We start from the raw sequence: 52,033 nt of genomic DNA on the forward strand, positions 1-52,033 counted from the left end.
CTGCTAGTCATGAACCTCGAAAAGAGACTCCGGGTTCTCTTTTTGCCTTTTTTGCAATGGCTCTGGTCGACCCTCTCATTCCGCTTACCCGTGATGCCGTAAATTGCGACCCGTTCAGCAAGCCCTAATTAGCGTGCCCACCGTGATCTTCCCTGAAGCCGTTACATATAGCCCGGAAATAATCAGCGCGAATTTGAAAGCGGTTCCCAAAAAAGAGGCCGTTTGGCTGCGCAGGTTGGCTTTGGCCATATATGCCAGCGTTCTTTCCTGCATCGGCTTGATGATGTCGAACCATCTTTTGCGTATGAAGGTATCCAACTCCAGCATTCGGTATTCCATGGCGATTTCGCTGTTAAACACCTGCGAGTAATAATATTCGGCCAATCTTTCGTTATTGCCTTCGTCAATCCAGCGCTTGTGGCCTTCGACCGCATTTTTGAAGCCCATCGCAAGCGATGCGGCAATAAGGATAACGGCCAAGAGAAACAAAATCCAAGATGTCGTTGCGGCAAGAACGAGCAGGCTCGCAAGGGCGACAGTTTCCCCCAGCAGCTTCAAAGCGTGGCTTAAAAAATAGGAGAGCCTCTTGATCGTAGGCGTCGTCATATCGATTTGCAGCGCCAGCTCGGCATCGTCAAACATACGCAGCGGAACCTTCCGCATCATGTCGCCAAGCTGCTTCTGCATGCCGACCGCATAACGGGTAAACAGCGTAAAATCGAAAATGCTCGGCAGCATGGCGTACAACGCGTTCAGAAAGAGAAAGGCGACGAGCACGCAAATCCACAGGCCAATCCGCCCAAAATCCCCCGATTGTGCCGCCCCCGCGGCAATCGTATCGATAATCCGTTTGGTTACGACCAAAAATAGCACGGGAAGCGCCGCCCCGGTCGTGCAAATCGCCGACCAATACAAAAGGTTGCGGCGGTCAATCTCCCAGGCCTTCCTAAAGGCCCACTTCAGTACAGCGAAATCGGCTTTAATTCGGCTCGCTACTTTTCCCATAGTCCTCTCCTTTTCATCGATCGTTCAGATAGTAGATTCTACCATAATTTAGCAGCCAAAATCTTTATTTTAATTGTCCGTTTTATTCCTATATTTCATTTTTTTTACTTGTGACAATAAAAAAAGCCACTTGCGGCTTATCAAGACCTAAATTTAAAAAACTCAGATTAAATAAAGGCAGTCGATCATCTTAGACCGACTGCCTTTCCATTAGTAACGATTCCGTTACACTGACTTCCAATATTCCCACGCTTTTAAGTAATCCTCCAAATCATGTGGATGGTGTCTTATACAGATCCCAATTCGACAATATAGCTGAAAGACTACTTCCTCAATTAACCTTGATCTTTCAATAGGTTCATGATGCAGCAAGTCAAATGCTACCATTAATGTTTCTAGGTTCAAATCGTCTGGAGAAGAGCAAAAAGCATAAGTGAAATCGTATAGCATAGGACCAATCATCGGTGATGGGTCAATTACACCAACCAATGAGCGTTCATAAAACACAAAATTATGTACACCAGTATCTCCATGCAGCAAATATCTTACTATTTGATCTTCATGTTTCGATATATTTTCAAATATTGATTCTACTCTATTGTAATCCTCAATGGATAAAAGGCTTCCCCAATCGTTTCTCGTATCCACCAAACTCCGGTAGTTCCACTCTCGCCAAGACTGAACCGGAGATCCTAGTCTTCCCCATTTGTCCGTTTGCACATATTTTTCGTAATTATTGAAAAGTTCTTTTACTAAGATTGTCAGCCAATTTATTTTTAATCCTCGATTATAATGAGTTGTGCATGTAATGTATGTATACACGATATACGCTTTAGCAGGATCAGTAAAGATAATTTCGGGAAAAAGTTTAAGATGTTGATAAGTTTCAAGAAATTGTTCGGTCAACGCAATTTGATGCGGACGGTCAATTTTCAGAACGTAATTTGCTTCGTCGCGCTCTGAAAGAAAATAAACAATACCATCAGTAGATCCGGTCTTATTATTGGTTGCAATAACATTATTATTAATAATGCCTTTTTCATAAAGAGTGTTGATGATGCTGGTAACATCTGCTTTTTCTAACATTATTCATTCCCCCTTAAACCTAACCTAGATGAAATGTAATTTTTACCAAATCATTCATTTAAATAATATAGTGGTTTTGAAGGGGATACAAGATAGTGTTTTGTTTTAGTCAACTATGCAACCGAAAAATAGAGGATATATGCTCATATACTGAACATAGACCCTCTTGTTATTGTACTACACAGCTCTTTTTCATTCATTTGACGCGCAAATCCGCTTAATCGACCGTACCCGATTACGCCGGCCGCAAACCTTCCCGCAGCTGAACGATAAAATCTTGGGCGAATTGCTGCATACCGGCATACACTTCCTGCGCCTCCGGCAAATAACACATCCCTTGACCGAGCACGTGGCGCTCGAAATAATCGAGCGTTTCTTCGAGGCTCTGCCCTCTCGCCGTTCCCGTGCACAACGATTTCACGATCAGATACGTGCGGCCGCCCTCAATCATATGAGCGTCGTGAAGCAGCTTGCCCTCCAGCGTCTCGGGGATTTCATCCTTCTGCGATTCCCAGGCTATTTTGACGATACGGTCGACGGCTTCCTGCGGCAAACCCTCGCTATGCAAATATTCTCGGATCAAGTCTTCGCGCAAATAAATAAAACCGTGAAAATAGCATCCGTACTCGATCCACTCGCTATCGGCCGCCATCTCCGGATAGAAAACCAGCAGCTTCCTGGCCGACTGCATCATCCGTTCAATATGGCTGATATCATGCATAATGTCTTTATGCTCGTAAAAAGGGCTGACAAATTCGGCAAGACGGTTCCGATCGATCATGTTCTCCCTCCATTCGCTTTGGGATAGGATACATATTTTTCCATGGGATGTCAATAGAAAAAAACGTTTACAGCGGAGCGAATGCTTGGTAACCTATTCATACAGTTTATGGAAAATAAAGCATGGAAAGGAACCCGCTGTCATGAGCACACAGTTCTACCTGGTTAGACACGGCATAAAGGAAAAAGGAATTCATGACGTCGCCCTCGCTCCCGAAGGGGTGCGGCAAGCACGGAAGACGGGCAGTTATTTGCGCGCCAAGCCGATCCGTAAAATCGTCAGCAGCCCGCTGCTGAGGGCCAAGCAAACCGCGCAGCTGATAGCGGAAGCGGTCGGGGCGCCTGTGACGGAAAATATTCGGCTTCGGGAACGGGCTAATTGGGGGGACCTGCCCGGGCAAACCTTCGAACAGTTCGTGGAGATGTGGGAACGCTGCACGAGGGATAGAGATTTTATCCCGCCGGTCGGCGACTCGGCGAGGAAAGCCGGTGAACGTATGGCTTCCTGCCTGCAAGAGCTCGCCGCCGAACACCCTCAGGAAAGCTTGATCATCGTAACGCACGGCGGGCTGATTACCGATTTCCTCGTCAACGTATTTATGGAGGAACAATTGAATGAACGGCATCCGGACTTTGTTAATGAACAAAGCCAATTGATCCCGGAATGCTCCATAACGAATGTGGTCTATCAAGACGGGATATTCCACTTCGCTCGGCTTGCCGATGTCGCTCATTTGCTGTAATCGTGCAAGTTCGACCACACCCTCGGTCAAATGTCCACATCCACTGACCGTTTAGCGAAGCGCGTTCGCACCGCGCATATTCTCCCTGCACGCGGTGCGGCGCTGTATGCCGGCGGTCAGCCCACGTCAATAAAGAAGCGTCCGATCCGATATGCGGGCCGTCACGACATGGCCCCCCGCATGATTGCGGTGACCGCAGGCAACCGGGTCCGGCCCCACGAAGCCCGCTCCTCTCCCCTCGATCGTCAGCTTCCCCGGCTCCAGCGTAACGATGGCGTATAACGCCTCTTCATACGGCGCGGTGCTGGCGAGCAGAGGATAAGCTTCGCACACCTCCTGCGAATAGCGGGTCGCTGCGTACGATTTTCCCATATAGAAGTAAGACATGCTGTTGATATGCACGAAATAGATGTCGTCGATCACCTTGACGCCGTCCAGATGGTTGTGGCCGTTCAAGCAGGCAATCACTTTGCGGAAGCCCGCCTTGGCGTTAGCCTCCCGCAAAATCGAGCGCAGCTCGTCGCTGTTCTTGATGCCGTAATTGAAATCGTTGAACGGCGACTCCAGATTATGATGGCTGAACAGCACCGTCGGTTTATTCGTGGCGGCTAGGTCCTCTCTCAGCCAGTCGAGCTGCTCCGGGGTCAGATTGCTGATCGCCTCGGGATGCTGATGGTAATTGCCGTGCTCATAGCCGACATACCGGCCGTCCAGCAGCAAGTAGTTGGCGTCCAGCACGACGAAATGATAACCGCCGCTGTCGAAGGAATAATAATTCCGTTCCATCCCGAGAAACTCCATGATCGCCCGCTTGTCGCAGCGGTCCATATCGTGATTTCCGAGCACATGATATTTCGCTCCCGGAAACCGTTCCCACGTGGCGACGAACGGTTTATTTTCCGGAACGGGGAAACAGAAGTCGCCCAGTTGAATAATAAAATCGACCTTCTCCTCCGTCATCCGTTCGATAAACCGGTTCAGCCGCTCTTCGGCGCGGTACATAAAATCTTGATGAACGTCGGCCATTACGCCGAACCGGATCTTTAAACTCGTCATATTGCGAAACCCTTCTCTCCATTGAATTTAAGGCGGCAAACGCTTTATTCTTTGACCGAGCCGAGCACGATCCCGTGAATGAAATACCGCTGCAGGAACGGGTAAATGAGCAGAATCGGAATCATGCTGACCATCACCTTCGCCGAATTCAGACCCTGATCGGAGGTTTGCATGATCGTCTTCAGCATCTCCGGATCGATATTGTCCAGTTGGGCCGGCTGCAGCAGAAAGGTGTTAATATACGTTTGCAGAGGCATATTATGGGGATTGTGAATCAACACCAGCCCGTCGAAAAAAGCGTTCCAATGCCCGACGACGCTGAGCAGCGTGACCGTCGCAATCGCCGGAAGGCCGAGCGGAACGTACAACCGGACCAGCGTATTCCAAGGTCCCGCCCCGTCGATCATCGCCGCTTCGTCCAGCTCCTTGGGCAAATTGCGGTAAAAGTTCATCAGCAAGATGACATTGAACACCGGCACCGCGCCCGGCAGCACGAGCGCCCAGATCGTATCGATCAAGCCGACGGCGCGGACCGTAAGATACCAGGGGATTAAGCCGCCGCTGAACAGCATCGCGATCACGAGCGCCCACATGTAAATATTTCGCCCTTTAAATCGCTGCGGCGTACGGGATAAAGGGAACGCCATCAATAAAGTCAGCACGAATTGAATCGAGCCGCCGAGCAGTACCCGCTTCAGCGAAACGCCGAACGAGACAAAAAATTGCTTGTCGCTCATCAGCGTCTTGTAGTTAGCCAAGCTGAACTGGACGGGGAATACCGTGACGCGTCCCGCGGAAACCGCCGCTTTATCGCTTAAAGAGACGGATACGGAGTTGAGAATCGGAAATAAGGACAGAAAGGCAATCGACAGCAAAACAATCAGAATGACGGCATTGACCGCGACAGCGCCGATCCCTTTACCGTATGTTGTCACCTCTATACACGACCTTTCAGAAAATACGGTAATTGGCAAAGCGTGAAGCCAGCGTATAGGAAAACACGATCAGAAAGAAGCTGATCACCGACTTCAGCAGGCCGACCGCGCTGGCGATCCCGTACTGGGAATGCAGCAGGCCGACGCGGTACACGTAAGTATCGATCACATCGCCCGAAGCATAAACGAGCGGATTGTACAGATTCAATATTTGGTCGAAGCCTGCGCTCAGCACCTTCTCCAGCGACAATGTAGCGAGCAAAATAATCGTTGCGGCGATGCCGGGCAAAGTGACATGCAGCAGCTTATGCCAACGGTTCGCTCCGTCAATCTCCGCCGCCTCGTACAGCGAAGGATTAATCGCGGTCAGCGCCGCGAGATACACGATGGCGGAAAAGCCGAAATCCCTCCATACGTCGCTGCCGACCAGCACATAAGGGAACCAGTCGTTGCTGCCGAGAAACAGGATCGGCTCGTAGCCAAGCAGCGCAATCGCTTGGTTCACGATGCCGCGCAGCGACAAAAGCTGCGTCAGGATGACCGACAAGATGACCCAGGACATAAAATGCGGCAAATAGACGATCGTCTGAATCCATCGCTTGAGGCCGCGCAGCTTCAGCTCGTTCAGCAGCAAAGCGAAGGCGAGCGGAACGATCAGATGAGCCGCTATTTTCAACACGGAAATAAACACGGTGTTATAGAAAATGATCTTGCTGTCCGAAATCTGAAACATATACTGGATATTGTCGAGCCCGACCCAGGGCGATCCCCAAATCCCCTTGGCGGGGAGAAATTTCTTGAAGGCGATGACCGCCCCCAGCATCGGGTAATAATGAAAGACGGCAAGCAGCAGCATCCCGGGCAACAGCATGAGATGGTAGTGCAGCTGGATCTTTTTGCTTTCCATACTCTCGTTCCTTTCTTCGAGGCGACTGAAGAAGCGGGAGGACGTACGGCCCTGCCGCTTATTTCATCCGGTCGACCTCCGCTTGAACTTCTTTGGTGACGTCGCCGCCGCCCTGCTTCTTCCACTCCGATACGAACGTATCGAAATAATCAAGCGGCTTATCCCCGACAATAATTCGCAGGAACGATTCGTCCTCCAGTTTGGACAAATTCGTCCATTTCATTTCCATAGACTTCGTAATTCCGTAAAATTCGCTGTATACCTCGGTATTAATCGGATTAAGCACGCTTTTTCCGCCGTTGAACTGGTACAAAATATACGCCCAATCCGAAGGAGACGCCTTCAGGGCACCCATTCCCTTCTGATATTGATCGAACAGCTTCATATCCGATTCGGGCAGCTCTTCTCTCTTCAGCTTGCCGCTCGCTGCGTCCTGCAATCGCTGAAAGCGGTCGTACACGGTCGATTTCACGCGGAAGGTTCGCTGGATCGGCCGGACCTGCCAGTTGGTGCCGGGACTTTCGCTGTACACTTTGGGGTAGCCGGGCGCCATATTATCCATATCCGTAAACCAGTTGATCAATTTAATAATCGCCTCCGGGTGCTGAGCCCCTTTCTTGACGACCATAATCCGGCCCATCGGGTTCGGCTGGCGGTTATACCATTTGCCGTCCGGGGCAGCCAGGATGAACGAATCCCATTCGGCCTTCGGATCGTTTTTGACCGAATCCGCGAGCGACTTGGCCGGAGCCCATGTGTACCCGGTAGAAATGCCCGCCTTGCCGGCGCTTATATCTTTGGCCACCTGATCCGGCTTAATCGTCCCGAACTCTTTGTCGATAAGTCCCGCCGCATACCAATCCCGGAGCTTGCCGAGCGCCTGCTTCGTCTCCGGCAAAGTGGAACCGTATACAATTTTTCCGTTCGCATCTTTCACCCATATTTTAGGAAACGACTTGAAGGCGGTGAAAATTCCGTCGAACGAATTGTAGTTGGTCGTACCTGTGACGAAGGTTGACGTCCCCTGCAGACCGTATGTGTCTTTCTTGCCGTTGCCGTCGGGGTCCTGCTCGATAAACGCGCGCGCCACCTTTTCCAAATCATCCGTCGTAATGACCTTGGGCAGCTCGATGCCCACCTTCTTCAGCCAATCCGTACGAATCCAGACGATGTTATCGTTATCATGCGCGGGCACGGTGGACGGGATGCCGTACAGCTTGTCTTTATAAGTGACTTTCTTGACGAAGTCGGGGCCGAAGCCGGAGATTACATTTTTCAGCAGCGGCGACGCATAGTCTTCATACGCCTTCGTCAAATCCTCCACCATATCCGATTCCACGAGCAGGTTAAAATCGCTTTCGGATACGAACAGAAAATCCGGAATATCGTTGCTGGAGACGAGCAAGCTCACCTTCTGATCGTAGCCGGATTGCGGCGCTTCGAACGCGTGATTGATTTTGATGTTAAACTTCTCCTCGATCATTTGGGTATAGCGGTTATCCGTCAGCGTATCTTTGCTGCCCTCGGGCCACTTGTTCTCCGCCGGCGTGTAATAGCCGAGATTAACCGTCACCGGTTCGCTGTACTTGCCATACGGATCTGGCTTCTCCCCCGCGTCGCCCGTCTGCGGCTGAGAGACATCGGCCTCCCCGCCGCTGCAGCCCGATACGGTAAGCGCTAATAGCGTAACGATGGGAACCAGCGTTTTCGTCATGCGTGTCATGCGCTGGAATGGAAATTTGCTCACTTGTGCAACCCCCTGTGATTAGTAGTTTTCGCTTCTGCTTTATTGTATAGGACGGCCGCCCGGGAGCGAGAGACACGGCTGCTGCCGGCACAGTAGAAAAAAGATATTTTTTCGCGAACCGTTTTCCCCGTCCGGCGGCACATTCCTCACACATGGCGGCTGCGGTATTCCGAAGGGAGCATGCCGGTCTTCTCGCGGAACTGTCTGCTGAAATACCTGTGGTCCAAGTATCCGCACTCTTCGGCGATATCCGCGATCGGCTTGGACGACTGCAGCAGCAGGTTCATCGCCCGCGCCAAGCGCAGCTCCTTCATATAATCCTGGTACGAAATTCCGAGCAAATCCTTGAAGCATTTGCTGAAATACCCGCGGCTCAGCTTCAATTTGTAAGCCATTTCATTTTGCGTCAGGTAGAAATCGCGCAGCTTCGCCGATTCGGCCGCCTCCAGAATGCGCAGCACGACGTCCTCCGGGTAAGAAGATACGTGAAACAGGTGCCGGACGTGACCGCGAAATTCGGAAATGAACGCCCGCCATGCCGGCCAGCTGTCGACGGCCTCCGCTTTGGTCAGCCATTCATGCAAAAACTGCGAATGAAGCATCCGATTCCATTCCACCAGCAAATAGTGCATGACGTTATGCAGCTTGGAGAGCGGCGGATTCATCTCCTCCATCCGGTCGCATAAAGCATCGAACTGCGCATCCTTGAGCACCCAATAGAGCGGCAGCCACTCGTCGATCTGCGCCTGCAGCCGCTCCTCGTCCCGCTCCGACCACTCCGTCCTGACGGTTGGCAGCGGATTCAGTCCGCCTCTCGGCGCCTCGCTCAAATCGCGGATGCGCATCGTAATGCGCCGCAGCGCTTCCTGCATCTGGTCATTTTCCAGCTCGGTCTTCACGATGTAATCAATCGCTCCCAGACGCAGCGCTTCTTGAATATATTTGAAATCCTCGTGACAGGTCAGCACGGCCATATGCACATGCGGATAACGCCCGCGCACCTCCTGCATCAGATCGAAGCCGTTCATAACCGGCATAGCCAAATCGGTGATCAGCAAATCTACCGGCTCCCGCTCCATCCATTCCAGCGCCTTCCTGCCGTTGCTCGCTTCCCCGACGACCGTCACCTCGAACGCGGCCCAGTCCATCGTGGAAATAAACCCTTTGCGCACAAAATATTCGTCATCGACAACAAGCGCTCTAATCATCGCTATGTTCCTCCCTCTTCCACGGCAGCCGAAAATACATCGTCGTCCCGCCCTCTTCGGAGCTGGCCGTCTGCAGCTTCGCTTCGTCGCCGAAATAAGCCTTCAGCATCGTATTGACATAATTCAGCCCGATGCCCATGCCGACTTTATCCCGCTCCGGTATGTCGTTCTTGAGCAGCTTCTCGATGTCCCGCTCCCCGATCCCCGCTCCTTGATCCATCACCTGAACCAGCAGACCGCCGCCCGTTTCCGTCGTAATTCGCAGCTCGATCGTGCTTCGCTCCTCCGTCAAACCGTAATACAGCGCGTTCTCAATGAGCGGCTGAAGCAAAAAACGCGGCACCTTCACCTGCAGCGCCTCCGGAACGGCATGAACGTTCAAGGCGAATTCGCATTGATAGCGCATTTGCTGCAACGTAATGTAATCCTGCAAGGCACTGATTTCCAGCTGAAGCGGCACCAGGCCTCCGTCCTTGCCCAAGTTGTAGCGCAGGAGCCGGATAAAAATCGAAAGAAACTGCACGATTTCCTCCTGACGGTTTGCCTTGGCGATCCATTGCACCGTATTAAGCGTATTGTACAAAAAATGCGGATTGATCTGGGCGACGACCTTCTCCACTTCCAAATGCCGTTTGTCTTCCTCGTTCCGCTTCAGCTCGCTTAGCAGCATCCATATTTTGGAACGCATCTCCTGGAACTGCTCCATCAATACGTCCAGCTCCACGACCTGCGTCTTGGCGATGGGCCGCCGGGAGCCTTTTTCGTCCTGAACGCCGTTATCCCCGAACTGTCTGATCTCGCGGTTCAGCCGATGCAAGGAATAATAAAACTTTCTCCATATCGAAGCTCCTGCCGCCAGGCTGAACAAGAGCGATACCGCGGCGATCGCAAGCCAGGCGACGCTCCAGTTGCGGATTTCTTTGCGCAGCACCTGTTTCTGGACGACCGCGTACAGGTACCACTCCTGGCCCTCGCTGTATTCCCGGAAAAAGTAATCGTCCCCGATCACTTCGTAGCCGTCCGTCCGGCTGACATTCCCGGCCATCCGCCGTCCTGGCGGAAAGCGCTCTTCATCCTGGCTGAACACGACAGTTCCTTGAGCGTCCGTAATCACCTGCAGCACCTGAACGCCGTATTGGCGCTCGTTCAGCACCTGATCGTATAATTTGGAATTCGTTTCCACATAAATATTTTGCGGGGAGCGCTTGGGAATGTTGAGGGGCCGGGAAACCGAGAACACCGTTCCTTTCGTATTGGAGAACGATTCATGCGGCGGGTGGTACACGACCCCTTTGGACTGCGTCAGCGGTTCGAGCCCTCCCGTCCCGATCCCGGCTTCCACCGGCTGGTTCATATAAAAAATATCGTTCGTCTGGGCATCGTAAATGTAAAACAGCCCTGTATCGGGGTTCGTAAAGCTAACCTGCTGCAAATAGTCGAATATGCGCTGACTGAGCACGTACCTTTCGGCGGGGTCATCGGATTGAAACAACAGCTGCACATCCCGCGTCGCTAGCTGCTGGGAGACGTAATTCAGGTTATCGTAAGTTTTCTCCATATTCATTCTTACTTGGTGGAGCGTGCTCTGAACGCCGTTGGCCGTCTTATTGTCGAGGATCAAATAAATGACGTAATAGGATAAGGCTCCGATCAGCAGTATGGGCAGGATCGAGCTCATCATGAGACCGGCGAGCAAGCTTGTTTTTAAGGAGCGGGGCTTGGCGGAGCTTCTTCGAAAACGAAACCATGCATAGGACAGGCGCATACGTGTCCAACCTCTCTTCTCTGATCTTCCCTTTGAATTCGCGAGCCTTCCCTTATAATCCTGTTCCTGCCCGGCAAATCGGCCGGGGGTGGGCTGATCGGGCTTCCTATGCAAAAACCGCCTCATCCGCCGAAGCGGCAGTGAGACGGTCGAAGGGTCGAAGCTATGACAGGATAAGAGCCGGAGCTTGGCAGACATTTGGAATTCCCAGAAGAAATGCCCGCGTATCCGCCGTCTTCCGGATTCTCCGGGCGAGCCGATGACAGCAATGAATTCCAAATCCGGAAGGTGCTATATTAGTTTCACCGCTTGCAGCGCACCGCTATTGTCGACGCTAAGCTGATAGCACGAGCCGTCCGGCGCATATAAGCGGAACCGGTCGCCGGAGCCGGGCGAGCCGTTCATATAGGCCTGCTCGGCGCCGGCCAGCACGTTGTTGAAGGTTTCCACCTCGCCGCAATTGGAGGCAATCTCCAAGCCGTAGCGGTTTTGCGCCCCTTGGGACGGCATCCGTACGGCATTGTCGTGAACGGAGCCGCGAACGGCGGCATTCTCCAGCTTGATCCCCGCATACAGTCCGGCTCCGGCGACGCCGGCCGAATCGATCCTGTTGCCCGCAATCTCGAAGCCGTCCGTCTCGGTGACGTAAATGCCGTGCTTGCCGAGCCGCTTCAGCATATTGCCGCGGATCGCGTAATTGCCGCCTTTAGCCAGCCAAATTCCCTCGTAGTCGGTTTCCTCGATCTGGTTGTCGATAGCCATCAAATCGAATGTATTCTCGGCATAAATTCCTCTGCGGGTTCGCTCCACCTGATTGCCGACTACCTGGACGCTGCGGCTGCGGGTAATCAAAATCGATGTCTTGGCCGGCGCCGCATCCGTAATCAGGTTGCGCGCAATGATCGTATGCTCCGCCTTGACATCCCCGGAGCCCGTGCAGGAGATGCCCTCGTACTGGGTCGTGCCGACAATGATATTGTCCGCGATCAGCGCCCGCGAGCCGGTCTGCGGCGTGCCGTGCTGCACTCCGTCCCGGTCCTTCGTGGATTCCGTATTCGCTCCGGGCGCATTGACGACCACGCCGCCGCCGCAGCCGTACATCGCATTGCCCCTGACGAGGCAATCGTTGAATTTAAACAGCCGGACAGCCCAATAGCCGAGCCGGTCGAACGTATTATCGACGATTTTAATATTGCGCGTCCACACATCGTGAATCGCCGAATGATTCCCGACCCCGCCGCCCCAAGCCGTCGTTCCCGGAGTGCCGCTGGCTCCGAAATAACAGCCGCGGACCGTCACATTGTCGCTGGGAGTCCCGTCGTACTTGCCGTACCAAGGAAAAGCCGACCCGGTCGGAATATCGATTTGGACCGCTTCCGCATAATTGCGGGAGCCGTCAGGGGCATTGAGAAAGCCGACCAGCCGGCAGTGCTCGATCAGCACCTCGCTGCTCGAATTGATCTCAATCGCATGTCCCCACGATATGTCCTTGATCGTCGTATTCCTGATCGTGACATGCCGGGCATGGGCGATATTCAGCCCCGCGAACGAGTCGGGATACTGCTCGACATTTCCGTCCCAGGTTCCGCCCTCGATCACGATATTCCCGTGCCCGCCGTAGCCTTCGTACTGCGCTCCCTGATCTCCGTTGAACAGAAAGCTGTTGTCATGGCAACGTTTCACGACGGCGTTATGCTCCAGCTCAAGCCGCGTATGGTTGTATATCCGCAGCGAATCCGTCACTTTATATACGCCGCTCATCAGGTAGACGTTGACGCCGCCCGTTAGTTTGGCAAGCGACAGCGCCGCTTGGATCGCCGGGGTATCGTCCGCCGTCCCGTCGCCCTTGGCTCCCCACCACTGCGGATACAGCCGCGTGCCGCGCATGGAGCCGGCGACGCTTCCTTGTCCGGCGAAGATGGCGTTCGGACCGGCGCATATCCGGGCGTCGATCGTCACCTGAACGCCCGCGTCGGGGACAAGGCATGCCCCGTTATCGAATCTTAAGTCGAGCGTCGAAGCGAAGGCAATGCCTGAGCCGATCCGGTAGCTGCCCTTGGAAAAATATAACGTAGCCCTTTCCCCGTCCCGCAGCCGGCCTAACAGCCGGAGCAGCGCGGGAGCGTCATCCGTCTGCCCGTCCCCCTTAGCCCCGCCATCCTTCGCATGGAGCCACACGACCCGGGTCCCCGCCGGTCCGTTGCTGCCGCCGCCGTACACGCTGTTAGTTACCGTGGCGTCATCGGCAGCGGCATAAGCGCTTGCTTGACCCGCACTCAGCAAATATTTGGACGCTAGCGCGACTCCTGTCATCCCCATCGCCGTCAGCAGTTTGCGCCGGGTGATAGCCCGCTTGGGGATGGGATGGTTCCGTTCCCCATGCTTATGCTCTTCCTCATGAGAATGCTTGCTCCCCTGTTCGATCGTCATCGCCTCCCCGAAACCTTCATGCTCCCATTGTAACGGACTTCGGCGGACAAGCGTGAGCTAACGATGCTGTCGGGAATGTAGAAAAATGTTGTTGATGCATGAATGCCCCTGCTGGAACGCTAAATACTTTTATTCCATAAGCAATGCCGGATGTAAAAATACGCAGGCAAAACAGCGAAGCCCACAAGTAACAGCAGTTGAACAATCATCTTTCTTTCTCCCTTCTGTAAAAAACTATTTCGACTGTAAGTTTTTCGCATCACATATCCGGCAAAAGCGTAAACACAACGGGTTCGCCGCTAACCGCTCGCATCTCTTCCTGCGACATCACCTTCATGTTGTCCTGTTCTCCCAAGCGATACGCTGCCGGCGCAGGAATGATCCGCGCCGCATACTTGCCGGGGGCGGCGGGTTGTCCGCTGCGGTCCTTCTGATCCCATTCGATATCGATCGTCTCGTTGTCCGTTCGATTGGGGAGCGGCGCCGAGAGGGCCGGCAGCTTGCGGCTCCAGACGACCTCCTGCTGCTCGGGCCGGAGAACCGCTTGCTCCGGATCGCCGTTCAGCCTTACAATCTGAACCTGCAGCTGCAGCGGCACCGGCCACGATAATACCTGCTCCGAGGTGTTCCGCAAGCTCAAGCGCAAGGGCACCGCTTCCTCCGGCTCGAAGCTGTACAGGTAGGTAGATCTGGTCAGTGTCAGATCAAACGGCTCTCCATGCATCCCGCCGTTCGCGCCCTGCCGGTAGTATGTCCAGCTGCCGACCAGCGAACGGTCGGATGGATTGACCGGCTGCGGGACCCATAGATCGCCGTCCATCCCGCGAAATAAATACCAGTCCAACTGATCGTCGCCGGACCATTTGGCGATACTTTGCACTTCCTGCGGTGCATAATAGCCCTTATTATGAACAATGCCGCCCGTCCCCGGGTAGCGGTAAACGGCCGTATCCCCGGTCAAGCGCAGCGTTACGTTCGCAGGCTCCGTCCCGAGCGGACGCCGCTGCAGCGACAGCTGCGGATTGATCCATACCGTATCCGCAGTGCCGTTCTTGACCTCGAACCAGCCTCCGTAGCTCGCCGAAGCTTCCAATACGGTTCCGGGTTCGAACCATACGACGGAATCGTCCGTCTCAGGCGCCCGGTAGCCGTAGCCTCCTGTCGGCAGCGTCAGCGACTGACTCTCCTTCCGAATCCCGATCTTCTCCTCGCTCGGTAAAACCCAGCGGGGCCCTTGGTCCGTACGAATCCGGTACCAGACGATCTCGCTATGCCGGTAACCGCTCATCCCGGTACGCCACTCGGCCAATACATGAACGATCTGGGGAGAGAGGGTCATCGGCGCTGTTTGCAAATAAGGAATTTCGTACAGCTGCTCCTGCCGGGTGAGCAGCATATCGTAATTGGCCGGATCTTCCTTAATATTTTCCAGAAGCAGCGGGCGGTACAGCCACTTAGGCGTTCCTGCGGCCGTGTCGATACGGTACCAGTCGTTGTCGATTTTGCCGGTAATATGTATCTCTTGCGGAGCTATCGGTTCGGAAGCATCCCCGCTCGCATAAGGGGCGGGGTACATCGCTTGCACTCTTAACGTATGCGCCTTCACATCCACGGATTTGACTTCACCTTCTATGACCGCACTGGACTGCGGTATCCATTGTTCACCTAACCAGGTGTCCACCTTATACCAGTTGCCCGTACTTTCATGGGCCGTCTCTTTGACCCGCAGCGTCTGTACACCTCCGAGCATTCCGGCCGGAGCCGCTTCCTCCGCCTCCCTATAAAACGGGGTATCGCGGACGATAGTCAGCAGCGGCTGCTCCGGAGTCTCCTCCGCACGCGCAACCGCCATGCTCGTACTTTCATATATTCCCGATACGGCTATCAGCGCGCACACGGTTATTGCCAATCTTCTACATGGGTTCATGGATCTGCTCCTTTCCGCTACTCTTAGACGATCGCTCCTCCCCAAAAGTTTCTTCGATTTCCAATTTAATAGCAAAAAGACCCGTACATAATCCGCATGGATCACGAACGAGCCTTTGCAGCTGCGCCGACGGACTTAACCTGCGGCGCCGCATCGGCTTTCGGTCATTCGGCCAGCTTGGCCAGCACCGCCTCCAGCCGGTCGAGATTTTGTTCATTCGCTTGAATCGCGAACGCTTTGACCTGCCGATATACGGCTTTCGCGCGGCGCTTGCAAAATACGGGTATTGACGAATTCATGCTCTCCCGCTGCGGTGCCCATTTGATCATCCGTTTTAGAAGACGACCGCTGACGCTTTTCCAGATTCAAATGGCCCCTTCCTTCTTTTTTCGCCGGGCTTCGAGCTGCCTGCGGAAATCTTGCCGTTTTTTTGAAAGTAAACTTCACAGCAAGCAGTCACCCTACAGTCCCGCTTCTCCCGTACTCCTACTTCGATTCTACCGTTTGCGCCGCCCGGCAGAAACGTTCCAACGCTTCATGCAGAAAGGAACGCGGGCAAGCGTAGTTGATTCTGACGAAGCCTTCCCCTGCGCTCCCGTACTGGGACCCTTCATTAAAGGCCACCTTCGCTTGGCGAAACATCAGCTCCTTGATTTGCCGCACATCCGTCGTCAGTCCGCGGCAGTCGACCCACAAGAGGTACGTGCCGTCAGGCCGGTGCGTCTTCACCTGCGGCAAATGCTCGCTCAAGTAATCGATGGCGTAATCTCTGTTCGCCTCCAAGTACGCAAGCAGCTCATCAAGCCAAGCTTCCCCTTCGTTGTAAGCGGCAATGACGGCATTGGCGTTGAAATATGGCGTCATGTTGAGAGCCAGCGTCCTAAGGCGGCGATCGAACGCTTTCTTCATCTCGCTGTTGGCGGTAACGGCGAACGACGTATGCAGACCGGCCAAATTGAACGTTTTGGTTGCGGCAAGAGCGGTCATCGTCCGCTGCGCCAACTCCTCCGACAAGGAAGCGAACGGAATATGCCGATGCCCCGACATGACAAGATCGCAATGGATTTCGTCGGAAATGACCGTGACCCCGTAACGGATGCATAGCTCGCCAAGTCTTTCCAATTCTTCCCGCTCCCATACCCGGCCGCCCGGATTATGCGGACTGCACAGCAGCATCAGCTTCGCTCCGCGCTGCATTTCCTGCTCAAGCTGGTCGTAATTCATTATGTACCGGCCGTCTCGCTCGATCAGCGGACTATCCGCCACTTCTCTGCCGTTCATGCGAATGACGTCGAAGAAAGGCGCGTATACCGGAGATTGCAGAAGGACCCGGTCGCCGAGGGAGCTGAACAGCTCCACAGCCAGGCTCAGCGTCGTAACGACGCCGGGCGCATCGCTTAACCATTCGGGCTTCAGCTGCCAGTCGTGCCTTCTTGCGAACCAGCTCACGATGGCGGCGTTGTACGCTTCCGGCTGTATCGAATATCCGTAAGTGCCGTGCAGCGCCCTTTGGACTAAAGCTTCTTTAACCGCGGGAGGGCTCTCGAAGTCCATATCGGCAACCCACAGCGGCAGCACATCGTCCGCGCCGAACAATCGCTCCGATTGATCCCATTTGTACGAATTCGTCTGCTTTCTATTCAACATGCGATCAAAATCATATTTCATGAATGATCCTCCTTTTGAACCGTTCCGGTCATGAAATGGAAAAGAATAACGTCTCTCTATACTATAACCACCTGCGCGGACATGCAAGCATCCGCCCATTCACCGCCTACAATTCCAGGGCATCTCGCGCGGTGACCGTTTATTTCGCGATCTTGCTCTTCCATTGCGAAAACCGTACAAACGATCCCCTTAGAGGTTATACTGTTTATGGAGGTGACGTTGCTATGGAGAAACCGAACAAACCCGGAGGGCTTGAAGGAAGCCCGGCCGCCGGGATAGCCGCAAGTACAATCGAAACCGGCAGCATACCGGACGAACTATGGGAAGCGGCCGTCAATAATGACGCTTCTTACGACGGCCAATTTTTTTATGCGGTCAAAACAACCGGCATCTTTTGCCGCCCTTCCTGCAAATCGCGGCCTCCCAAGAAAGAAAACATCCGCTTTTTCCGTACCGCCGACGAAGCGTTATCTGCCAAGTTTCGTCCGTGCAAGCGTTGCAAGCCTACCGGAGAACGACTTCCCGACGACGAGTGGATAGCCGCCGTAACCGAATATATCGACCGCAGCTTTACGGAAGCGTTGTCGCTCGATCATCTTGCCGGCATCAGTCACGGCAGCCCTTATCATCTTCACCGGACCTTCAAAAAGGTAAAAGGCGTAACCCCTGTAGAATATATCCACCAAAAACGTGTGGAACTGGCCAAGCAGCTGTTGCTTGCAACGGATAAACCCATCGGCGAGATCGGCATGGATGTAGGAATATCCAATACGCCGTATTTTATCACCTTATTTAAAAAGAAAACCGGCCGAACCCCGGCGAGTTACCGCCAGCGGTATTCGGATCATCGCAAGGAGGCTACCGAACATGGAAAACAAGATTGACCGGACGCTTTATTGGACTGTTATCGCGCATCAAGACTGGTGCCTGCATATTGCAGCCACCTCGAAAGGACTGTGCTACGTAGGCTCGCCCAATCAGCCTTTGGAACAAATAACGAAGTGGGCCGCCATTCGCCTGCCCGATTACAGCTTGGTCAAAGACGACGCGGCAATGCAGCCTTATGCAGAAGAACTGAGCGCATTTATGCAAGGAACGCGGCAAGCCTTCACGGTGCCGGTCGATTGCCGCGGAACCGAATTTCAAACGTCCGTGTGGGAAGCGCTGCGCGGCATTCCGTACGGACAGACGCGGTCGTACTACGACATTGCCTTGCAGATCGATCGCCCCGCCGCCGTCCGCGCCGTCGGAGCCGCTATCGGCGCCAATCCGGTGCTGATCACCGTACCTTGCCACAGAGTTATCGGGAAAAACGGCGCTTTGACAGGCTACCGCGGCGGTATGGAAATGAAAACGAAGCTGCTTGAGCTGGAGCGATCGCAGTTGCTTGCCGAAGGAGGACTCCCGCATGCATCCCCCTCTGCCTGAACGAATTGCCGGCCTCAACTGGGGCGTTTTGCAGCATTCGTTAAACGAGGACGGTTATGCCAAGCTTCCCGCTCTTCTGCATGAAGACGAATGCCGTGAAATCATCGGCACCTATGACGACGACAGCTATTTTCGCGGCACCGTTTCCATGGCCAGGTACCGTTTTGGAATCGGGGAGTACCGTTATTTCGCAGCTCCTCTCCCGGTCATGCTGCAGCAGCTGCGCGAAGGGCTGTACCCTGCCTTGGCCGGGGCCGCCAATCAATGGCAGGAACGATTAGGCCAGCCTCCCGTTTATCCTTCGGCTCTGGCGGATTTTTCCGATCATTGCCGCGCCCACGGACAGACTCGCGCAACCCCGCTCATCCTCAAATATGAAACAGGGGGTCATAACTGCCTGCATCAAGATTTGTACGGGAAGGTGCATTTTCCTTTTCAGGTCGTTTTCGCTCTGAACCGGCAAGGAGCAGATTACACCGGCGGGCAGTTTCTGCTTGTGGAACAGCGGCCCCGTGCGCAAAGCCGCGGTCATGTCATTACACTGGAGCAGGGCGAAGGGCTCATCTTCCCGACCCGTCATCGTCCGGTTCCCGGGGCGCGCGGATATTACCGAACGATGCTTCGCCATGGCGTAGCTACGGTTACGTCCGGCCTAAGGTATAGTCTGGGCATACTGTTTCACGATGCGGAATAACCGAACAGCCTACCCGCGGCGGTGTCCATGGATAGGCTGTTTCGTTTCGTTATGTTGACCAAGCTTCGCCTAACCCTCCGCAGCCTTCGCCTATTTGCGCTTCAAGCTGCGTATCCACTGCTTCGTCTCACGCTCAATCCGAAGGGACTCGGTTATTTTTTGCAGCGCTTTATTGTAAGTAAAATCATCCAACGAATTGTTGAGCAGGTAGCCCTCCGTCAGCGCAGGCTGCTTGATATAAGCTATGGAGACCGCCCATGCAACCGCCATTTTGGCATAATAGCCGTCATGCCGCACTTGATCGAGCAATAACAGCACTTCGGGAAGATAGCGCTCTTCCATAAAATAATTTAGCAGCATGACAACCCCGAACCGGATCTCATACTCGCTGCGCATCAGCACATAAGGCCGTACCCACTCCCATACTTCATGCTTATCGGCTTGTTGGAGCTTAAGACCGGAGCAGAAGCTGTCGCATACGGACCAATTGTTTATTTTGGGTACAAATCTCGCTATGTAAGATTGAATTTCTTGAAATTCGGCTTTCACATAACCGATCGTCATCCCTTGCAGCATCACTTCTTCAAAATAAGTATCGTCCGCCTGCTCCAGATAAGTACGCCAATCCCCTTTGGCCAGTTGCTTCGCCAGTATACGCAGCGCCGGCAGACGCACTCCGAGGATATGCTCTACATTCGGAAGCAGCGAAGCCGAGAAGCGGCGGTAATCTTCCTCCGCCAATTCCAGTAACCGTTCCCTTACCGATCCTTCCAAAGCTTCCCTCCTATTCAAAAGAAAGTTCCCACAAATAAATAGATGCTACAGAACCCAGCGGAGAATAAACGGCACGGTATCGGTCGAACTGCGCTTTGGTCAGCTCGTCCAAGCCATACAGCTTCTTCATCCCGCGCCGGATCGCTATATCTCCCCAACTGACAATGTCGCGGCGTTCCATGCAATGGATGAGCATCATTTCGGCTGTCCACATGCCTATCCCGTGCAAAGCCGTTAATTTGCGTATCACTTCATTGTCCGGCAAATGATAAAGCTCGTCCAAATTCAACGCTCCGGACGCGACGGTCTCGGCGATCGTATGTATGCAAACCGCCTTCTTCATCGTTATCCCGCATCGTTGAATGTCGTCCGCCGTCAGCATGGCGAGAGCTTGCGGAGTGATTTCATCCCATTGATCTTGCATTCGTTCCCAGACCGTCTGCGCCGATTTGGCGGAAATAAGCTGGGCGACGATCGCATGAACAAGAGCGGGGAATAATTCGGGAATAACGACCCGCCGCACTTTCCCCATTCTGAACATGGCTGCCCCAAGCTTCTCGTCCACGCCGGCCAAATACTGGACATCTTCACTGCTGTAGCTAAAATATTTCGTCGCAACCGGTGCCACACGACTCTCCCCCTTTACAACCATCATAACCCGCACCGGACTAAAAAGTAATCCTATGCGAACATAAAGGCAAGATTGCGAAAGGTCCCTTGACTAAACTTTGGACCGCACTTTAAAAGAGTGGTGAAAAAGTCCGCTGCGGCGTCCATTTGATCCTCCAATCGCTGTTGAAAACGGATTCTTAGGATTGTTTTTTTGTTTTCTGTGGAGAGAATCCATTTTCAAAGGCGAACGCTTACGCTTTTCCAGATTCAAATGGCCCCTCCGCTCTTTTTTCACCAGGCTTTTAAAAGTCCGGTGAAAAAGTCCGCTGCGGCGTCCATTTGATCCTCCAATCGCTGTTGAAAACGGATTCTTCGGATTATTTTTTCGTTTTTCTGTGGAGAGAATCCGTTTTCAAAGGCGAACGCTGCGCTTCTCCAGCTTCTAATGCCCCTCCGCTCGTTTTTCACCACACTTTAACTTATCCCGCGTTTGAATCCTTGGCCGTCCGCCTGTCCAACACCATATACCCTTCTTCCAATTCGATCTCCGCAAAGCCGGCCATTTCTTCCGGCTGAAAGCCCAAGCTTGCGCTGCTGCCCGTTACAATTAAATTGCAGACGTCGTTTTCATTGTCTCCGCGTAGAAAAAATACCCGCGTATACGTGTACACTTTCCGAAGGGTTGAATGAATCGCATTGACCCGTCTGTCATTGCGGATTTTCCCCGCCAAATTAATCATAACGGCGCCCCGGTCGCTCAGCTTTCGCTTGGTCAGCTCAAAAAACTCCAGCGTCGTCAAATGATGCGGCGTCCCGCTTTTCGTAAAGGCGTCCAAAATAATATAATCCAGCGCCGGAACCGGCGTTTCCGCCAACAATTGCCGTCCGTCGCCGATCATGGCATGATCCGCCCGATATCCGAAATACTTTCTGCTGATATCAACGACCTTCTCATCGATTTCGGCAACGGTAAACCGCTTGTCCGGAAAATGCCCGGCAATCGTTCCGATTCCATGACCGATCATAAATACGTCCTCGAACGACGAATTATTATATTCCATTAAATGGATGATAGCACGAGGGTATTCCAGAACAATTCTCTCAGGGCGCTTAAGGTCCATCGCTCCCTGAATCGCATCACCGGAAAACTGCAGCACCCGATATTTGCCCTTCTCCCCGTACAATTGACTGCACTCGTATACCGTTATCTCGTTATATGGACTAACTTCCTTCGCTATAAGATGCAATAGACCAGGCTCCTTCCCAAATCTGTTAAACCGAATCGTGCCGTCGGCATAACAATCAGTTTATCATATTCGGCGGTTATACCTGCTCATAAAATGCATCCGGCTGCGCCGTCACGAATTGGCCTTGTTCGCGGTTCCGAATCGTTTGGCCGATCTTGCGCGCGCTCTTTCGATTTCAACCTCCCGATTGCGAGGCTCCGAATTCGTAACCAGGGACTCTAGCAGCTTCGCCGCAGCTTGGGTTACCTCCCGGACAGCCTGGTTGAACGCCTCTTCATTGGATTTGGACGGCTGTTGAAACCCGGATATTTTCCGGACAAATTGAAGGGCGGCAGCCTGAATCTCGTCTTCGGTCGCGGGCGGCTCAAAATTATACAATGTTTTTATATTCAGGCACATAGCTTCTTGTTCTCTCCTAACATAACATCGATTGGCAAATCGGCGGGCGAAGGCTCGGGGGCCGCGGATTTATTATTGCTATCTTGAATCTCCAGCCATACATAAAACCGTGATCGATAGGGTCAGGGCCCTCCCGCTTAATGCGACGATACTCTCCGCTGATCCAGCTCCGCTTCAGGCGGAACGGATAATTTCAGGAAAAAGGAAATGAGCCACGCATTCCCATAATCTGAACGGCGGCATCGTCCTTAGTTCCCGGCGCATGTTCGATATATAGTCTTGAACGATTCGTCATCACCGTAACCAGCAGTGCCGTCCCGACCGCGCCGGCCACCTGCTGTATCGTGCTGACGACAGCCGTGCCATGCGGATATAAAGCAGGCGGCAATTCATTCAACGCATTGGTCATCACCGGCATCATCAGCATGGATATTCCAAGCATTAATAATGTGTTTAGAATCATGATCATCCCGTAAGAAGTATGCAGCGTAATAAACGCGAATTGCCACAACGTATTGGCGACTAGAGCCAGTCCGATGACGGCGAGCCATTTGGCGCCGAACTTATCGAACAAGCGTCCCGTAATCGGAGACATAATTCCCATCACGATCCCGCCGGGCAGCATGACAAGCCCCGCCTCCAGCGGGCTGTAACCGAGCGCATTTTGCAAAAAAATCGGCAGCAGCATCATCGCAGAGAACATGGCCATCATGACGATCATCACGACAACGAAGCTGCTCCTGCTTCCAAATGTCCCTTCATACCGTTTCTCTTTACCCGACTCCACATTCCTGCTCCTCTCTTCATCTCATACCGCAATCAAGTACATTCTATCATGCGGCATGATCAGAGATTTCTTATCGATTGCCGTCTTTAGAGCGAGGAAAGTCAAGTCGACCAAGATTCAACTGCCACGATACGCCGTACTTGTCTTGAAGCCATCCGTATTTGGGACTGAACGGCATCGCCTCCAGCGGCATCAGCACGGCGCCGCCTTCGGATAAGCGCGCAAAGGCCCGGTCGATCTCCTCTTCCGTATCGCAAGTGACGTACAGCGAGATAGCCGGCGTAAACGTGAACGCATGCTCCACGTTGCTGTCAATGCACATAAACGGCTGCCCTTTCAACGTAAAAGAAGCATGCATCACCGTTCCTTCCGTTCCCGCTTCATTCGCTCCGTAGCGGATAATGGAAACGATTTCCGAATTTTCAAACAGGGAAGTGTAAACATTCATTGCCTCTTCGGCTTGTCCGGAAAACATTAAAAAGGTGGACACCTTGGTCTTTTCGTCAGTCACTTTATTTACCTCCTTAAGGGTTTAGAATTAATGTTCGGCTCTTCCTTATACGGAAAAGCTGGCGGCGAAGCGATGTAGCGAATAAGCCCTCCTCTCACATCGAATCATTTCACTGTCGTTCGGCATTTCATAGGCGCTCAAACTTCTAGCCGATTGCCGCTGCGGCGGACCCTTTTCAAAAAGTTATTCATCAGCAGAGGCAAAGAAATCAATATCGGAGGATCGTCCGGGCGAGGGAGACGGAGCATGACTTGTTGACGCGGGACGGGAACGTACGGCTGGACGACGATCGGGTGCTTGGATCGGGTGCGCAGCGTTGCCTGCGGGAGCAAAAAGTCCATCGCCCGCATCTCCCATGAGACGGAGGTAGCCAGCAAATAATAGGTGCCCGGCTTCACTCCCGTAAAACTAAATTCGCCCGTCCCGGCGGAAGAAACCAGCGTTCCGTGTATCGGGAAACCTTCGGGGATCGGCTTCGCGAACAGGCCTACCAGAACGACGCCGTCGAAAGGAACTTCCGAGCGGATGACCCCCTCCACCCTTCCGTGCTGGTGAATGAACCGATGCCCGTCGTGCCAATGGGCAAGACTCCGCAACGTGTGCAGATGGCTGTCCGCTTGAATGGTGGAATTGCGGAACTGCGACGGCGTCATGCCCACGCGTTCGGTAAATCGGGTAGTGAACGTGCCCAGACTTTGCTGACCGATCTCAAGACCGATATCCCGTATGCTCCAATTCGTTCTCAGCAGCAAATCCTTCGCCTTCTGCAGCCGAAGCGCCGAAACGTAATATAGCGGCGGCAGGCCGGTTTTTTCCTTAAACACGCGCGTGAAATGATAAGGGCTGTAAGCCACGTAAGCGGCTAAACGGGAAAGCGGGAGCGGTTCGTCGATATGATGATGAATATAGGCTATCACCTCGTCGATTTCAGTATACCTTTCAGTTACCATAGAAATCTTCCTTTCCGTCACTATATCGAGGGTTGCCAGTCCGGAATCGGTTTATACTTTCTACGCGGCCAAATAACGCGACATTCCGATCAATTAAAGAACAAATGTTCTTATTCAGTTTACCACAATCTTTCTTTTTTTGGAATCTTTATAGCCCGATTTCTTATTAGAAAAATTTCCTTACTCTACTCCCGAAGCAATCGAGCCGGTTCGGCGCCATAAAAAAAGCTCCCTGCAAAATCCCGATACAAGCGGGACTCTGTAAGAAGCTTTCCTTGAATTACATCATTACGGCATTCTCTTACCCCTCGAACTAACGTACAGCGAGTACCATTCTTCCCGTGTCAGCTCAATCCGGGCCGCCTCGCCGCAGGCGCGAATGCGCTCGGGATTGCTGGTACCGATGACCGGCTGGATTCGTGCGGGATGACGCATCAGCCAAGAGAGAACAATCGCTTCGCGCGTCGTCGACTTCTCTTCCGCCAATTGCCGGACGAGGGCGGCCGTCTGCTTCACCGCATCCGGTTGACCTTCGAGGTCTTTGCCGCTGAACAAGCCTTTGGCAAGCGGGCTCCACGCTTGAATCTGTATGTTCTCCATCTGGCAGAACTCCATCGTACCGTCCGGGAACGAAACCTCCGTGCCGGCCTTCTGGTTCTGGTGGATGCCGTTATCGAGCCAGTCGAGCTTGAGAAGGCTCATTTCCAGCTGATTGGCGATAAGCGGCTCCTGAATGCTCGCCTGCAGAAAACGGATCTGTGCGGCGCTCATATTGGATACGCCGAACGCTTTTACTTTGCCGGACTGCTTCAATCGTCCGAATGCTTCCGCCACTTCCTCCGGCTCCATGAGCGGGTCCGGGCGGTGCAGCAGTAAAATATCGAGGCTTTCAATGCCCAGTCTTTTCAAAATACCGTCCACACTGGAAGCGATATGCTCCTTGGAGAAATCGAATCTTCCCGGTACCCGCGGGCTTTCTTCAAAGCGAATGCCGCATTTGGACTGAATCACGATCCGGTCCCGCAGCTCCGGCCGCTCCTTCAATACTTGACCGAACGCCAGCTCGGCGTTGCCGCGGGCGTAAATGTCCGCATGGTCGAACATCGTTATGCCTGCGGATAATGCCGCATCGACGGCTTCATGGGCCTGCTTGACATGCTCCGATGTGATCGGGCTGCCGCTCCATCCGCCCCCTAACCCCATACATCCCAGGACGAGTTGACTCGTCTCAAATCCCCGCCGCTGCAGCGGAATGCTCTTCTTCATCGCTCATTCTCCTTCCGGTCCGCTCTTTGCAAGAGCATTCTCCGTAGTTCCAATCTCATGTTGATTATAGCGGACAAACGCTTTCTTGAAAATGACGCAACTTAGGTATACCTAATTACGTTAGGGTAACCTTGGCGGGCGGAGCTTGCTTGCGGCCGCGGCGGCAGGTCTATTCCGGAGCCCCGTTATGATACAATAAAATAGATCTCATTAACGGTCATATGAAAGGAGCCGGCGACTTATGATTAAACAGCGTAACGGTTTAAAGCCCGAAATTCGGCGCTATTTGGAACGAATCCAATATGACGGCCCGCTTGACGGCAGCGTCGCGGTCTTGGAGCGTCTCCAGGAATGCCACCTTCATACCGTGCCTTACGAGAATTTCGACATCATCCGCCGAAAACCGCTTTCACTCGAAATACCTCGGCTGCTGGAGAAGATCGTCAATCGCAAACGCGGAGGGTACTGCTTTGAACTCAATGCTCTTTTCGGCTGGCTGCTGCGGGAGCTCGGTTATCCGGTGACCGATTTCATGGCACGCTTCTGGCGCGACGAACCGAATCCTCCTCCCAAGCGGCGGCATCAGGTGCTCAAGGTCGAGGCCGAAGGGCAATCGTACTTATGCGACGTAGGCGTGGGCGGCATTGTACCCCGCCGTCCGATCCGTATGACAGAAAGGCTCGTTCACGAGCAAGGCGACGAGACATACCGTCTGGAGAAAGATCCTTATTACGGCTGGGTGCTTTGCGAATTGAGACACGGCGAGTGGCGCTGGCTTTATTCTTTTACCGAAGAGCCGCAGCTGCCCAAAGATTTTATAATGGCGACCTATTGGTGCGAGAACTCTGCCGACTCCATTTTCACCTTGCAGCCCATGGCGGCGATCCGCACGAATGAAGGCCGCCGGACGCTGGCGGGCCAAGAATTCAGAGTATTCACCGCAGACGGGGTGCATACGATGACTCCGCAAACCGAGGAAGAATATCAATCGGCGCTGCGCTCCTGTTTCGGCATCCGATTGGACTAATCCGAAAAATCGAACAAACTCGTAGCGGCAAATAGCCCCAATCTCGACGTACGGGAATTGGGACTTCTTCGCCTATGGATGATGTATGCGTGAAATCGGCCGCGCGCATCTTAGGCCAAGCGGCGGATTGGCGCTCCTTCGAGAAAGGCCCAGATATCGTCAACCGCATCTTGATAAAATACGCGATAATTGTCCTTGGTAACATATCCGAGATGCGGCGTCGTCAGCACATTGGGAAGCGTCCGAAACGGATGATCCTTCGGCAGAGGCTCGGTCTCGTACACATCCAAGCCCGCTCCGGCGATCCAGCCTTCGCACAGCGCTTGAGCCAAAGCCGCTTGGTCGACGATCGGCGCACGCGAGGTGTTGATCAAATAAGCGTCGGGACGCATCAGCTTAAGCTGCTCCGCACCGATCAGCCCTCTCGTTCTGTCGCTCAAAACCAGATGGATCGAGACGAAATCGGATTCGGCCAGCAGCTCCTCCTTGGAACCGGCCAGTCGGACGCCCGCCTCGTCCGCGCGTTCCTGCGTCAAATTCTGGCTCCATGCCGCCACTTCCATGCCGAAGGCCAAGCCGATCTTCGCTACTCTGCCGCCCAGCTTGCCGAGTCCTAGAACACCGAGCTTCTTCCCGCACAAATCCGTTCCCAGCGTGCTCTGCCACATGCCTTGCCGCACGGCTCCGTGTTCTTGAACGATATGGCGGGCCAAACCGAGAATCAACGCCCAGGTCAGCTCTGCCGTATGCGACGATAAGCCCGAGGTACCGCTGACGACGACTCCGCGAGCGGCTGCGGCTTCCAAATCAACGGAGGCGTTCCGCATTCCGGTAGTAACAAGCAGCTTCAGGTTCGGCAGACGGGCCAGCAGCGGGGCGCGAAACGGAGTCCTCTCCCGCATAATGACAATGATTTCGAAGGGAGCTAGGGCTGCCGCCAGCTCGTCCTCGTCAGCCATATGCTCATGAAACACGGTTACTTCCACTCTATCCTCTATGGACGCCCAATCGGCGATAGATTTGGCTACCTGCTGGTAGTCATCTAGTACGGCACATCGAATCATTTGAATGAAGTCTCCTTATCGATCGTTACTCGTTCATAGCTTTATGTAAAATTAGTATATCACTATTGAAATGAAAAAACAGGCATGCTCCTGTCTTCTCGACACAAGCATGCCTTTAATTACTCATGGACATTCAGCAAAACAGATCCACATTCTTCGATGATTGCTTCGGCGTTAGCGGCCGCCGCCTGATCTTCTCCAGCGGATTGCCAGAGCTGCCGCGCATATGCATAAGACAATACCGAATAGCGGAGCGGCCGGAAGCGATTCTCCGGTCAATGGAAGCTGACCCGCGCCGGTAAGCTCCGGCTGAGCGCCGTCTGACGGCACCGTGCCAGGTTGCCCGGCATCCGGTTCTCCGCCTGCGGTCGGCAGCGGCTGAGCGCTGTCAATCGGCTCGCCCGGAAGCGGCTGATCGACCGTCGGCCCATTATCGCCGCCCGGGAGATTCGTATCCGGCTGGGTGCCGGGAGAAGCAGGGCCGCCCGCACTGCCGCTGCCTCCGCCTGGTTGAGACGTACCGGATGAGCCTGTGTCTCCCCCTCCGGAGCTGCCTCCGCCGGAACTGCCTCCCCCTGAATTCCCGTCCGAATCGCCTCCGGAGTCACCGCCCGAATCTCCGGGATCGGAAGGGCCTCCATCGTCCTTCTTCAGCCGCAAGCCGGCGTCAACGGCAAGATTTCGCTCTCCTGCAGCTAGAGCAACCAAGTCGGATTTGCCGTCCGTACCGGCGTCGGAATCGACGGATCGGTCTGTTCCCGCCGACTTCAGCGTGAATTGATAGCCCGAAGGAAGCTCGAACGTCACATAATATGTCCCCGGCTGAAGCCCGTCGAATATATAATAACCGGGTTTATCATAGACGCTGCCCGTTACGGTGGAGGCCAACAAATTTCCATTCTCGGCAAACAGCTTTACCTGCACGCCGCTCAGACCGGTTTCCCCGCTGTTCTGAATGCCGTCGTTATTCGTATCGATCCATACGTAATCCCCGATAGCTCCGTCACGATCGCCAGGCCCCGAACCCGGGTCTCCTCCATCGTCTACCGGAACCAATCCGGCATCGACATTCAGATTCGTTTCTCCGGCGGCAAGATCGAAGCTGCCGGTTATGCCGCCAGCGTCGGCATCGGAATCCAATGCGCGATCGCCGCCCTTTCCTTGCCCCGTAAATTCGTAGCCGGATGGAAGGTCGAATTTCACCGAATAGGTTCCAGCCGGAACATTCGTAAAGGAGTAGTACCCGGCTTTGCCGTACACGGTTCCCGTTACGGTAGAAGCGAGCGGAAGGCCCCCGGCGCCGTAAAGATGCACGAACAAGCCGTTCAGCCCCGGCTCGCCGTCGCTCTGCAAGCCGTCCCGGTTCGCATCCACCCATACGTAATCGCCGATCGTTCCCGTCTCCTGCGGCGGCTGTGCCGAACGTTTCAATCCGGCGTCTACCGTCAGATTCGTTTCGCCCTGCGCAAGAATAATCGTATCGGTCGCGCCGTCGGCATTGGCGTCGGAGTCGGCGGAACCGTTATTTCCGGCATGCTTGCGCGTAAATTCGTAACCGGACGGTAGCTCGAATCGGACCGTATAAGCGCCGGCTTCCAAATGCTCGAACCTGTAAGCTCCCGCTCCGCCGTATACATCGCCGGTCACCGTGGTCCCCAGCAGATTGCCGTCTTCGCCGTACAGCTTCACCGGCACGTCGTTCAAGCCCGTTTCGCCGTCATTTTGAATGCCGTCTCCGTTGGCGTCAATCCACACGTAATCGCCGATGACGCCTTCGCGAGAAGGTTGCGACGCTCTGCGCGCTCCTGCATCGATCGTCAAGTTCGTCTCGCCGGACGCAAGATCGAAGATGTCCGTCATCCCGTCCGCTCCGGCATCGGAATCGGCCGAAGCGTCGCTCCCTGCATGCCGCTGCGTAAATTCATAGCCGGACGGAAGCTCGAACTTGATCGCATAGCGTCCCGGCAGCAGCTCGTCGAAGCGGTAATATCCCGGGCTGCTGTAGACCGACCGGTAAACTGAGTTGTAGACCGAATCGTACACCGAAGCGGTAACGGCAGTGCCTTGAAGAGCACCCTTATCGTCGAACAGCCGGACAACGACACCGTTTAATCCTGCGTTTCCGTCATTTTGAATGCCGTCGCCGTTCTCGTCGATCCAGACATAATCCCCGACCGCGGCTCTTGCCGGCGGCTGAACCGCTTTGCGCAAGCCCGCATCGACCGTCTGATTCGATTCGCCGTGCCGCAGCCGAATTACCTGCGTTCTCCCGTCGGCCGGATTGGCGTTGGAATCCGTCTCCGACGACAGGTCGCTGCCCTGCTGCGTAAATTCGTAGGAGCGGTCCGGAAGCTCGAACCGGACGATGTAGCCCCCAGCGGGCAGCTTATCGAATTGATAATACCCGTCCCCGTAGACCGCGTGGTTTACCGTAGTCGTTTGACTGAGAGGCGTCCCGCCTTCGTCAAACAATCGAACGGCAACTCCGTTAAGACCGGGTTCGCCGGCATCCTGCGTCCCGTTGCCGTTCTCGTCGATCCAGACGCGATCGCCCAGACTGGAGCTCGGCAAAATGAGCCCGGCGTCGACAGACGTGATATGCTGATTCGCATCCAGCCGGATCACATCGGTTTTCCCGTCCGCATTCGCATCGGAATCGGTCTCAGGCTTGCTGCCGTCTCCCTTGACGGTAAACGCGGCGCCGGATGGGAGTATAAATTCCGCCGAGTAATCGCCGGGCGTCAATTGCGAAAACATATAGTGCCCTCCGCCGGAAGTAACTGCGGTAGCGAGGGCGTAACCGTTCTTATCGTACAAGTTTACGGTAATCCCGTCGACACCCGGTTCTCCCGCATCCTGCAAGCCGTCTCCGTTCAGATCGCTCCATACTGTATCGCCGATGCTGCCAGCAGGCGGTATCAGCCCGGCGTCCACGGTATCGTTCTTTTCGCCAGCGCCGATCTGGATCGTCCCCGTCATTCCATCCGCCGCCGCATCGGAATCGAGGGTATGGTCTCCTCCTTCGTTCGCTTCCGTCCAGCCGCCGTAGCCTTGCGGCAGGATGAACTTCACTTTGTAGCTGCCGGATTCCAAGTTAGTGAACATGTAATATCCGGGCTTGCCGTCATGATCGTTGCCTGTTATGGTCGTCTGGACAAGCGATCCGGCCGCCGTATACAGCTCTACATGAACTCCGTTTACGCCCTGCTCGGCCGGCTCATTCTGAATGCCGTCCCCGTTCAGGTCATTCCACACATAGTCGCCGATTTCGCTTTTGGCGTCTTCCTTGACGGCCACTCCCACCTTGAGCGGCTCGGTCGCGAGCAGCGACTTGCCGTTATCGGCGCGCTTCGCCATAAAACCGAAAGAGCTCCAAGCAGTCTGGCCTTGAGTAGGCGCGTTCACCGGCGCCCGCATCGTCCATCGCAGCTCCTCTTGGGCCCCTGGAGCCATCACATGGCCGTCCTCAAACACGAATTGAATTCCCGTCACCGTGGTCAAATCCGCAGGAGGCTCCGCCGACCAGTGACCGCCGCTCATAGCAATGGTTGCATCGGTTGTGTACAACACCGTAATATAGTCTGCCGCACTCACTTTGCCGGTCAATACCGGACTCCATTCGCTCCCGCGCGGAGAGCTGTCCACCACGCCCCGATCCCCGATGCGGGGAAGCGCGTCGACCAGGAGCAGGCTGCGAACCGGAATGTTGCCGACGTTGGTAACTACCAGCTTATACTCCACCTTGCCGCCCGGCGTCGTCAATCCTTTATTCGGGTATCGCGTCCAAGTGTCTCCGTCCAGATCTCCCTGCACCCATTTGACCGATTCCAGCTTAACGGCGGAATTAATATAAATCAGGCTGTCGTTGTATACATACCATCTGCCGTTTACAAATTTCTTTTTCGTAAAATCGGAATTGTTCAAGTAAACATGCTTATCCGAGGACACCTGCACCTCGTTGTCGATATAGCCCGTCTTGGCCCCGGCCTTGACGACAGCCTGGAATTCCAGCTCGATCTTCTTGTCGCGTCCAAGCTCGGCCGGATTGGCGTCATCCCAAGACCATCGGAGCAGCGTTCGTCCCGGGGCCGAATCGGCTGTCGCTTCGAAATTCGGCGCGCTTAGCCCGAGTCCGCCGTCGCTGACCAGCTTCGTGCTGCCTTGAATGTAATCCAGCTCGGCCGGGAGCAAATCCTCGACGATCGGATTCCGGAAGTCGGCGCTGCCGTATTCGGTATTTCTCACGGATAGCCTGTAGGTAACCTTATCGCCGGGAGAGTAGTTCGACGCATCCGCCTTCTTCGTCACTTCCAACAAAGGACGGCTTTGCACGACATAGAACGACGCATCCCGCTTCTCCTCAAAGCTCTTCCCGTCGAAGCCGTAATTCAGCTGAGCCGTATTGGTGATTTTGGCGCTGTCGGCAGGGGTAACCGGAGCTGCATAGCTTGGATTCAGTCTATAGCCCACTTCAAAATTTCCCGTTTGGCCAAAATCGACCGGAACCTCGCCGAAAATGAATTTGATGCCTTTGACCGCAGTTCCGGGCGGCAGCACATCGCCGGGTCTCAGCGTCACTCTCTGATCGGCTTTGACCGTCCCCCAATAAACCCATGGCCCCCTCACGCTGTCCGCCGTCGTATATTGCACCTCATAAGCTGCAATACCAGTAAACGTAGGGGTATACACATGATTCAATTCCAAGCCGTCCGGCGTCATATCCGTAAGCTCGTAGTTCTGCAAAGCCACATTGGAGCCGTTATCCAAATTTCCGATATAAAAGTTGACCGTCTGACCGGGAGAAGCCTCCTTCTGCCAGTCGGAAACCCATTTCAGAAACCGGCTGTCTTCCTTCTTGGGCGTTGATGTAAAAGCATGCGTAACCTCCGCGTTCAGCGTCACCTGCTGTTCGCCCAGCGGCGTAAACACCGCCTCGGCCCGGTTCACCGCATCCCCTGTCATATCGGAAGGGTATTTGACCTTAACCAAAAGCGTTTTGGAGCCTACGCCCTCGCCGATGCTGCCGAGGCTCCATATGACCGCCCCGCCTTCGACCCTTTCGGGTGCGGGCTGAGCCGAAACGAACTGGGCGCCACGGGGAAGCGTGTCGCGCACCGTAACATTTTGCAGCTCCAGCTTGCCTGCGGCGGTCACGTTCTTATCCGTCAGCGTCAGCTGATACTCCACTTCGCTTCCCGGTATCGGCTCGATCGGCGCCGCCGGCCTTGACCGTTCTTTCTTCAGTTCCCACTGCGCGGAAGCCCTTGACGTTACCTGGACGATATTCGACAATTTGCCGCCCTGGTCGCTTTCGAACTTGCTTTGGGCGCTGACGGTCGTGCGGTTCGGCGTCTTATAGTTGGGAAACCGGGCGTTAACTTGCAGCGTTCCGGTCGTACCCGCCTTGACCGTATCCTTAAACTTAAACGTTACGGTGTGGTTCCCCGCATCGTACGAATGCTCCGTATCGCCGGCGTCCACCGCCGAATCGAAGCTGAGTGCGCCCGGCAGCGGCAGAACGATCTGTGCATTCGCGTACATTTGGGTCGTGCTGGACACACTGTAGTCGATATCGTATGTAAATTTATTTCCGGTATCGACCACGGACACGCTGCTTCTCATCTCAATCTGAATTCCATCCGATGCGTCCGCGGCAGCCAGCGCAGACATCGGCATCAGCAAAACGTTCGCAAGAAGCAGCAGCACCCACAGAAGCGCCTGCTTCTTCATCAAACTTCTCATGGGTTACATTTCTCCTCACCCGGTATTGTGCGTCTTCTCGTCCAGTACAGCTTTCACAATAAGCCGATGGGTCGGATTTACCTTCGGCTCGCAAGTAATCAGAGTCATCTCGGCTTGATCCCGCTTCTGATCCAGTACGGACAAATTATCCGGCTTGACCAGAAACCGGGAAGTTACGGAATACACATAAGAGTTTTGGGGCGTGTCGACCACGATCCGGTCGCCGGCTTCAAGCTCGTCCAGACGGCTGAATTGCTTGCCGAAAGTCCAGCTTCGATGCCCCGCCAATACGAAATTCCCGGGGATGCCGGGACGCCGTTCGGGTTCGACGACACCTATTCCCGCTTTGAGCACTGCAGAATCCGTCCCCATAATGATAGGTTCCTTAAGATTCAGCTTGCCGATCGACAAAGTCCCCAGCACAGCAAATCCGTCGATCATAACGGGATCATCCTGCGGTTCGGGCTCCGCCTCAGTCACAGGCCGGCTCTCGCCGGACATCCCGGCGGAATCCGTCTGCGGCCAGCGCAGCGGCTCGACATGATCGAACTGCAGCATGTTCCACTGCTCCATCATCGATTGCTTCTGCTTCTCCTGCATATGGCGCTCCCACCAAGGCTGCAGGATCAGCATAACTCCACACGCAAACAACAAGCCGACTGCGCACGCCCGCAGCTTATTCCGCCGAATAGGCAGCACCTCCTCCAATCGTATGAACTACAAGCGCTCGCCAATACTCCCTCCTCTCTTCGGCGGCAGCCCGCTTCGGTTACCCAAGCCATGACGGGCGCCCCATATGCCTTCCATTCAGAATACGGCGCGGGTTTCAATATTATTCCAATCTCTTAAGCCGCCGATAGAGTAAGAGCATACCGCGAAAATGAAACGGGCCGGCCCCGCAGCCATTGCAACAATGACCGCGGGCCGGCCCGCATAACATCCTCTATGATTTTTGTATGAAATTTCACAAAACATACGTCTCTTGTTCTATTACTTTAACAGGCTCAACAGCATATCGGCGGAACGATCCATAAAGGCTCTCTCCGGCCGCGATTTCGTCATAACGGTAAGCCCGATCAGAGATATGACCAAAGCCTGCGCCAGAGCCCGGGCATCCGTTCCCGCCCCCAATTCTCCGGAACGCTGCCCGCATTCGACCGCTTCCTGAAATATAGCTGCCAAATACATTTGATGCTCTCTTGTCAGCACTTCGAACCTCTCGTCATGCGGAGCCAGCTCAACCATCGTATTGATGCAGAAGCATCCTTTGGGCGGTCGGCTGCCATAGCCTTCTTCGATGACGTCTGCCAAAAAGCGGCGAATCGCCTCTTTCACGGACGGACCGCTCTGAAGCTTGCCCCGAACGTAAGCGGCGTGCTGTTTCGTATATTGGCGCAATGCCGCTTCGAACAGCTCCTTCTTATCGCCGAAGGCCGCATAAAGACTCGGACGCTGGATTCCCATCGCTTGGGTCAAATCGGTCAAGGAGGCCGCTTCATAGCCTTTGTCCCAAAATACGCGCAAAGCGGCTTCCAGCGCCTTCTCCTTATCAAACTCCCGAGGCCGGACCATATATACCCCTCATTTCATATCGTTCAGTACATTATTATTGTATTCATACTGTCTTATAAAATCAAGTAAATCATGATTTTTTAACCATTATTCGTTGCCAAAAATATTAAACTTGACAGATACGGCCATAACCGGATACATTTACGGGAGATTATTATTTACCGTTTGGTACAAAATAAATTATTACTCATTGAATACGAGGTGAGCCAACTTGAAACAGCAAAAAGAACCCTTTACCCCCTGGACTAAAGAGCGGCGTTCCGGCCGATTCGACCCTTCGGCGACAGCTTCACCGCAGCAGGCAGCTTCCGCTCTCCCCCGTTACATGATCTGGATGCTCGCAGCCGCATGCGGGCTTGCCGTAGCCAATATTTATTACGCGCAGCCGCTGCTTGACGCTATAGCAGCCGAGCTAGGCATCAAGAACGCCTCGGTAGGGATCGTTATTACCGTCACTCAGCTATGCTATGCCGCCGGTTTATTCCTGCTGGTGCCGCTCGGAGACCTGCTGAACCGTCGCAAACTGATCGCAAGCCTGATGACCTTAACGGTCGCTGCGCTCGCCGCGGTAAGCATGGCAACCAATATCTCCATCCTGCTTGCCGGTTTGGCGGGAGTCGGCTTGCTCGCCGTCGTTGCCCAGGTGATCGTTGCGTATGCGGCGTCGATAGCATCCGACAGGGAGCGGGGCCGGGTCGTCGGCCAGGTGACCAGCGGCATCGTGACCGGCATACTGCTGGCCCGCGCAGCGGCCGGCGTCTTGGCCGATCTGGCCGGCTGGCGCTCCGTTTACCTCGTATCCGCCGCACTAACCTTGCTGACGGCCCTCGTCTTGTACCGGGCGCTCCCGCATCGGGAGGAAGACCGCGCGGCGCTCTCCTATGCCGGGCTGCTGCGCTCCGTGCTTCAGCTCTTCATCCGGGAGCCGATTCTGCGACTCCGCGCGGCGCTGGCTCTGTTCATCTTCGCCGCCTTCAGCATCTTATGGACGTCGCTCGTGCTGCCGCTGAGCTCTCCGCCCTTATCGCTGTCGCATAGCGCGATCGGAGCGTTCGGCTTGGCCGGCGCAGCCGGCGCGCTGGCGGCCGCACGCGCGGGCCGTCTGGCCGATCAAGGTCACGGCCAGACGACGACCGGCATCGCGCTCGCGCTGCTGCTGGCATCCTGGCTGCCGATCAGCCGCGCCGCGCAATCGCTGCCCGCCCTCATCCTCGGCGTCGTTATTCTCGATTTGGCCGTCCAGGCGGTTCATGTCACGAACCAGAGCATGATCTTGAGAATCCGGCCCGAGGCGCGCAGCCGTCTTACCGCAGCCTATATGATCTTTTACTCCATCGGCAGCGCTTCGGGTTCCATCGCTTCGACTGCGGTATACGCCCGGTTCGGCTGGCACGGCGTCTGCTTGCTGGGAGCATCCGTCAGCGCGGCGGCTCTTCTGTTCTGGGCCTTAGCCTCCGCCTCCCGCTATTCCAAACCGTCCGGCTAAAGCTCTCCCTTCGGCTTCCGCGTATCCGATCGAGCGCACCCTTCGCCTTATGGACGGTCTGCAGCGGTTACGCGACCGTCGGCATGTCCGACGATCAAGGTATCGGTCATGGCGCAAAACAATCCGTTCTCGACAACGCCGGGAATCCGGTTGAGCGCCAGACTCGTTTCTTTAGGATCGGATATCGCCCCGAACCTGCAATCAGCGATAAGGTTGTCGTTATCGGTAATGAAATTTTGGCCCCCGGCCGCCGTTCGAATTTCCGGATCGCAGCCCAGCTTCCTTAATTGCCGAAGCGTGAGCTGCGCAGCGAACGGTATAATCTCTACCGGCAGCGGAAACTTCCCCAGCCGCTCGACTTGCTTGGTTTCATCGACGATAATGACCAGCTTGCGGCTGTTCGCGGCTAAAATTTTCTCCCTGAGCAGCGCTCCTCCCCCGCCCTTGATCAAGTTGAAACAAGCGTCAACCTCGTCGGCTCCGTCAATCGTCATGTCAATCTCATCCACGCCTGCGAACGGCACGATCGGTATTCCCAGCTGGACCGCCAGCTCTTCCGAAGCGGCGGAGCTGGCGACCGCCCGAATCCGCAATAAACCTGCATATTATTTCGCGTTGGCCGCTTGAATATCCTTTTCCACGGGTCATGCCATACTGGCCGCGGCGGCCGTCAGCAGCGTACTCCGGCTCCTCCGAATTACGAAACGCTAAAAAACCGGTCCCCTGCCCATAACGGCAAAAGACCGGTTTAAATCATCGAAATTGCGCTTTAACTTTAATTTTGCGCCAGATACCGCATCGCGTCGCCGAAATGGCCGCCTGTCTCCTCCAGCGCACGAACGGCTTCCTCGTATCCGATGTCATACTGCAGCATCAGAATCGCCGCTCTGGCGTCGCCCCCGGCTTGATGCGTAACGGTGGCGGCTATCTCCTCTTCGGCTCCGGTCGCTTCCTTGACGATCCGGACGACCCGGTTGCGCAGCTTTTCGTTCGTAGCCTGCACGTTCACCATCAGGTTGCCGTACACTTTGCCGAGCTGAATCATTACGGTCGTCGTAATCATATTCAGCACCATCTTCGTGGCGGTTCCTGCCTTAAGGCGGGTCGAGCCGGTTACGATCTCCGGGCCGACGGGCACTTCGATCGCATACTCGGCTTCCCCGCTCATCGGCGTATTCACGTTGCAGCTAAGCGCGACCGTCAAGGCGCCGATCCGCTTCGCTTCCTGCAGCGCTCCGATGACATACGGCGTCGTGCCGCTGGCCGCTACCCCGATGACGGCATCCGCCGCCGTCGCATTGCTTGCGACCGCTCTTCTCCCCGCCTCGTCGTCGTCCTCGGCATTTTCGATAGAGCGGGTAATCGCCCGCTCTCCGCCCGCGATCAACCCGACGACGAGCTCCGGCTCGACGCCGAAGGTCGGCGGGCATTCGGAAGCGTCGAGAACGCCCAGCCGGCCGCTCGTACCTGCTCCGACGTAAAAAATTCTACCGCCCTGTTTTACAACTTGCACAATCGCTTCAATAGCGTCAGTAATTTGAGGCAAAGCGGTCTGCACCGAGGCGGCAACCGTGTGGTCCTCTTTATTCATCAAATCGACGATGTCGCGAATCGATAAGCTATCCAAATGCATAGACTTCTCGTTTCTTCGCTCCGTCATCAATAGATCCGTTTTCATGCTAGTCATAAGAGGTCCTCCTTGCCCTTAATGTACACAATCAAGCAGCTCTTCCATTTGATAGATAACATAGTCCGGAACATACTCCGCCGGATACGGCTCTACGGCCGCTTGCGGATGCTCCTTTTGCAGCTTGGCCTTGCAAATGTCGACAAATTCCGCCTGCGCCGCACGCTGCCGCGGAGCGGCAGCCCGCAGCGGCTCAGGCAGCTTATGATAGATCAGCACCGAGGGAACGCCGCTTTGGTTGGCCATAAACACGTCGTGGTCGAGCCGGTCTCCCACATGCGCCGCAATCTCGCCGGTCTTCCGCAAGCTGTCGAGGATGCGCGCATCCGGCTTGCCGCAGCCCGCCTTCTCGGGCGTGACGATATCGTCGAACCATTCGCTTAAGCCCAACGCTTTCATGACCGGGAATTGATATTTATAGAAGCCGTTCGTCACCGCGGCCAGACTGTATCCGCGTTCCTTGAGACGCTGCAGCGTCTCAAGCGACTTCTCCTCCAGCAAATAAATTTTGGGCGAAACCGAATGGTCGAGAACCAGCCGTTCTACATCGATAGTAAGCTCCAACTGCAGCTCCGCCAGAAGCAGCCTGACCATTTCATCCCAATCATAGGCTTCCACGGTACGGTTCTGTGCCATCCGCCGCTCATGCTCCCGCACCAGCGTCTCGGTCGACTTGAACGGCCTTTGCAGCTGCTGCGAAATCTGCTCTTCAATCGCCGGAAACACCCATTTTCCGAACGGATTTTGCATTAACGTCCCGTCAAGATCAAACGTAATCCATTTTTTCATTACTTTACAGCTCCTGTCGTCATTCCCTCAATGAATTGTCTTGAAGCGAACAGGAATGCTATGATCAACGGCAGCGAGGACAGCGTCAAACCGCAGAACAGCAGGTTCCAATCGGTATCGTATTCCCCGAACAGCGTCAGCATTCCGAGAGGGATTGTGCCCAGCTCCGTGCTTTTGATAAAAATAAGAGGGTAAAAGAAATCGTTCCAAATTCCGATCGAATCGACAATGCTGACCGTCGCCAGAGCCGGCCGCATTAACGGCAGCACGATTTTGTAATACACCTGGAAATCGTTGCAGCCGTCGATCCGCGCGCTTTGATCCAGATCTTTCGGCAGCGTGCGGAAAAATCCGTAAAACACAAACACCGCAAACGAAATATGTCCCGCCACGTAAACGATCATGAGCGCCAGATGCGTATCCAGCAGCCCCAGCTTCAGCATCATCATGTACAGCGGCGAAATTGCCAGCTTCATCGGCAGCATAAGACCCAGCATAAAGAAGAAAAGCACCATGCCGTTCCAGCGGAATGAATACCGGGCTACGTAGAAGGCCGCCATCGACGAGACGAGCAGCACCAGAATGACCGATATGGCGGTGATATACAGACTGTTCACGAAGTATTCCGAGAAATGAACCTTTTCCCAGACTTCTTTATAGTTATCCAATGAAAAGCTGCTCGGCAGCCCCAGAGGATGCGTCGTAATTTCCTGCTTCGTTTTAAACGACGAGGTGATCATCAAAAATACGGGATATATCGACAAAAACGTAAACAGCGACAAAATGAGATATTTGACCGTTTGTTGCAGCCGCAGCGCCATGGATTACCTCCGAAGGATATTTTCTTGATGTGGAGACCGCGATGATTAATGCTCGACTTCCTTGCTTTTAAAGAAAAACATCGAGAAGGCGGTCGCCCCGGATATCAGCAATAACAAGATGACGGCAAGCGCTGAGCCCAAACCGATCGACTCTCCCCCGCTTACGGAGCCGAAGGCCAAACGGTAAAAATAAAGTCCGAGCACATCGGTCGAGAAATACGGTCCTCCCGAAGAGCCCTGCATTGCATAGATCAGCTCGAACGTCTCGAAGGCGCCGATAAAGGTCAGGATCGACATGATCATAATGGACGGCATGGCCAGCGGAATCGTAATGCTCCAGACCATTTTGGAACCCGACGCGCCGTCGATTCTCGCCGCTTCGTAAACCTCCGGGGAGATGGCCTGCAGTCCGACCAGAAAGATCAGGACCGCAAAGCCGAAACCGTACCAGCTGTTCACAACGATAATCGTGTAAAGCGCCGTATTCGGATCGCCGAGCCACGGCTTGGCCAAATCGCCGAGGCCGATCGCTTCCAGCAGCGTATTGAGCGCCCCGTACGTCGGGTTCAGTATTAAGCTGAATAAAAATCCGACGACGATGACCGAGAGAAGCTTCGGAACAAAGAACAGCGTCTTGAACAGCTCTTTGCCCCGGATTTTACTGTTGATCAGCATGGCCAGAATGAAGGCGACGACAAGCTTGCACAGCACCGTGCCGATAAAAAACAGAACGTTATGGCCAAGCGCCCGGAAAAACGTTTCTTTAAACGGCGTTTCGGTGAAGAGCCGGACGAAATTTTCCAGACCGATAAAATCTCCCCGCACCAGACCTTTCCATGAGAAGAAACTGTTGAGCAGCGCCTGGAAAATCGGATAAATCATAAAGCCAACATAAAAAATCAGCGCAGGGAGTAAAAACAGATGGACCATATGTCGTCTCATTCCCCTGTTTTTCTTGACGGGTGGTTTAGGCAAGCGGGCATCCTTCGCAGGATCAATAGTTGTACCTGTCATGAGCAGCTCCTTTAATCAGCGGCTTTATTTTTGCGGTTTGAACCATTTGTCGGCGGAAGCTTGCGTATCTGCGGCTACTTGTTCAGGCGTCAGCTTGCCGATGTACATCCCTTGCAGGGAGTCTTCGAAGGTCGTCTTGGTTGTCGGCGTTCCTTGGCTGAAGCTGGTAAGCAGCAAATACGGCGTGCTGTGTTTCTCGCTGAAAGCGGCCATCTTCTTGAGCTGCTCGTTTTTCGGCGCAACCCCGTTGATCGGACTGACTCGGGTCAGCTCGTCGCTGAACATTTGGCCGAATTTTGGCGAAGCGACGAATTCCATGAACTTGGCCGCTTCCTCTTGATGCTTGGAGCTTTTGGCGATGCCGTAGGAACCGTCGACCCACGTTGCGATTTGCGCCGGATCTCCCTTTTTCTCCGACAGACCCGGGAGGAATTCGACAGGGAAGGACACTTTGTTCGCTTCGAACGTTTCCAGACGTTGGCTGCCGTTGATGTACATGGCCGCTTTCTCCGTATAGAACAACCCTTGCGCGTCCTTGTCTTCAATAGCTATGAAATCTTTGGGGAAGTAGGCTTCCAGCTGTTTCATCCGCTTGATGGACTCGACGAATTTCGGATCTTTGAAGTTGGTCGTGCCTTTCAGAACGGCTTGCATGTAGTCGGTTCCGCCGTAAGCGTTCGGCCCGATGACCGCATGCGTAGTGGAGAGCAAATACGCGGCTTTGCCGGATTGAGCGATCGGAATGATATTTTTCGCTTTGAGAGCTTCACAGGTTTTTACGAATTCGTCCCATGTTTCCGGCGGCTGCAGGCCGTTCGCGTCAAACAACTTTTTATTGTAGAAAATGACCGCGTTGTTCAGCATGATCGGAACGCCGTACACCTTATTGTCGGAGCCTTTTGCCGCGTCCAGGTAGCTGGCCGGAATATTTGTAAGCCCTTTAATATTATCGAGCGGGGTCAAATAGTTCGCATCGGCGAGCGCTTTGGCTCCGTCATACGGGCGAAGCTGCACAATATCGACTCCGGTGCCGGATTGCAGCGAGTTGGTGACAATCGTGTTGTATTCGGTCGATTTGTACGGCTTGAACTCTACTTTAATATTCGGGTTGTCCTTCTCGAACTCAGCGATGATCTTCGCATAGCCGTCTTTGTCCTCAGGTCTCCAGCTGTACATGACCAGTTTGACGGGATCGCCTCCGGACTTAGCTACTTCGCCGCCCGCGGCGGAACCGGTGTCTTTGGAGCCTGTGCCGCTGCCCGAACTGCAGGCGCTAATAACGGAACTTAACAACAATAATGCCGAGCTTGCGAACAAAGCCTTTCTTTTCATGCCATCTACTCCCTTTTCTACTTATTTATAAGGTCTTGATAATAGGATTATATAAAATAAAATGCCATAATGTAAATGATTTTTAGAAATTTTATTTCTTGACTGAAACGGCCAAAAAAAATTTTATTGCTCGGCCGGTCGATATGAAGACGTTTCCAATGAGTCCGCTTACAGCTCGCGGTAATAAATATAAATATCCAACGGTTGATTCATAGGGTTCATAAACGCCTTCCGGATCGTTCCCGCCCGCTCGAATCCGAGGCTCTCCCACAGCTTGACGGATGCCGTATTGGAGGACACGACCGAGTTGAACTGGATCGCACGGTACCCGCAGCGCTTGGCCGTCTCCAGCGAATGCACCGCCAGCGTTCGGCCGATACGCCTGTTTCTGAAGCGGCTTCCGACCGCATATAACGCATTGGCGACATGCGCCCCCCTTCCCGGAAAGTTCTTATGCAAAATATAAAATCCGGCGACTTCCCCGTTCTCCGTATCCTCCGCGCACAATACCGCATCCTGCCGCTCCAGAATGCCGCGGATTTTATCCAAGCTAAACGATTCCGTCCAAAAAAAGGAATTCCCTTCCTCGATGACCTCGTTCCAGATGGCTTGAATCGCGTTAATATCTTCTTCCCTATACTCCCTGATTCTAATCACGGCGAACGCCCTCCTTTTGATAAACTTAACCTGCGGCTACTCCTTGACTAAACCCGCATCCCAAAAATTCGTTTTAGAATGTTCGTCTCCTCCGCCCAAGCTTCCCCACCGACCATTTGAAAAAGTCGAGGTTGAGCGCTTTAACTTTACCATTTTCTGCAAAACGCCGCTTTTTCGTTACACTTTTACAGCTAAAAAAGAAAAAACCTGATCGCTCAGGTTTTTTCAATGACAAACATGCCGGCGATGGAACATCCATCGGACGGTTACGATTGCTTGCGCAAATGCCGCAAAATCGCGTCCGTCATTTCGCGGGTCGTCGCTTGGCCGCCGAGGTCGGCCGTCTTCACCCCGTCGCTGAGCGCAGCTTCGGTCGCGTTCAGAATCAGGCCGCCGATCTCCGGATAGCCCATAAAGTCGAGCATCATTTTGCCGGTCCAGATTTGGCCGACCGGATTGCTTATGCCGCGTCCCGCAATGTCGGGCGCCGAGCCGTGAACCGGCTCGAACATCGACGGGTACTGCCTCTCCACATTCAAATTGGCGGCCGGCGCGATGCCGATGCTGCCCATAATCGCGCCTCCCAGATCGGTCAATATGTCGCCGAACAGGTTGGAGGCGACAATCACGTCGAACTGATGCGGCTTCATCACAAAGAAGGCGGCCAGCGCATCGATATGGATGCTGGAGGACGCCGTTGCCGGATAATCCGCTTTCACCGCTTGAAACACATCGTCCCAGAACGGCATGCTGTGCGAGATTCCGTTCGACTTCGTAGCGCTCGTAACGTGATTGCGCCGGGTTTGAGCCAACTCGAACGCATAGCGCATGGCGCGCTCCGTCGCTTTGCGGGTGAAGACGGCATTCTGAATCGCCATTTGGTCTTCGCCGCTGTGGATGCGTCCGCCGATCTCGGAATACTCGCCTTCGGAGTTTTCGCGGACGACGATAAGGTCGAAGTCCTTGGGCTCCCTTAGCGGAGATTGCAGGCCGCGAAGCAGCTTCGCGGGTCTGACGTTGATCGACTGCTGCATTTCCCGCCGTATTTTGATCAGCAGCCCCCAGAGGGAAATATGGTCCGCCACCAGTCCAGGCATGCCGACCGCTCCGAGGAAGATTTGATCGAAGCCGCGCAGCGTCGCAATCCCGTCCTCCGGCATCATGCGGCCGTGCTTCAGGTAATATTCGCAATTCCAGGGGAAGTGCGTCCAATCGAACGCCAAGCCTCCGTGAATTTCCGCCGCCGCTTCCAATACTTCGATGGCCGCGGGAACGACCTCTTGTCCTATTCCGTCGCCGGGAATGACGGCAATATCATAGCGCTTCATTGAATGGATAGGCCTCCTTTTTCCATAAACGATGGAGTGATGCGATAGTAACAGGATTGTCCTCTACAACGTATTCTCTCTTGCCGCGTCGCTCTCCTGCCGCTTTTGGATTTTATCTGCTTTGACCCAGGCAAGCCGAGCCAAATTATCCCCTCCTTCAAGTTCCCATTTGGGCTTTCATTCCATATAGTAATATATCGCCGCGGCGGCGGCACATCAGGCACAGCCGTCTCATTTCGGATAAATTTTGCAGTCGGTTTATTTTAATTGAAAATAAGGAGTGACTTTCGTTGCAAACAAGGCAAGCTACCATCCCCGTCCCTTCCCGCTGGGGAATTAACGCTTACGCGGGCAGCAGACCGGTCATTTGGGGAACGCTCGTGATCAGCTCGGTCGACGCTAACGGCAGATTAACGGGTTCTATTAATTTTCGCGGCACCCCTATTCCCGTTCAAGGGCATTGGAACGAACGCAGCCGGCAAATCCGCTTCGACTCTCCATACGCCCATTTTACCGGGACTTTGAGCGTTTTCGACGACCCGTCCATCCGGATACGCCATTTGGTATTGAACGGCACCCTGCTCATGAAGTCTCCGTCCATCCAAGCCGGAGAGCACGGCACATGGATCGCCACGACCCAACTCTGTCTGCCTCAAGCATATCAAGGCCAGCCCGCCACTGCCGGGATGCCGCCTGTCGGAGTGTTCGTCACCGCCGATTTTACCAGTAACCCTTGTTAATAGAAGGCGCTGAACGCCTTCCGCTCGCTGTTGTCCCCCGATTTCTTGCATGACGATGGACCCGTGAAACGGTTGAAATCCGGGGGCAAAGGCGATCGCCCCGCTCCGAGCGCTTTTGCGGAAATCCGTGAATGAGATAGCAAGCGGTGCGTTCACGGGTTTCCCCATCGTTATAGCTTATGGATTTCGGATTCACTCATAAAAATAGATTTGCCGCTTATACTCTTAATACAAGGAATGCAAGACTTATTTGTAAGCGCTTAACATTATGTAAGGGAGGTTATTTCTATGTTTAAACTGCACCGAAGCGCCGCCGCTCTGTCCCTGTCGTTGATCGTCCCCGCATCCTTATTGGCAGCCTGCAGCGCAGGCGAGTCGAGCGAGCCCAAGGTCGACCCCGGCGGAACAAGCGGCAAAATCGAGCTGCGCATCGCCTGGTGGGGCTCCCAGGACCGGCACGACCGGACGCTCAAGGTCATTGACATGTACGAGCAGCAGCATCCGAACATTAAGATTTCCCCGGAGTTTATCGCCTGGGACGGCTATTGGGATAAACTGGCAACGCAGGCGGCGGGCAAAAGCCTTCCCGATATTATTCAACAGGATTACAAGTACATTACCGAATATGTCGGACGGAACTTACTCGTCGATTTGGACCCTTACGTCAAATCGAATACGATCGATTTAAGCGACGCGGACCCGCTGCATACGGACGGCGGCAAAATCAACAACAAGCTGTACGCGGTCAACCTGGGAACGAACTCGCTCGCTCTCGCTTACGATCCGGCCATGTTCGCCGAAGCCGGAGTGCCGGAGCTGAAGCCGGGCTACACATGGGACGATTTGGCCAATACGGCTAGGCAGCTTAAGGCCAAGCTGGGCAAGGACGTATACGGCATGCCGAACTTCAACGGGATGGACCCGTTCAAGCATTTGCTTCGGGAGAAGGGCCTATGGATCTACAACGAGAAGGGCGACGGTCTCGGGTATCCGGACGATCAGGTGCTGGTCGATTACTTCAAATATTTCGACACGCTGCTGAAGGACGGCATCGTTCCTACTCCGCAGGTCACTCAGGATATCAAAGGATTGGAAGACGAATTAATCGTACATAAAAAATCTCCTCTACTCTTCTTCAACAGCAACCAGGTCGTAGCGCTGCAAAAGGCGGCGAACCGGCCGTTGAAACTGACGGTGCTGCCGAGTCTGGAGGGCGGAAAAGCCGGTCACTTCCTGAAGCCTTCGCAGTTTTTCTCCATTACGACCCATTCCAAGCATCCGGAAGAGGCCGCCAAATTCATTAACTACTTTACCAACGATTTGCAGGCCAACGAGGTTCTCGGAGCGGAGCGCGGAGTGCCGATTTCTTCCAAGGTACGCGAGCATCTCGGCAAGTCCATGGGCGAAGGGGCCAAAGAAATGTTCGATTATATCGATCTGGTGCAAAAATATTCCAGGGAAATCGATCCCCCCGATCCCGAAGGAGCAACCAAAATCGAGGCTCTCTTCAAGCGCATTCAAGAAGCCGTCAACTACGGCCAGCTGACGCCGGAGCAGGCGGCCAAGCAATTCCGCGAGGAAGGCACGAAGGAACTGAAGAAATGAACCGTTTCGGCGCCGTCTTGCCCTTGAACGGACGGACGGCGCACATTGTGCACGGGAGGTGCCAAAGCCATGAACGATCGGGCGCAAACCAGGCTGCTCAAAAACTTGAAACGCAATGCGATCGCCTATTCTTTTATCGCCCCTTGGCTAATAGGCTTTCTGGCTTTTACGATCGGACCGATGATCGCTTCTCTCTACTTATCGTTTACCAAGTACGATATGCTCTCGGAAGCCCGCTGGATCGGCATGGACAATTATGTGAACCTGTTCAGCGACGACGCCCGGTTTCTGCAGTCGATCAAGGTCACGTTTCTGTTCGTCTTCATCTCCGTTCCGCTGAAGCTGATCTTCGCCCTGTTTATCGCCATTCTGTTCAGCGGAAAGCATAAGGGAACCGGATTTTACCGGACGGTCTATTATATTCCTTCCATTATCGGGGGCAGCGTGGCCGTGGCCGTCATGTGGAAGCAGCTGTTCGGTCTGAAGGGAGCGGTGAACGGCATCCTGGCGCTCGTCGGCATCACCGGTACGAACTGGGTCGCGAGTCCCGACTTTGCCTTGTCGACGCTCATTTTGCTCGTCATTTGGCAATTCGGCTCGCCGATGCTGATTTTTCTCGCAGGATTAAAGCAGATTCCGAGCGAGCTGTACGAGGCCGCGGCCGTCGATGGGGCGAGCTATATCCAGCGGTTGTTCAAAATTACGCTGCCGATGCTGACTCCCGTCATCTTCTTCAATCTGGTCATGCAAATGATCGGCGGATTTATGACATTCACCCAGAGCTTTCTCGTTACGGCCGGCGGACCGCTCGACAAAACGTTGTTCTATGCGGTCTACTTGTACCAAAGGGCGTTCGCTCATTTCGAGATGGGCTACGCTTCGGCTATGGCATGGATATTGCTTGTCATCGTCGCCGTCTTTACCGCTTTAATATTCAAATCTTCATCCGCTTGGGTGTACTACGAATCGGAAGGAGGCAAATAAATGGCCGCCCGCAGCCGAAGCAGAAGCATCGTCTACCATTTGTTCGTGTCCGTATTAGGCTTGTTTATGATCTATCCGATTCTTTGGACGCTCGCCAGCTCGCTAAAGCCCGAGCATGAAATTTTCATCAAAGCCTCCTCACTGATTCCGTCCACTCTGGAATGGAGCAACTATGCCAAGGGCTGGAAGGGCTTCGGCACGATCGGGTTCAGCATATTTTTCCGCAATTCGGCGTTCGTCACCGTCATGGTCGTCATCGGAACCTTGTTCTCGTCCACGCTCGTCGCCTTCGGCTTCGCCCGGATGAAGTTCAAGCTGCGCACGGCGCTGTTCGCCTGCCTGATGATCACGATGATGCTGCCCCACCAAGTGACGTTGATCCCGCAGTATATTTTGTTTCAGAAGCTCGGCTGGGTCAATACGTATTACCCGCTGATCGTCCCGGCTTTTATCGGAGGAAGCCCGTTCTTCATCTTCCTGCTCATCCAGTTTATCCGCGGGATACCGCGAGAGCTCGACGAATCGGCCGTGATGGACGGCTGCAGCCCGTACGGCATTTTTCTGCGCATTGTCCTTCCCTTGTGCGCCCCGGCGCTGGTGACCGTAGCCATCTTCTGCTTTTATTGGACCTGGGACGACTTTCTCGGCCCGCTCATTTATTTGAACGATGTTAAAAAGCATACCGTCTCGCTCGGACTGAGAATGTTCGCCGATCCGTCGTCCGTAACCGCCTGGGGACCGATGTTTTCCATGTCCGTGCTTTCCTTGCTTCCTCAGTTTCTCGTATTCTTATTTTTCCAAAAATATATCGTGGAAGGCATTGCGACTACGGGAATCAAAGGCTGAGGCCGGTTCCCGCGAACGGCAAATAGACCCTGTGTCGGATTTCTTCCGGCAGGGTCTATCGCTTATTCGCACCGTTTATAGGTATCACCTTCACCTTCTCTCGCCCGGATAAGCCTACGCTTCGCTTGCCGTCAGCCTACCAGCTGCAGCGCTTTCTCCATAGCCCCCGTAGCGCCGAAGCCGTCGTGGTAGTCGATCTTCTTGCCCTTCTTCTCGGCCAGCTCCCGAACCGCCCACATCGACGTATGCTTGATTGCGCCCTTCAAAATAATGATGACATCGGCCTTATTAATGATGCGCTGAAAATAACTTTCTACGGAACCGCCGCCGGTTTTGCCGTCATGATGCTCCACAATCAATCCGCGCTTCTCTCCAATTTTCTTAAACGTATCGGTCTGGCTTCCGCCTATGATCGCAACCGTCTTCATGAATAATCCCTCCATTGGTTTAACGCCTGTAAACGACTGACGGACATTCGATTTTTATGTACTTTCATTGTATATTTTTATATGATAATGTCAATAGGTTTACTTGGTTTTTATAAGAAAAACCGTCGTCTTCTTCATAGAATAATCTTACAATAGAGGGACAAGCGATAGGTTACTCATACAAATTCCGTTGTTAGCGATAAAATAGACAAATAGAACCCGGCATTCTTTCATGTCCGGGTTTTTCCGATTGCTATTTTTCCTGACGTTCCATAGTTTCCTTGCAGATGTTGACAATGATAATCAGTATCAAATATGATAAAACATCAAGATATTAACTTCTGCCGCCATAAAGGCGGCAAAACCATTCAGGAGGATTTCGTCATGTTTGATCATAACAGAACCAAGAAAATCTCGCCGTGGATCAAAGGCGGCTTCGTTCTATGCGCCGCCGCTTTGCTGTTTGCCGGATGCGGCGGCGGCAACAACGAACAGCCGAAGGCGGAGACTACGGTTAAGGACAGCATGGGACATGAAATGAGCATCCCTGCCGCTCCCCAGCGCATTATCGCCAGCTATCTGGAAGACCCGCTGCTTGCCCTCGGGATGAAGCCGGTGGCCCAATGGTCGGTGAAGCAAAATAGCGTTCAGGACTATTTGCAATCCCGGCTGGACGGAGTGCCGACGATTCCTTCGACCTTGCCGCCCGAGACGGTGCTGAGCTTCAATCCGGATTTGATGATCATCGGTCCCGAATCCGCCGTTCAGAACGGCCTGTACGAGCAATATTCCAAAATCGTCCCGACCTATGTTCTGGGAACGGACACGATTAACGATTACCGGAAAACCTTGCTGAAAATGGGCGATTTATTAAATAAGAAGGAAGCGGCCGAGCAAGCGCTCAAGGAGTATGACCAAAAGGTTCAGAAGACAAAAGAGCAGCTGAAAACTGCTATCGGAGATAAAAAGGTTGCTATCCTGTGGGTAACCGGCAAAGGCTTCTATGTGGTGAACGGCAAAGTAGCCAGCGGCGCTGTCGTATACGGCGATCTCGGGCTGCAGCCTCCGAATATATTGGCCGTGCTTCCCGAGGCTACGGCCAATTGGACGTCGATTTCTTTGGAGAAGCTCGCGCAGCTGGACGCCGATCTGATCTTTCTCGTCAACAACGATTCGGGTCAGGCAAACCATCTGACAGACCCGTTGTGGAGCGGCATTCCGGCTGTAAAGTCCGGCCGCGTTTATGAGATGGATTTCAAGAGCAGTTGGCTGTATAATGGCGTCATCGCCGGGGAACGGGTCATGGACGATATTTTGCAAGCCGTCGCCAAGTAAGCCCGATCTCCGGCCGAGCACTTATCGAAATCGTACAAGTTAGCGGGAGTGGTCGCTGTTGGAAGCTTATCTCTTCGTGCTGCTCGTCGGGGCCGCAGCGGGCGTCGTCAGCAGCATCGTCGGCACGGGGTCCTCTATTATGCTTTTGCCCGTGCTCGTATTCGCCTTCGGCCCCAAACAGGCCGTGCCGATCATGGCGGTTGCCGCCGTCATGGCCAACCTGTCCAGGGTTGCGGCCTGGTGGCGTGAAGTGAACTGGAAAGCATTTGCCGCCTACTCGCTCACGGGAATTCCTGCGGCCGCCTGGGGAGCGCGCACGCTGCTGGTGCTGCCTGCCCATATGGCGGACATCGGGCTTGGTTTGTTTTTTCTGCTCATGATTCCGGTCAGACGCTGGCTGCAGGCCAAGCAATTCCACATTCGCCTATGGCAGCTCTCCGTCGCGGGAGCCGTCATCGGCTTCCTGACGGGCATCGTTCTCTCGACCGGACCTCTCAGCGTGCCGGCCTTTACGGCTTATGGGCTTGTGAAGGGAGCGTTTCTATCGACGGAGGCTGCCAGCTCGCTTGCGCTCTACATAAGCAAGGTCGTCATCTTTCGGGAGCTTGGGGCGCTGCCGGCGGAAGCGTTAGTCCAGGGGCTTATCGTCGGATGTTCGCTGATGTTCGGCACCTTCGTCGGAAAAGCCGTCGTTCAGCGCATGAGCGTCCGCAGCTTTCAGTACATGCTGGACGGGCTGCTGCTCTGTTCGGGCCTGTCGATGCTTTGGGCCGCCATCTCGTGAATCTCGTAAATCTCTTGAGATCAGCTGCTATCGATGTCTTAGACTTCTTCGAAACTGAAACATTTTGATCGGCAGGATCGTTTGATAAGATGCATAGACCATAAACATATTCGGAGAAGGAGAAATCATCTCATGAAAAAAACTTGGACTGCATCTGCCCTGTCTCTTGCTCTGATCGTTTCGGCGGCCGGCCCCGCCTTCGCTTCTACGCCTTTTCAGGATATCGGCGGCAGCGGCGCCAAACAGCAAATTGAAGCGCTGCAAGCAAAAGGCATCGTAAGCGGCGTGACCGACGAACAATTCGCCCCGGGGGAACGGCTGCTGCTCTCGCAAGGCATCGCCATGATTACCCGCGGCCTGCCTGCGAGTGCCCCGGCCGGCGACGGCGGCGCAGCCTCCGGCACGGCCTTTTTTACAAGCGTTCCCGCCGCTTCCTGGTATGCCGCTTCGTTCGAATCGGCTCGCCTGCGCGGACTGGATTTGCCCGCCGAGGCCAATCCGGCCGAGACGATGACCAAGGAGCAGTTTGTCCACTACGTGGTGCAGGCTATGGAATCCACGCATTTGTTCCCGCTCATTAAGCTGAGCCCTGCGGAGATTGCCGACGGCGACGAGCTGACGGCCGGTTATCAAGGCACCGTTCAGCGCGCCCTGCATTACGATCTGGTTGCTCTCGACGAATCGGGCCGCTTTCATCCTCAGAGCCAGATGACCCGTGAAGAAGCGGCCGCTATTTTATATAGGGCTTGCTGAACGGGTCGCAATTTACGGCATCACGGGTAAGCGGAATGAGAGGGTCGACCAGAGCCATTGCAAAAAAGGCAAAAAGAGAACCCGGAGTCTCTTTTCGAGGTTCATGACTAGCAG

At 54.2% G+C, this 52,033-nt stretch carries 46 protein-coding genes and 1 pseudogene; 13 read left to right on the top strand and 34 right to left on the bottom strand.

Annotated elements, in window-relative coordinates; translation table 11 throughout:
• Positions 1–114: 114 nt before the first annotated feature.
• From N0M98_RS27000 to N0M98_RS27010, 3 genes are all read right to left on the bottom strand, one after another.
• Positions 115–1,005, bottom strand: coding sequence for an ABC transporter ATP-binding protein (locus N0M98_RS27000; protein ID WP_259619687.1), 891 nt, complete (start codon positions 1,003–1,005; stop codon positions 115–117).
• Positions 1,006–1,230: 225 nt separating this feature from the next.
• Positions 1,231–2,091 (bottom strand): hypothetical protein, encoded by an 861-nt coding sequence (locus N0M98_RS27005; protein WP_259619688.1) that lies wholly within the window; start codon positions 2,089–2,091, stop codon positions 1,231–1,233.
• A 235-nt stretch (positions 2,092–2,326) separates the two neighbouring features.
• Entirely contained in the window at positions 2,327–2,872 is a 546-nt protein-coding gene (locus tag N0M98_RS27010; RefSeq protein WP_259619689.1) for an HD domain-containing protein, read from the bottom strand.
• A gap of 142 nt (positions 2,873–3,014) precedes the next feature.
• Here N0M98_RS27010 and N0M98_RS27015 point away from each other — a divergent pair, with 142 nt between their 5' ends.
• A complete protein-coding gene (locus N0M98_RS27015) occupies positions 3,015–3,614 on the top strand; it encodes a histidine phosphatase family protein (RefSeq protein ID WP_259619690.1) in 600 nt (199 codons plus the stop codon).
• Positions 3,615–3,740: 126 nt separating this feature from the next.
• Here the strand turns inward: N0M98_RS27015 and N0M98_RS27020 are convergent, their stop codons facing one another.
• From N0M98_RS27020 to N0M98_RS27065, 10 genes are all read right to left on the bottom strand, one after another.
• A complete protein-coding gene (locus tag N0M98_RS27020) occupies positions 3,741–4,670 on the bottom strand; it encodes a metallophosphoesterase family protein (RefSeq protein WP_259619691.1) in 930 nt (309 codons plus the stop codon).
• A gap of 44 nt (positions 4,671–4,714) precedes the next feature.
• Entirely contained in the window at positions 4,715–5,605 is an 891-nt protein-coding gene (locus tag N0M98_RS27025) for a carbohydrate ABC transporter permease (protein ID WP_259619692.1), read from the bottom strand.
• 16 nt (positions 5,606–5,621) lie between these two features.
• Positions 5,622–6,512: an ABC transporter permease gene (locus tag N0M98_RS27030; protein WP_259619693.1), complete on the bottom strand. Its 891-nt coding sequence runs from the start codon at positions 6,510–6,512 to the stop codon at positions 5,622–5,624.
• Between the two features lie 58 nt (positions 6,513–6,570).
• Complete coding sequence (locus N0M98_RS27035) at positions 6,571–8,259, bottom strand: extracellular solute-binding protein (RefSeq protein ID WP_259619694.1); 1,689 nt, start codon at positions 8,257–8,259, stop codon at positions 6,571–6,573.
• Between the two features lie 146 nt (positions 8,260–8,405).
• Positions 8,406–9,467, bottom strand: coding sequence for a helix-turn-helix domain-containing protein (locus N0M98_RS27040; protein WP_259619695.1), 1,062 nt, complete (start codon positions 9,465–9,467; stop codon positions 8,406–8,408).
• Positions 9,460–11,232 carry a sensor histidine kinase gene (locus N0M98_RS27045; protein WP_259619696.1) on the bottom strand — a complete coding sequence of 591 codons (1,773 nt, stop codon included), beginning with the start codon at positions 11,230–11,232 and terminating at the stop codon, positions 9,460–9,462. Before N0M98_RS27045 ends, N0M98_RS27040 begins: the two co-directional genes overlap by 8 nt.
• Before the next feature lie 291 nt (positions 11,233–11,523).
• A complete protein-coding gene (locus N0M98_RS27050) occupies positions 11,524–13,662 on the bottom strand; it encodes a right-handed parallel beta-helix repeat-containing protein (RefSeq protein WP_259619697.1) in 2,139 nt (712 codons plus the stop codon).
• 259 nt (positions 13,663–13,921) lie between these two features.
• The gene (locus N0M98_RS27055; RefSeq protein WP_259619698.1) at positions 13,922–15,589 is read right to left on the bottom strand and encodes a hypothetical protein; all 1,668 of its coding nucleotides are present in this window, start codon (positions 15,587–15,589) and stop codon (positions 13,922–13,924) included.
• Positions 15,590–15,753: 164 nt separating this feature from the next.
• Positions 15,754–15,888, bottom strand: a complete 135-nt coding sequence (locus tag N0M98_RS27060; protein WP_259619699.1) for an SRPBCC family protein — start codon at positions 15,886–15,888, stop codon at positions 15,754–15,756.
• 187 nt (positions 15,889–16,075) lie between these two features.
• On the bottom strand, positions 16,076–17,257 hold the full coding sequence (locus tag N0M98_RS27065) for a MalY/PatB family protein (protein WP_259619700.1): 1,182 nt from the start codon (positions 17,255–17,257) through the stop codon (positions 16,076–16,078).
• Positions 17,258–17,481: 224 nt separating this feature from the next.
• On the opposite strand from N0M98_RS27065, the gene N0M98_RS27070 reads away from it, so the two are divergent.
• The 3 genes from N0M98_RS27070 to N0M98_RS27080 are packed head-to-tail and all read left to right on the top strand — an operon-like array spanning position 17,482 to position 19,379.
• Positions 17,482–18,141, top strand: coding sequence for a bifunctional transcriptional activator/DNA repair enzyme AdaA (locus N0M98_RS27070; protein ID WP_259619701.1), 660 nt, complete (start codon positions 17,482–17,484; stop codon positions 18,139–18,141).
• A complete protein-coding gene (locus tag N0M98_RS27075) occupies positions 18,125–18,685 on the top strand; it encodes a methylated-DNA--[protein]-cysteine S-methyltransferase (protein WP_259619702.1) in 561 nt (186 codons plus the stop codon). The genes N0M98_RS27070 and N0M98_RS27075 overlap by 17 nt, the downstream gene beginning before the upstream one ends.
• Positions 18,666–19,379: a 2OG-Fe(II) oxygenase gene (locus N0M98_RS27080; protein WP_259619703.1), complete on the top strand. Its 714-nt coding sequence runs from the start codon at positions 18,666–18,668 to the stop codon at positions 19,377–19,379. Before N0M98_RS27075 ends, N0M98_RS27080 begins: the two co-directional genes overlap by 20 nt.
• 90 nt (positions 19,380–19,469) lie before the next feature.
• Here N0M98_RS27080 and N0M98_RS27085 read toward each other — a convergent pair whose 3' ends face one another.
• From N0M98_RS27085 to N0M98_RS27120, 8 genes and pseudogenes are all read right to left on the bottom strand, one after another.
• Positions 19,470–20,153, bottom strand: a complete 684-nt coding sequence (locus tag N0M98_RS27085) for a DNA alkylation repair protein (protein ID WP_249863597.1) — start codon at positions 20,151–20,153, stop codon at positions 19,470–19,472.
• 10 nt (positions 20,154–20,163) lie between these two features.
• Positions 20,164–20,781 carry a DNA-3-methyladenine glycosylase family protein gene (locus N0M98_RS27090; RefSeq protein WP_259619704.1) on the bottom strand — a complete coding sequence of 206 codons (618 nt, stop codon included), beginning with the start codon at positions 20,779–20,781 and terminating at the stop codon, positions 20,164–20,166.
• 463 nt (positions 20,782–21,244) lie between these two features.
• Entirely contained in the window at positions 21,245–22,012 is a 768-nt protein-coding gene (locus N0M98_RS27095; protein WP_249863599.1) for a spermidine synthase, read from the bottom strand.
• Positions 22,013–22,123: 111 nt separating this feature from the next.
• On the bottom strand, positions 22,124–22,411 hold the full coding sequence (locus N0M98_RS27100; RefSeq protein ID WP_259619705.1) for a DUF2277 domain-containing protein: 288 nt from the start codon (positions 22,409–22,411) through the stop codon (positions 22,124–22,126).
• Between the two features lie 306 nt (positions 22,412–22,717).
• Positions 22,718–23,123, bottom strand: a pseudogene (locus N0M98_RS27105) (MFS transporter); the annotation flags it as partial.
• Between the two features lie 145 nt (positions 23,124–23,268).
• The gene (locus tag N0M98_RS27110; RefSeq protein ID WP_249863602.1) at positions 23,269–23,709 is read right to left on the bottom strand and encodes a VOC family protein; all 441 of its coding nucleotides are present in this window, start codon (positions 23,707–23,709) and stop codon (positions 23,269–23,271) included.
• 137 nt (positions 23,710–23,846) lie between these two features.
• On the bottom strand, positions 23,847–24,659 hold the full coding sequence (locus N0M98_RS27115; RefSeq protein WP_249863603.1) for a helix-turn-helix domain-containing protein: 813 nt from the start codon (positions 24,657–24,659) through the stop codon (positions 23,847–23,849).
• Positions 24,660–24,947: 288 nt separating this feature from the next.
• Positions 24,948–25,925 (bottom strand): aldo/keto reductase, encoded by a 978-nt coding sequence (locus N0M98_RS27120; RefSeq protein WP_259619707.1) that lies wholly within the window; start codon positions 25,923–25,925, stop codon positions 24,948–24,950.
• A 241-nt stretch (positions 25,926–26,166) separates the two neighbouring features.
• Between N0M98_RS27120 and N0M98_RS27125 the strand changes: the two genes are divergently transcribed.
• Positions 26,167–26,952, top strand: a complete 786-nt coding sequence (locus N0M98_RS27125; protein ID WP_259619708.1) for an arylamine N-acetyltransferase family protein — start codon at positions 26,167–26,169, stop codon at positions 26,950–26,952.
• Between the two features lie 110 nt (positions 26,953–27,062).
• Here N0M98_RS27125 and N0M98_RS27130 read toward each other — a convergent pair whose 3' ends face one another.
• The 4 genes from N0M98_RS27130 to N0M98_RS27145 form a co-directional block, all read right to left on the bottom strand.
• Complete coding sequence (locus N0M98_RS27130) at positions 27,063–28,016, bottom strand: D-2-hydroxyacid dehydrogenase family protein (RefSeq protein WP_259619709.1); 954 nt, start codon at positions 28,014–28,016, stop codon at positions 27,063–27,065.
• Positions 28,017–28,190: 174 nt separating this feature from the next.
• A complete protein-coding gene (locus N0M98_RS27135; RefSeq protein ID WP_259619710.1) occupies positions 28,191–33,758 on the bottom strand; it encodes an SdrD B-like domain-containing protein in 5,568 nt (1,855 codons plus the stop codon).
• 15 nt (positions 33,759–33,773) lie between these two features.
• On the bottom strand, positions 33,774–34,457 hold the full coding sequence (locus tag N0M98_RS27140; protein WP_259619711.1) for a class D sortase: 684 nt from the start codon (positions 34,455–34,457) through the stop codon (positions 33,774–33,776).
• A gap of 291 nt (positions 34,458–34,748) precedes the next feature.
• Positions 34,749–35,330 carry a TetR/AcrR family transcriptional regulator gene (locus tag N0M98_RS27145; RefSeq protein ID WP_249863609.1) on the bottom strand — a complete coding sequence of 194 codons (582 nt, stop codon included), beginning with the start codon at positions 35,328–35,330 and terminating at the stop codon, positions 34,749–34,751.
• A 325-nt stretch (positions 35,331–35,655) separates the two neighbouring features.
• On the opposite strand from N0M98_RS27145, the gene N0M98_RS27150 reads away from it, so the two are divergent.
• On the top strand, positions 35,656–36,816 hold the full coding sequence (locus N0M98_RS27150; protein ID WP_259619716.1) for an MFS transporter: 1,161 nt from the start codon (positions 35,656–35,658) through the stop codon (positions 36,814–36,816).
• 47 nt (positions 36,817–36,863) lie between these two features.
• Here the strand turns inward: N0M98_RS27150 and rpiA are convergent, their stop codons facing one another.
• The 8 genes from rpiA to N0M98_RS27190 all read right to left on the bottom strand — a co-directional run bounded on the left by rpiA (position 36,864) and on the right by N0M98_RS27190 (position 44,444).
• The gene (rpiA, locus tag N0M98_RS27155) at positions 36,864–37,409 is read right to left on the bottom strand and encodes a ribose-5-phosphate isomerase RpiA (RefSeq protein WP_259619712.1); all 546 of its coding nucleotides are present in this window, start codon (positions 37,407–37,409) and stop codon (positions 36,864–36,866) included.
• 182 nt (positions 37,410–37,591) lie between these two features.
• Positions 37,592–38,503: an N-acetylmuramic acid 6-phosphate etherase gene (gene murQ, locus N0M98_RS27160; RefSeq protein WP_310944634.1), complete on the bottom strand. Its 912-nt coding sequence runs from the start codon at positions 38,501–38,503 to the stop codon at positions 37,592–37,594.
• Between the two features lie 18 nt (positions 38,504–38,521).
• Positions 38,522–39,292: an HAD family hydrolase gene (locus tag N0M98_RS27165; protein WP_249863612.1), complete on the bottom strand. Its 771-nt coding sequence runs from the start codon at positions 39,290–39,292 to the stop codon at positions 38,522–38,524.
• On the bottom strand, positions 39,292–40,113 hold the full coding sequence (locus N0M98_RS27170) for a carbohydrate ABC transporter permease (RefSeq protein ID WP_249863613.1): 822 nt from the start codon (positions 40,111–40,113) through the stop codon (positions 39,292–39,294). Before N0M98_RS27170 ends, N0M98_RS27165 begins: the two co-directional genes overlap by 1 nt.
• 45 nt (positions 40,114–40,158) lie before the next feature.
• On the bottom strand, positions 40,159–41,055 hold the full coding sequence (locus N0M98_RS27175; protein WP_249863614.1) for a carbohydrate ABC transporter permease: 897 nt from the start codon (positions 41,053–41,055) through the stop codon (positions 40,159–40,161).
• 96 nt (positions 41,056–41,151) lie between these two features.
• Complete coding sequence (locus tag N0M98_RS27180; RefSeq protein ID WP_249863615.1) at positions 41,152–42,459, bottom strand: ABC transporter substrate-binding protein; 1,308 nt, start codon at positions 42,457–42,459, stop codon at positions 41,152–41,154.
• A gap of 168 nt (positions 42,460–42,627) precedes the next feature.
• Positions 42,628–43,116, bottom strand: a complete 489-nt coding sequence (locus N0M98_RS27185) for a GNAT family N-acetyltransferase (protein ID WP_259619713.1) — start codon at positions 43,114–43,116, stop codon at positions 42,628–42,630.
• A 266-nt stretch (positions 43,117–43,382) separates the two neighbouring features.
• Complete coding sequence (locus tag N0M98_RS27190) at positions 43,383–44,444, bottom strand: tartrate dehydrogenase (protein ID WP_259619714.1); 1,062 nt, start codon at positions 44,442–44,444, stop codon at positions 43,383–43,385.
• Between the two features lie 290 nt (positions 44,445–44,734).
• Between N0M98_RS27190 and N0M98_RS27195 the strand changes: the two genes are divergently transcribed.
• From N0M98_RS27195 to N0M98_RS27210, 4 genes are all read left to right on the top strand, one after another.
• A complete protein-coding gene (locus tag N0M98_RS27195; RefSeq protein WP_249863619.1) occupies positions 44,735–45,184 on the top strand; it encodes a hypothetical protein in 450 nt (149 codons plus the stop codon).
• A gap of 288 nt (positions 45,185–45,472) precedes the next feature.
• On the top strand, positions 45,473–46,789 hold the full coding sequence (locus N0M98_RS27200; protein WP_249863620.1) for an ABC transporter substrate-binding protein: 1,317 nt from the start codon (positions 45,473–45,475) through the stop codon (positions 46,787–46,789).
• A gap of 69 nt (positions 46,790–46,858) precedes the next feature.
• Positions 46,859–47,773, top strand: coding sequence for a carbohydrate ABC transporter permease (locus tag N0M98_RS27205; RefSeq protein ID WP_249863621.1), 915 nt, complete (start codon positions 46,859–46,861; stop codon positions 47,771–47,773).
• A complete protein-coding gene (locus N0M98_RS27210) occupies positions 47,774–48,619 on the top strand; it encodes a carbohydrate ABC transporter permease (RefSeq protein WP_249863622.1) in 846 nt (281 codons plus the stop codon).
• Positions 48,620–48,750: 131 nt separating this feature from the next.
• Here the strand turns inward: N0M98_RS27210 and N0M98_RS27215 are convergent, their stop codons facing one another.
• Entirely contained in the window at positions 48,751–49,047 is a 297-nt protein-coding gene (locus N0M98_RS27215; RefSeq protein WP_249863623.1) for a DUF2325 domain-containing protein, read from the bottom strand.
• 384 nt (positions 49,048–49,431) lie between these two features.
• On the opposite strand from N0M98_RS27215, the gene N0M98_RS27220 reads away from it, so the two are divergent.
• The 3 genes from N0M98_RS27220 (at position 49,432) to N0M98_RS27230 (ending at position 51,919) form a co-directional block, all read left to right on the top strand.
• Positions 49,432–50,382, top strand: a complete 951-nt coding sequence (locus tag N0M98_RS27220; RefSeq protein WP_249863624.1) for an ABC transporter substrate-binding protein — start codon at positions 49,432–49,434, stop codon at positions 50,380–50,382.
• A gap of 58 nt (positions 50,383–50,440) precedes the next feature.
• Positions 50,441–51,166: a sulfite exporter TauE/SafE family protein gene (locus N0M98_RS27225; protein ID WP_249863625.1), complete on the top strand. Its 726-nt coding sequence runs from the start codon at positions 50,441–50,443 to the stop codon at positions 51,164–51,166.
• Positions 51,167–51,298: 132 nt separating this feature from the next.
• Positions 51,299–51,919 (top strand): S-layer homology domain-containing protein, encoded by a 621-nt coding sequence (locus tag N0M98_RS27230; RefSeq protein ID WP_259619715.1) that lies wholly within the window; start codon positions 51,299–51,301, stop codon positions 51,917–51,919.
• Positions 51,920–52,033 lie beyond the last annotated feature (114 nt).

The sequence above is a fragment of the Paenibacillus doosanensis genome (assembly GCF_025060755.1).
In the GTDB taxonomy this organism is placed as follows: domain Bacteria; phylum Bacillota; class Bacilli; order Paenibacillales; family NBRC-103111; genus Paenibacillus_S; species Paenibacillus_S doosanensis.

Coding starts and splice junctions, on each gene's coding strand:
- N0M98_RS27200 (WP_249863620.1), top strand. CDS start 45,473: ATGTTTAAACTGCACCGAAGCGCCGCCGCTCTGTCCCTGTCGTTGATC.
- N0M98_RS27080 (WP_259619703.1), top strand. CDS start 18,666: ATGCATCCCCCTCTGCCTGAACGAATTGCCGGCCTCAACTGGGGCGTT.
- N0M98_RS27005 (WP_259619688.1), bottom strand. CDS start 2,091: ATGTTAGAAAAAGCAGATGTTACCAGCATCATCAACACTCTTTATGAA.
- N0M98_RS27040 (WP_259619695.1), bottom strand. CDS start 9,467: ATGATTAGAGCGCTTGTTGTCGATGACGAATATTTTGTGCGCAAAGGG.
- N0M98_RS27060 (WP_259619699.1), bottom strand. CDS start 15,888: ATGAATTCGTCAATACCCGTATTTTGCAAGCGCCGCGCGAAAGCCGTA.
- N0M98_RS27070 (WP_259619701.1), top strand. CDS start 17,482: ATGGAGAAACCGAACAAACCCGGAGGGCTTGAAGGAAGCCCGGCCGCC.
- N0M98_RS27170 (WP_249863613.1), bottom strand. CDS start 40,113: ATGGCGCTGCGGCTGCAACAAACGGTCAAATATCTCATTTTGTCGCTG.
- N0M98_RS27120 (WP_259619707.1), bottom strand. CDS start 25,925: ATGAAGAAGAGCATTCCGCTGCAGCGGCGGGGATTTGAGACGAGTCAA.
- murQ (WP_310944634.1), bottom strand. CDS start 38,503: ATGACTAGCATGAAAACGGATCTATTGATGACGGAGCGAAGAAACGAG.
- N0M98_RS27215 (WP_249863623.1), bottom strand. CDS start 49,047: ATGAAGACGGTTGCGATCATAGGCGGAAGCCAGACCGATACGTTTAAG.
- N0M98_RS27055 (WP_259619698.1), bottom strand. CDS start 15,589: ATGAACCCATGTAGAAGATTGGCAATAACCGTGTGCGCGCTGATAGCC.
- N0M98_RS27010 (WP_259619689.1), bottom strand. CDS start 2,872: ATGATCGATCGGAACCGTCTTGCCGAATTTGTCAGCCCTTTTTACGAG.
- N0M98_RS27065 (WP_259619700.1), bottom strand. CDS start 17,257: ATGAAATATGATTTTGATCGCATGTTGAATAGAAAGCAGACGAATTCG.
- N0M98_RS27050 (WP_259619697.1), bottom strand. CDS start 13,662: ATGACGATCGAACAGGGGAGCAAGCATTCTCATGAGGAAGAGCATAAG.
- N0M98_RS27135 (WP_259619710.1), bottom strand. CDS start 33,758: ATGAGAAGTTTGATGAAGAAGCAGGCGCTTCTGTGGGTGCTGCTGCTT.
- N0M98_RS27205 (WP_249863621.1), top strand. CDS start 46,859: ATGAACGATCGGGCGCAAACCAGGCTGCTCAAAAACTTGAAACGCAAT.
- N0M98_RS27125 (WP_259619708.1), top strand. CDS start 26,167: ATGATTAAACAGCGTAACGGTTTAAAGCCCGAAATTCGGCGCTATTTG.
- N0M98_RS27100 (WP_259619705.1), bottom strand. CDS start 22,411: ATGTGCCTGAATATAAAAACATTGTATAATTTTGAGCCGCCCGCGACC.
- N0M98_RS27175 (WP_249863614.1), bottom strand. CDS start 41,055: ATGAGACGACATATGGTCCATCTGTTTTTACTCCCTGCGCTGATTTTT.
- N0M98_RS27045 (WP_259619696.1), bottom strand. CDS start 11,232: ATGCGCCTGTCCTATGCATGGTTTCGTTTTCGAAGAAGCTCCGCCAAG.
- N0M98_RS27210 (WP_249863622.1), top strand. CDS start 47,774: ATGGCCGCCCGCAGCCGAAGCAGAAGCATCGTCTACCATTTGTTCGTG.
- N0M98_RS27180 (WP_249863615.1), bottom strand. CDS start 42,459: ATGAAAAGAAAGGCTTTGTTCGCAAGCTCGGCATTATTGTTGTTAAGT.
- N0M98_RS27145 (WP_249863609.1), bottom strand. CDS start 35,330: ATGGTCCGGCCTCGGGAGTTTGATAAGGAGAAGGCGCTGGAAGCCGCT.
- N0M98_RS27165 (WP_249863612.1), bottom strand. CDS start 39,292: ATGAAAAAATGGATTACGTTTGATCTTGACGGGACGTTAATGCAAAAT.
- N0M98_RS27230 (WP_259619715.1), top strand. CDS start 51,299: ATGAAAAAAACTTGGACTGCATCTGCCCTGTCTCTTGCTCTGATCGTT.
- N0M98_RS27030 (WP_259619693.1), bottom strand. CDS start 6,512: ATGGAAAGCAAAAAGATCCAGCTGCACTACCATCTCATGCTGTTGCCC.
- N0M98_RS27130 (WP_259619709.1), bottom strand. CDS start 28,016: ATGATTCGATGTGCCGTACTAGATGACTACCAGCAGGTAGCCAAATCT.
- N0M98_RS27190 (WP_259619714.1), bottom strand. CDS start 44,444: ATGAAGCGCTATGATATTGCCGTCATTCCCGGCGACGGAATAGGACAA.
- N0M98_RS27000 (WP_259619687.1), bottom strand. CDS start 1,005: ATGGGAAAAGTAGCGAGCCGAATTAAAGCCGATTTCGCTGTACTGAAG.
- N0M98_RS27115 (WP_249863603.1), bottom strand. CDS start 24,659: ATGGTAACTGAAAGGTATACTGAAATCGACGAGGTGATAGCCTATATT.
- N0M98_RS27020 (WP_259619691.1), bottom strand. CDS start 4,670: ATGACGAGTTTAAAGATCCGGTTCGGCGTAATGGCCGACGTTCATCAA.
- N0M98_RS27220 (WP_249863624.1), top strand. CDS start 49,432: ATGTTTGATCATAACAGAACCAAGAAAATCTCGCCGTGGATCAAAGGC.
- N0M98_RS27075 (WP_259619702.1), top strand. CDS start 18,125: ATGGAAAACAAGATTGACCGGACGCTTTATTGGACTGTTATCGCGCAT.
- N0M98_RS27015 (WP_259619690.1), top strand. CDS start 3,015: ATGAGCACACAGTTCTACCTGGTTAGACACGGCATAAAGGAAAAAGGA.
- N0M98_RS27150 (WP_259619716.1), top strand. CDS start 35,656: ATGATCTGGATGCTCGCAGCCGCATGCGGGCTTGCCGTAGCCAATATT.